Raw genomic sequence first — 51,515 nt, 5'->3', positions numbered from 1 at the left:
TTCAGGTAAAGAGGTACCGATGGCGATGATCGTGAGACCAACCAATGTTTCACTCATGCCTAGAGAATAAGCGATTGTCGTAGCATTATCGACAACCAAATCTCCTCCGAAAATAATTGCCGCCAGCCCAACTAGTGTAATAAGGATATTCTTTCCCCACTTCACATTATCAGTGGCTTGTGTAAGTGTGGCATTTTGACGGCTTCGAAGGCCAAGTTCAATCACATAGTACATAAAGATTGATAGGAATAGCAAGAAAATAATTCCATCACCGCGCGTGATCATATTGCTGCTGAAGCCTTGTAATGCCATATCACTCATCAACACCAACATCACTATACCTGCCAGTAAAGTAAACGGAATTTCTTTGCGAATGGTCTCACTTTGTACTTTCAACGGAAACAGAAATGCCGCGATCCCTACCACGATAGTGATATTGAATATATTACTTCCTACTACGTTCCCTACTGCGACGTCTGCGTTCCCACCCATCGCCGCAATAATACTGACCGTTGCTTCTGGCGAGCTAGTTCCGAGCGCTACAATGGTGAGACCAATCAAAATAGGCGGAATTTGCAGCAGTCTTGCGATATTTGAAGAGCCATCCACAAAATAGTCGGCTCCTTTTATCAATAATACAAATCCGATAATTAGTAATACATAAGCCATATAGTGGTTACCTCCTCTGTTGGAATGAAATTTCTAGTTAGTTGTCTGGACGCATGTCCTGACCATAATAATATAATTTCTTTACTGACTTCAATTACTATGTAATGTTCTACAAGCACCATGATTCCTCAAGCTTCATGAATTGGACTTTACATCCCCATAGCACTCATCTTTCTCATTCGCTTATATTTTATACGACGACAACTTCATTACAACGATCCTTCCCTCTTTTGTTTTTTCATATTTAATTATCTCACGTCATCACTACTTATGCATCCTACAAGTCATACATAGACATTCACTTCTCATGAGTACTTGCTTTTTTGAGTGGTATGGAAATCAAAAGTATAATAACTCTTTTAAAACGGCTGAGCATATGGTAGACTATTCTTGTTCACACAATTAAATACTATAACTAGGGGTGTCCAACGTTATTGGACTGAGATGGAATGATTATACACGCATTCCGGACTCTTTGGACCTGATCTGGCTCGTACCAGCGTAGGGAAGTTTTCATTTTATCTGCAACGCGTATTTTTGCGTTTTGAAGACCAGGTCCTATCTACGGAACTGGTCTTTTTTTGTTGCCGATTCCCTTTACTTGAATCGAGTCATGTCACACCTCAAAAGGAGACGATGACAAAATGCAAGAGAAGAAAGAAGAAATCCATATCCATGAATGTTTTCCGGCAAGTAGAAAAGTTTATGTACAAGGTAGTCGTCCAGACATACTTGTACCGATGCGCGAAATTGAGTTATCCCCCACTGTAACCGATCAAGGGGAAATACCGAATGAACCTTTCCGTGTCTATGATACGAGTGGTAAATACACGGAAGCCGGTTACACAGTGGATATTAAAAAAGGACTTCCAAACATCAAGAAGAACTGGATAGTTGAACGAAATGACGTAGAAGAATATGAAGGCAGACAAGTGAAGCCACGAGATAACGGGTATCGTTCAATGGAACAAATGCAACATGACGCAGAATTTCCCTTGTTGAAACGCAAACCATTACGAGCAAAAAGCGGCATGAATGTTACACAAATGCATTATGCACGTAAAGGGATCGTTACACCTGAAATGGAGTTCATTGCGATTCGTGAAAATGTAACGCCTGAACTTGTACGGGATGAAGTTGCGAGAGGCCGAGCCATTATCCCGTCCAATATTAACCACCCAGAAGCAGAACCAATGATTATCGGAAGTAAATTCCATGTGAAAATCAATGCGAATATCGGAAATTCCACGGTCTCTTCCTCCATTGCTGAAGAAGTGGAAAAGATGACATGGGCTACACGTTGGGGTGCAGATAATATCATGGATTTATCAACTGGAAAGAACATCCACACAACACGTGAATGGATCATTCGCAACTCGCCTGTCCCAGTAGGAACGGTTCCGTTATATCAAGCGTTGGAAAAAGTAAACGGCAAAGTGGAGGATCTTTCATGGGAAGTATTCCGTGACACATTGATTGAGCAAGCAGAGCAAGGTGTCAGTTACTTTACAATCCACGCTGGTGTTCTGCTTCGTTATATTCCCATGACGATTCATCGCGTGACGGGTATTGTCTCACGTGGTGGTTCTATTATGGCGCAGTGGTGTATGTTGCATCATAAAGAAAGTTTCTTGTACACGCACTTTGAAGACATATGTGAAATTATGAAACAGTACGATATTGCTTTTTCATTAGGAGACGGGTTACGTCCAGGCTCCATCGCTGACGCCAATGACGAAGCACAATTCGCTGAACTTGAAACACTTGGCGAATTAACGAAAATTGCTTGGTCCCATGATGTCCAAGTCATGGTAGAAGGTCCTGGTCATGTGCCTATGCATTTAATTAAAGAAAATATGGATAAGCAAATGGAGATTTGTCAAGAAGCGCCTTTTTATACACTCGGTCCGTTGACGACAGATATTGCACCTGCCTATGACCACATCACTTCTGCTATTGGTGCGGCTATGATTGGTTGGTTCGGGACCGCGATGTTGTGCTATGTAACGCCTAAAGAGCATCTCGGTCTACCCAATAAAGAGGATGTGCGTGAAGGCGTTATCACATATAAAATTGCAGCACATGCAGCTGATTTAGCAAAAGGCCATCCTGACGCATACAAACGTGACGATGCATTATCAAAAGCCCGTTTCGAATTCCGTTGGAGAGATCAATTTAATTTAAGTCTGGATCCTGAACGCGCGATGGAATACCATGATGAAACATTGCCGGCTGAAGGGGCAAAAGTCGCCCACTTCTGTTCGATGTGTGGGCCAAAGTTTTGCAGTATGCGAATTTCACACGACATTAGAAAATATGCGGATGACAACAGTTTAGAAGAAAAACTAGCATTAGAAAATGGTTTGAAAGAAAAAGCTGAAGAATTTAAAAATCGGGTGCTGAAATCTATCTATAATAAGGAGTGAATGGAGTTATGACAACTGAACAGTTAATACATCAGATCTCTGTAAAACGCCGTAACCTTCATCAGTTAGAAGAACAGTTGGCTCACCTGCAAGCACAGTGTATACACGAATATACAGAAAACGTAACATATAGGAAGTGTATGAAATGCTTGAAGATCGAGAGTGTCCATTATTAATACATGTTCTGCTATTCAAAAACAGGATTTGTGCTCTGTTGGCTTCCTGAAAAACTCATCGGTATTGTGACTCAATATCGTTTTCCATTCACGCGTCCGATTACACAAATACTTTTAGCCGTTGTCCTTTAAAAGTTGAATTTCATGTTGATACAATAAAAAATGACCCACCTCACCCCTTTACAATGCGGACCTTGGTGAGTCATTTTCATCATAATAACAGGATCTGAAATCGCAGACTTTTTCAATGTACCTCTTTACTAATTAAGTTACATTCAAAAGCCTTCCATTGCTGGAGGGCTTTTGAGTATTAATCTCAGTATTTAATCTATAAATTATTTTAAACACCCAGCTGCCGCACTCCCTGCTAGCCATACCCCGCTAACAACAGTACCTAAAGCCCATCCTGCTGGACCACTAACACCTGCAACTGTCATAAGCCCAGTAAAGGCTCCAGTATGTGCAAAACCAGCAAGGGTTGCAGCGCCACAGCCACTTATTTTAGCCATCGACACAACATTCGAGTTTGCTTCTTCGAATATTTCTTTTTTGTACTTCTCACCTGCTGGACTTGATAAAACTTCATTAAGTTTTTCTAAGGTTTGTACTAACTCATTAAAATATTCTTTACCGATTCGAGATTCTAATTCTACCTCTCTTTCGATGATCACTGTGCCATCTTTTTCATTCAATACAAGATATTCCGAAGTAATCTTAGCTACCTCATCCACATGTAAACTAGCAGCCTGAGTATTTTGTGGTGTCCATACAATACTAACCATCATCACTAAACAAGTAATAATCGTAAATATACTGAACTTATTTTTCTCAAATAACATTCAAGTCAATCCCCCTACTTCTAAGAGATAACCATAATTATACTTATTTATTTAAATGCAGCGAAAATGTAAAATTAATGACTAATTTCATTTTTCCTTACGTGATAATAAAGAGATAAAAAAGTTTATTACAAATCCCACTACTAACAATAGCATTAATAATGGCCAGGTAATTTCGTCTTGCACACTACTTATTAGGATAAAAACAAGAGCAACACTAATTAATGTAATTAGCAAGTGACTCATTTTCATTGAGATCACCTCCGCCATTGATATATATAAATAAAACTTGTTTGGATATTACACTAACATATGAATTCAAATTACAATAAAATAAATAATTACATGTATTCATTAAACTGAATGTAACTTAATACTAAAAAAGATACGTTTAATCAAATTCTTCATATTCATTCGGGTGCTGTCCTTCTACTCTTCCCGCTTCACCTTTATCTAAAGAGTCAATTTGTCTTATATCTTCTTCGGACAATTCAAAATCGAATACATCAAGATTGGCTTTTTGATGGGCATAGTTTGATGATTTTACGACCGTTAAGATATCGTTCTGTAGGTTCCAACGAATAATAATTTGCGCTGGTTCCTTATTGTATTTTCTAGCAATCGAGACAATCGTTTCATTTTCTAACACGTCGTTTAATTCACGGCCTAAAGGACTCCATGCTTCCGTTACAATGCCGCGGCTTTTGTTGTATTCCACTAGTTCGTTATTAGTAAAATACGGATGGCGTTCAATCTGATTGGTAGCAGGCGTTACACCTGTTTTTTCAATGATACGCTCCAGGTGTTCCGGTAAGAAATTAGATACACCTATCGTCTTAATCAGTCCGAATTTCTGTGCATCGACTAACGCTTGCCATGCTTCTACGTATTTATCTTGTTTTGGAAGTGGCCAATGAATCAAGTATTTATCAAAGTAATCGATTCCGATACGATACAATGACTCTTGAATCATCAGAATCGCTCTTTCGTACTCATGTGAAGCGCCGGGGAGTTTGGAACTGATGAGCAGTTCTTCTCTAGGTACAGATGATCGACGTACCGCTTCTCCTACCATTCCCTCATTATTATAATTTGTTGACGTGTCAATCAGTCTGTATCCCGCTTCGATCGCTGTCAACGTACTGACCACACCTTGCGCCCCTTTTACTTTTACCGTTCCGAAACCAATGGACGGAAGGCTCGTTCCATCATTCAAACGCATTGATTGTACATTCTTTTCATCCATTTTTATCTAACTCCTTTTTATTACATACACGCATTTATTGAGAAACATACGAATTGATCGGACGTAACTACTACTCGTCTCATCCATGTAATTTCCCTTGCTGAAAGTGCACTAAACATTCTTTGCTGTTAAGAATCAAAAAACACTCGTGTTGGCAATCCACATGAATAGTTGAACATCCATGTGTGTTGCCTCCACAAGTGCTATGGTTATTTTTCCTTAAACGATCGATAATGCATATAGCAGAATAAAACAAAGCCAGAGAACGCGATAATGAACTGTACTTCAAATCTATCTACATCTGCTACTTGCTTTAACACTTGGAATGGATTGAAAACTATATCCCAACTATTAAAGCGCAAAAACCTTCCTATATAGACGCCTATCCCAGTCAGCAACCCTACACTTAAAATGCTCACGTAGCCTATCTTCTTTGAATACTTCTTTCTAACAATCTGTTCGAAAATATAGACAGACTCCAGTCCAACTACTACGGAATAAAAGAAGCCCATGGCAATCACTAATAACTTGATCCATATTAAGATGTCATGACTGTATACGATCGCGCCGTCTGGGGCATACGGTCCTGCATTTGACATCCATTTGAACTTTTCATTCGCTATATGAATAAAATCCGTTACTAGATAGACAGAATTAGGGAAGAAGAATAACCAAAGCACTATCCAAAAAATAGACCAACTGATCTTCCTCTGCCCTACCGTCGTGACCGCTTGCCTAATAAAAAATAACGGTAATACAGCCAATAACACATTCCAAGACAACGCAACGTAGAGGAAGTCCAAACTCTTAAAAAGCATGACCAGACAGACGCCCCAATAAGCAAACAAGAAGAATACGAGTACTTTATATTTCTCAAAAAATATCCTCATTGAGACCTCCTACTATTATGAATTCTTATGCGTCAACTGCTAACCCAAAATTAACTAATAATGTAAACGAATCCAATCGAGTTAAGTTGCATTTGCATAAAAGATTCTATAGAGTTCTGTAGATATAAATTGATTGTATACCTCCGTGGGTATATAGTGAAACTGTATAGATTAAACTACATAAAATATAAAACGTATTAAATGGAGGATTTAAATTGAAACGCATAAAAACAATAGAGGAATGGCGGACTGTATGGGAAAGTTCCAAAAAACAATCCGTCCTTCTCTTTAAAATGAGTTTGACATGTTTCAGTAGCCTATCGGCAAAAAAAGAATTACATACTCTCGTTACGGACTTACCACTTTACCTTATTGTCGTACAGACAGATCAAGCCGTTTCAAAAGCGATTGAAACTGACTTAAACGTAAGGCATGAATCACCACAAGTATTAATCGTAAAAGATCAGAAAGCAACATGGCAAGCCACACATTATCACATTAAAGCATCCGTAGTTCGTGATGCGATTGAGTTGTATAGTTGATCATAAATTACTCGCGCAACAAAAATTTGGGAATGTTTAAAGAGTTGCGTTTGGTGCAACCGTAAGTTTTTTATAAAGCAAACAAAACAATATTTTGTTTGCTTTAGTGGTATGCGGAGGGCTAAATAGCGACTGCACAGCATTACGCCTGCACCTTTAAAGGCAAACACATGTATTCTTTAAGATGAAGTTTACCCTGAACATATGTATAGGAGCACTAACTTAAGAATGTTTTTAATTTATTTATTCAGTTTTATCATCCAAACAAGAAGATCTTGGAGAACGGTTGTGTGGAGAGTGTAGTAAATATACTGTCCTTTTTTCTCTGAACTGACGAGCCCTGCGTTACGTAAGATGTTTAAATGATTGGAAATGCTCGGCTTACTCATCTCGAATTCTTCATGTATTTCACTCGCAGTCAAAGAACCTTTTTCACTGAGTGAAGTAAGTATTTGTCTTCTCGTTTCGTCGTTTAAAGCTTTAAAAACTTCATTCAAATTGGGTTTCTCCTTCCACTTGAGGTATTTAGTTTTTTGTCTAATTAGGTATTTATCTAATTGTATACTAGTTGAAACGATAAAAAAAGCACCTGTATTGAAAAACAACTATGAACGATTAAACAGTCATGTTTGTTTTCACAGGTACTTCTTATTGAAATGTATACTTCACGTGCATACGTCTGATGACTTTGTGCGCTCTGTTAATTTTTCGTGCAATGGTATTTATTCGGAGTTCATACCATTCTGTCTCACTATTTGTTCCGCAATATTTGCGCCAATGAAAAAAGCTGGCGCCGACGTATTGCCGTCCGAAACAAACGGTGCGATAGAATCATCCGCAACAATCAAATCCTTTACACCGTATACTTCCCCGGCAGCATTCACTACGCCATGTTCTTCACTTGGCGCCATTCGTAGCGTGCCTTGTATATGATGTGTTGGACCTAAATTTTCCTGAATGTACTTTTCAAGTTTGCTATCATCCTCAATAGTTTCCAGTGTGGGAGTAACGAGTTGATAGTGTGCATCTATTTTTGAAAGTTCCGTTGCAATATTTTTAATATATACTTTGTAAATATTTTTTATGGTTTCTAGATCGGAACGTTTATTCAAAAAGGCAACATCGGCAAGTACAATCTTTAATGGATCTCCATTTTGGATTCTGACTAATCCTTGGCTTTTTGGTTCCAATAATATAATGACGATGCTTAACATTCCGCCAGTACCGATTTGGCCAATTAACTGCACACCGCGGCGGTTGGGGTCAGCACCGGGCGTTGGATCCGGCAAGAAGGCTCCACCTGTATAGAGCGCATAGGGATCAGCGTCCGGAAGTGCTTTGTCATTCGAATTCGTTGTAAAGGTGGCAGTGTTAACTGGATGGGTGGTCATGTTCTTTCCTACATTCGCGTTATGATGAACGACGGGAATACCCGCTTTATTCAGTGTTTCTGATGGCCCAATTCCAGAAAGCATTAATAGTTGAGGGCTATTTATTCCAGCTGATACAATGACTTTTTTACGAGCATACGCGTAATAACATGTTCCTTTCTTGAGAAATTCAACACCTATTGCCCGCCTTTCATCATCAAAAATCACACGCTGCACTGTTGAATTATAAGATACTAATAATCTTCTTCCATTTACTCCTTCACCGTTATCAGTCATAACATCCGTTGAAAGAAAAGCCGTATCTGCACTTTCTCGTTGACCATAGGGAGTCTGGTAAAGTTGCCACCTCGTAAAAGGACCAAGTGGTGTATTGGGATCGTTATAGTCTAAAATTCTTGTGAGACCAGTGGCTTTTTCCATTGCTGTAACCAATTTTTCAGCCATGGTAGTTGGATTAGCAGGGGCCTGCCTGATATCCAACTGCCCGTTATATCCTCTGGCATTCGGATTTTGGGTTTGGCCATTGTAATTTTCTAGTTTTGAAAATTGATAGGTCTCTTGTTCTGGTGACCACAGTGGACCTAGAAGGTTTTCCCATTGTTTCATATTCACCTGGGATGGTCTTACATACTGGTTATTGTTAATGGAAGATCCACCTCCCAAAGTTCGCCCTCCCGTCCAATCAAACGACCTACCTTTTACGTTTTTCTGGGGAACACTTTTTCCTTGCCAAAAGTATTGCGGGAAAAAGTCATCAGTGAGAATAAATGGTGGCGCAAACAAAGAATCTCTGATTGGCCGTTCCTTACTATTATTATCGCCCGCCTCTAAAACTAACACGGAATTTTGGTTATCATCGGTTAGTTTTCTTGCAATAGCAGCTCCCGCAGGTCCCGTTCCAACAACAATATAGTCAAATGTTGATTGATTATTGGCGCCTCTATTCATTTCAATCCCCCTAAGTGATTTTCATGCAGTATATCCTATGCAAGGGACGTTGGATTATGAAGTCCATAGAGGCCGCAGTGGTTTTGTGCCTGTTCATATGCCGGAAGCTCAAAGTTCATATTGGCAAACATCTTTCCGACCCATTTTGGGATGAATCGTAAAGATTTGATTGTAAGCGTCTGTAGACCAATCGTATCGAGTATTTGAATTACCCCATTCCTCTGCGGCAATCGCATTAGTTTCACCGAACAAACAAACAAACAAACAAACAAAACCAACTATTGTTTGCTTATTATTGATATTCTATTTTCAGCATGAGTAACTATTTCTTACATCATTTTTTTACCATCTGTAGCTCCATTCACCATCGAATAGATGAAAACATTTAACGTGATGGTTTGCTCCCGTTTCTGTCTTAAATTTGTTTCTATGGATCTTCCGTAAGTTCACGTGTAGTCTAGTTGAAAGTATGAATTCTAGAATACTTTTTCACATGACCGTTTTGTGATCTATTAGCACTACGTATTTAGTTGCGTATATCTTTCTTGAAAACTATGGTAATCTCACTCATGGAAGCACGTGTTATGTTATTAAAGTGAATCGAGAGTGATAATATGTTTGTATTTTTTGCGTTATTTGGTTTTTTATTTATATTGATTGGTGTGATCGGCTTACTTATTAAAGCGATCTTTAAAAAGCGCAAGAGAAATTTTGGCGTCCTCGCTTTAGTAGGTGTTGCGATGTTCATAGTGGCGGTAGTCATTACGCCAGATGAGATAGAGCCTGAAATAGAGACAGCTGATTCAGTGGAACAGACGTCTACTGATACACCTGCTGAAACGACGAAGGAAATACCTGAAAAAGAAGTAGAACAACCGAAGAAAGAAAGTTCCCAAGCTACTGAAGTAGAACCCGTTCCAGTCGTTGTGCCACAAAAAAATGATTCTTCAACAGTAACTCCTAAAAAACTACAGGATTCAACGGATACAAGCGGTACTACTGCGAGAATTCCAGTAGAATTAGTGAAAGTAATAGATGGCGATACGATTAAGATCCTTTATAACGGTAAGGAGCAAAACGTTCGATACTTGTTGATCGATACGCCTGAAACAAATCATCCTAGACTGGGGAAGCAACCGTTTGGGGATGAAGCCAAAGCTAGAAACAAAGAACTGATAGAAAGCGGTACACTAGAAATTGAATTCGATGTAGGAGAACGTTTTGATAAATACGACCGTTTGCTTGCCTATATTTATGTAGATGGAAAAAGCCTTCAAAAAGTCTTGTTGAGTGAAGGTTTAGCTCGTGTAGCGTACATTTACCCCCCAAATACTCGATACGTGGATCCTTACGAGAAGACACAAGCGATAGCGAAAGAAAAAAAGTTGGGTATTTGGTCAGTTGAAGATTATGCTACCGACTCAGGCTTTAACGCGCAGGCAGTAAAAGAAAAACCTGCTGAACCGGCACCTCAAAAAGAGACACCAGCACCCCATTCTGTAAAGACAGAACAACCAGTTGCGCCTGTAGCCAAGCCCACACCACCTGTCCAAAACACGGAATGGTTTCAAAATTGTACAGAACTAAGGAAGACCTATCCTAACGGTGTGCCAAGCAGTCATCCCGCATATCAACCTAAAATGGATCGCGATAAAGATGATTTTGCTTGCGAACGATAAAATACTAGCTGTTTAGACAAATGGAATAAAAAACCGTGTGAAACCAAGTCTTCTAACTTGATTTCACGCGGTTTTAGCTTTCGTTTCCTAAAACGAAAAATATATTCCCGAAAAATTCATAACCAGCTATACTACCTTTACTCGCTTGATAAATAACGAACATAAAAAACCAAGAATGGATATGATAGTGGCAAATAAAAACGCATTCTGCACACCTGAAATGACTGCTTGGGCTTGATGTGCAGCCGTGACAGGATCACTAATATTGCGTAAGAACGTATTTTGTGACGTATTTAGTATAGTAATCCCAATCGCTGTACCAATTGCTCCAGACGTTTGAATGGTCGAGTTAACAATTGCTGTTCCATCAGGATAGCGGTTTAGTTGTAGCGAGTTAATTCCATTTGTTTGAGAGGGTGTCGTCACCATTGACATACTCATCATTAAGAGCATGAAGAAGAGGATGATCCAGTAAAAGCTAGTCGTCGATGAAATCGTGGCAAAAAATAACGTAGCTACAATACTCATTGCAAATCCACCAATAACCAAGCCCCTTGGACCATATCGATCAAAAACCCGCCCACTGACCATAGATGTAATACCGTTAAAAATACCCCCCGGTAATAGCAATAAGCCTGCTTTAGAAGCTGATAAACCGAGTCCTGCTTGCATAAACAGTGGCAATAAAATATTGGAAGAAAATATAATTAGATTAGCAAACAACGTTAGGATAATGCCTAACGTAAACATTGGATGCTTAAACACTTCCAAATGAAGCATTGGTTCTTTAATTGATCTTTGACGAAAAGCATAGAGAACGAGAGCCATCAAACCTGCCGCAAAAGATGCCATCACAATCGGACTTGACCATCCTTCACTTTCTCCAGCATAGCTAAATCCAAATACAATGCCCCCAAAACCAATCGTAGAAAGAATTATGGAGTATGCATCGATTTTTTGCTTTTCAACAGCGGATAGATTCGGTAAGTATATCATCCCGAATATCAATGCGAAAACAAGAATTGGTGTGATCAACCAAAATATCATATGCCAATTGAAATAATCAATAATCAATCCTGCTGAAATCGGACCTATAGCGGGTGCAAACATCATCACTAGACCGACTAATCCCATCGCAGTCCCTCTTTTCCAAGGTGGAAAGAGAATCAGAACGGTATGGAATAACAAGGGCACGAGCAACCCAGTACCTATCGCCTGAATAATCCGTCCGATTAACAAAATGATGAAGCTTGGAGATACGGCAGCAATTAGTACACCTAAAATAGAAAAACTCATGCTCGTAATAAAGAGATTCCTTGTCGGAAAACGTTTTATGAGTAAGCCGGAAACGGGAATGATAATACCAAGCACGAGTAAATATCCCGTAGTTAACCACTGAGCTGTAGATGCAGAAATAGCAAATTCCTTTATCAAATCATTCATCGTCATATTTAAAGCGGTTTCACTAAACAATCCGATAAAGCCACCAATCAGTAGCGCAGTCATGATGGGAGCGACTTTTAGCTCTTTATTTTTTATCTTTTCTTGTATTGAATCCTTCATGTATTGAACCTTCTTCCATAACTTTTACTGACCATAAAAAATAAGATAACATCTAGCCACTACGATAGCTAGATATTACCTCATAAAAGTGCTTGTATCACGTGTTTAGGAAGGATTCAAACATCTATTTACTTTAAAGCACATCCTGATAGTAGCGATGCGCTTTTGTACTTTATAGATAGAGATTCATTCATCATTCTATATAACGACTCTGCATGTCATCATATAGAATAGTTTTTACATCAAATGGTACTGTGTCACTTCATCAAGCCAAAATATCCTCACGCAAGATAAAAGTAGACAATGCTTCAATTTGCTGCGAAATATCACGATCCGCTTCTAATGGCGGACAAATAGTACGCACTTTTTCTAAATAGGCTTTAGTTGCTGGGGCAAGCTCTTTCTCCGCTTGCTCCAAATGAATAGCCTGTGAAGCACAAATCAGTTCAATTGCGATGACGCGGGAACTGTTATGAATAATTTCACGTGCTTGTCGAGAACCAATTGTCCCCATACTGACATGATCTTCCTGGTTAGCAGAAGTCGGGATAGAGTCTACACTCGCTGGATGGGCAAGTACCTTATTCTCCGAAACAAGTGCAGCTGCAGCGTATTGCGCCACCATCAAACCACATTCCAAACCTGGATCGGTAGCAAGGAATGGAGAAAGTCCACTAAGTTGTGGGTTGACTAATCGCTCAATTCGTCTTTCTGAAATATTAGCCCATTCAGCTGCGCCAACTTTCATGAAGTCCATAGCCAGTGCAATCGGCTGTCCGTGAAAATGACCGCCAGAAATGATTTCGCCGTTTTCAAGAATGATTGGATTATCTGTGGCAGAGTTCATTTCGACACGTAAACGATCATCGACATATTGAAGCGACTGCCAAGAGGCACCGTGCACTTGCGGAATACAACGAATGGAATAGGCATCTTGCATACGAATTTGTCCTTGGCTAGTTATACGTTTACTGCCTTTTAGCCAGTTACGCATTCGTGAGGCGACCACTTCCATCTCTTTATGCGGTCGCACAGCTAGAAGTCCTTTATCAAACGCTGTAATGATCCCTTGTAACGCTTCCATTGTTAGACTTGCTGCCATATCCGCAGCCAGACCTACACGTTCCGCTTCATTTAATCCAATAACACCAACTGCAGTCATTGCTTGCGTACCATTGATCAAAGCAAGCCCTTCCTTTGCCTGCAAAGTGACCGGTTTTAATCCCGCACGCTTTAGTGCTTCTCCGCCTGGCAATATCTCTCCCTCGAATTCTGCACGGCCTTCACCAATTAGTACAATCGCTACATGCGATAATGGAGCCAAGTCACCGCTTGCACCTACAGAACCTTTACACGGAACGACTGGATGAACGCCTTTATTGATCAACTGAACCAATAATTGTAGTGTGTCTTCTTTAATTCCGGAAAAACCTTTTGCTAGTGCATTCGCACGTAAAACCATCATGGCCCGTACGACAGGTTGTGGTAAAGGCTCACCGACACCTACAGCGTCCGCACGAAGCAGATTAAGTTGCAATTTTGTAATGTCTTCATCTTCAATCTGAATATCACTTAACTTGCCAAATCCAGTATTTACACCATAGATAACTTTTCCATCTCGTAATTGTTTTTCAATACGCTCCCGACTTTCTCGAACACGTTGCAATGCATGATCGGTAATTCCTACTGGCACTTTACCAAAAGCAATACGCTCAATTTGTTTTCTATCGAGTGATTCACCGTCTAATTGAATCAACTGCTTTTCTTCATCTGTAAAGTTTCTGTCTAATTGAATCATTTTCCCATCTTTACTCATTCCAACACCTCTTATTCTTTTTTATAAAACTACAGCTGCCACTATTCCGAATATAAATAAAGGAATATTATAATGTAAAAATGTAGGCACACACGTATCCCAAATATGATGATGTTTACCGTCCGCGTTCAATCCTGATGTGGGCCCAAGCGTACTGTCTGAAGCGGGTGAACCTGCGTCTCCTAATGCCCCTGCTGTACCGATCAATGCAATGGTCGCAAGAGGACTGAACCCCATAACCATACATATCGGAACGAACACTGCAGTGAGTATCGGAATCGTTCCGAACGACGTTCCAATCCCCATGGTCACTAGTAAACCAATCAATAATAGAAGTGCAGCTCCCGCCACTTTACCATAGCTGAAATAGCCTTCTACCGCCGTCACCAGACTGGTTACAGCACCTGTATCTTTTAAAACAGTTGCATAGCCTGAAGCAAGAAGCATGACAAATGCAATCGCTCCCATAAGCTTCACACCTTCTTGGACAACCATTTCACCTTCACTCAATGTGACGACTCTTGCAACAAACATCACGATAATGCCTACTAACGCACCGATCACTAATGAGTGTAACAAAACCTGGACGACTAAAGCAGCAACAATTGCAACAAGCGTTAAAATATCTCGTAAGTCAAGCTTGTGTCTAACCGATCCCTCTGTAGCCGCTAATTGAACAGTAGATGAAAATATCTGTTCCTGACTAGCGCGTTCTTCTGCAGTTTCATAATCACGTGGCTTACGATACGTAATGAATACTGCGATAAATAAACCGACAAACATACCGACTGTTGGTATTGCCATTGCAAAAGGTACTTGCGATAATGTGACCGGCATCCCGTTGCTACTGATTTCCTGGACAATTATGCCGTGGAAGATCAAACCGTAACCTGCTGGAATTAACATATAAGGCATCTTCAAACCGAACGTCAGTGCGCAAGCGACAGCTCGTCGGTCCAAACGCAAATAGTTGAAGAAAATCAACAAAGGCGGGATGAGAATCGGTATGAAGGCAATATGTACCGGTATCAAATTTCCTGACAGACAAGTCAAGCCCGCAATCATCAAAAGTAACGTATATTTACTCATTTTTTTAACTGACAATAATTTATCTATCAACAATTTTGTAATGCTCGAATGGGCAATCATGGCTGCAAAGATTCCCAGCAATATATAGCTTAATGCAGTTTCAGACTGACCACCCATTCCGCCAAGAAATAAGGAAACTGTATCTGATAACGATAAGTTGGAAAGAAGTCCCGCTGTTATCGCTGCCATTAATATCGCAAATATGACATGCACTCTAGCTAGGCTTAATACTGTTAGAACTAATACGGAAATGAACACTGGATTCATTAACACTACTCTCATCCCCCTGAATTCTTATCTAATTTCAGTACCTTCTTTTAATCAATTTCTCGCATCAGATCACTTTTGACTTTCATACCACTTCTGAATTAATGCAGCGGTTAATTTTCCTGTATTTGTTAGGTTTTCTATGCTGATGCATTCTCGGAATGAATGGATATTTTGAAAACCGTTCCCTAACGTCAAGCAAGTCAATCCATTTTCATTTAATACATTTGTGTCAGCTCCGCCTAGTGTTTGGGTTAGGTATGGATCGACACTTATATTGGCCGATGCATCCAAAACGGTTTTTGTTAGGATATGATCTTCCGGAATTGCGAAACCACTATACTTTTTCTCGATTTTCACGTCTACGGAGCCACCACGATCTTCCACAGCTTTACGCATGGCGTCTTCCATATGTTGTAGTTGCTTATCTAACTTATCTTTGGAGAAACTACGCACTTCACCAGCGACTGTCACTTCGCCCGGTATAATGGAAGTGAGTTCTCCGCCTTCGATAACCCCTATATTCGCTAAGGTTTCATCATCGATCTCACCTAAGTTCAGCTTCAACAAACCAGCTGCCGCTAAAATGAACGCATTATTCCCTTCTTCTGAATTCAGAGCAATATGCGCCGCATTTCCTTTTACTTTCATCCAGATCCTACTACTATATGGACCTTTCAAAATCGTTTGACCCACATTTCCGCTACTATCAAAAATGTAACCGAATTTACTTTTCGGTTTGCTGTAATCTAAATGACGCGCACCTACGAGACCTGGCTGCTCATTGACTGTCAAGACCAATTCAATCGGCCCATGTGGAATTCCACTCTCAATCACAGCACGAACACCTTCTAAGTATGCGGCCAATGCTGCCCGATCATCTGCTCCTAAGATGGTTGTGCCATCTGAGTAGATCACACCGTCTTTAATTACTGGCTTTAAGTCTTTCGTAGAAAGCACAGTATCCATATGTGTAGAGAAAAATACTGGTGCTACAGATGAATCTGTTCCTTCTTTATACGCAATCAAGTTGCCGACTTGTCCGCCGAATTCTTTATGCGCCTCATCGAATTCAAAAGTAAAACCTAGTTCTGGTAGTGCCTTCACCAAGTAGTCTGCTACCTTTTGTTCTTTCCCACTAGGTCCGTCAATTTTTGCTAGTTCAAGGAATAAGTCGAGTAAACGTTTTTCATCCACACATTCTGCTGCGTTATTTTTCACTTGTTTATTTGTCATTCTACATCGCTCCTTTTCTCACTGTGCTTTTACATGCTCTACGACTACTTCGCCGTCTTTTAATACAGTCTCCACAATATTGGTTCCGAGTTCATATGCGATATGGACATAAGAAGGAATAGCCCAAATCTGTAGATCAGCTATTTTGCCTTCAGCAATTACGCCCCGATCATGTAAATCTAACGCGCATGCTCCACCGTAAGTCGCTGCTTTGATAGCTTCTTCCACCGTGAATTTATACAGTCTGCAAGCTAAATTGATAACAAATTGCATCGACTCTGTATAACATGCTGGACAAAGATCCGTGGCCAGCGCAATATTCATTCCTAAATCCAGCATTTTACGTGCATCGAAAGGTTTGGTATGACCTACCGCAAAATCTAATGCTGGCATTAACACACCTGTTACATTCGATTTAGCAAGTTTCTCCATTACTTCAACCGGCGTGTAGTTTAAATGATCGACGGAGACCATATTCATTTTGACTGCAAGATCAGATCCACCGATATACGAGTAGGCATCCGCATGCAATTTCGGTTTCATACCATATTTTAAGCCAGCTTCAAGTATCTGTTCGGACTCCTCGGCCGTGAAGTATCCGTCATCACACCAAGCATCGCAGAACTCCGCCAATTTACGTTCGCCGATTTTTGGAATCATATCTTCTATAATGACACGTAAATACTCTTCTTTTGTCATGCCTTCTGGGAATCCGTGTGCCCCTAAAAATGTGTTATATACATCAACAGGTGTTTCTTTATCCAGACGTCGTCCAACTTCCAAAATTTTAATTTCACTTTCTGTCGTTAACCCATATCCGCTTTTACTTTCAATTGTTGTCATGCCGTACTCTAACATGTTCATCATTCGTTTTTTTGATTGTCGAAATAACTCTTCCTCAGATGCATGTCGAGTCAGTTCTATAGTTCGGTTTGGTCCTGCCGTTATGCCCATTTCTATTAATTTATTCAAATCACTTCCTGCTATTTTTGCAGCGTACTCTTCTACACGTGTACCATTGAAGACGAGGTGCGTATGCGAATCAACAAACCCTGGTGCGACAACCTTTCCAGTAGCATCAATTTGACTCGCATCGTCCAGATTGATTGTGGTACTTCCTTCTTTTTCCGAACCTACTCCCGCAATACGTCCGTCTTTCACCGCAACCCAAGCATCTTTAATGACACCAAGACCTGCCATTCCTTCCTCAGCGCAAGTCAAAACTTCCGCTGCATGACGAATTACTAAATCGACTTTTGTATTACCATTCATTAGAGTCACAATAGAACCCTCCTGCTAAATAATGTTGTGCCTTTTACTGGAAAGCGCTTTCATAGGAATAAAAATGCTAATGGAGTTACAATAATTAATGATAAGACCGTTCTGATGAACCAGAGAGCTACAATCTCCCGCATTTTAATTGGGATATCTGTGGATAAGATACACGGGATCAACGCAGAGAAAAATAGAATAGTGGAGATGGAAATAGAACCTACAATGAATCGTGTATGTAGACTAGTTTCTATCACCATTAATGATGGTAAGAACATATCCACAAGATTGATCATTGCTGCTTTTGCAGCTAGAAATGGTTCAGGTATTTGTAAAATCCACGTTAATGGTAAGAATATATAAGCTAAATAATCGAACACGGGCGTATGATTAGCCAAGATTAAACCAATTAAGCCTATTGCCATAACAGATGGTAGTACACTCATCGCCATGAGAATACCATCCTTCAGCGTCGATATGACATTTTTAAAAAGTCCTGGCGCATTTTGAGCAGTTAGCATCGACTCTTGCCAAGCATGCTGGATTCTTTTCTCTTTAATAATTACTTCAGGTGCACCATCGCCCGTATAGTAATCATCAGGTATTTTGTTGATCGGCCACATTCTGACTGTAATGGCAGTAACCAAAAATGTGACAAGGAATGTTAGCCAAAAGTACAGATTCCAAATCTCCATTAAATTCAATGTCTTAGCGACGACGACCATAAATGTAGCAGATACGGTAGAAAATCCAGTAGCAATAATAGTTGCTTCACGACGGGAGTATTTGCCTTCTTTGTAAATGCGATTCGTGATCAACAGTCCGATAGAATAACTACCTACAAAAGAAGCGACAGCGTCTACCGCTGACTTTCCAGGAGTTTTCCAAACAGGTCTCATAATAGATTGCATTAGGATTCCGATAAATTCCAGCAAACCATAGCCCACTAACAATGCTAAAAAGATTGCTCCAATTGGAATCAATACACCAATTGGCGTCAATACTACCGAATAATAATAAGGCCCCATATCATCCGCCAATAACCATCTAGGACCCATTTCAAATAAAACAAGAAAAGATGTGATTGCTCCTAAAACTTTTAGACTAGAAAAAATCATATCCATTTTGGTTCTACGCCAAACACCCGAATAAAAAGGGTAAGAAGCTCCAAGAACCATAATGATCAAAATATAATATGAAACAAATGTTGGAATGGTATTACGAATCCACGTTACAAAATGATCTAAAGGTATAGAAGTTTTCCCATTCAAATCTATTGGAACAAAAAACATGAAAATACCAATTAAACTGAAGAAGAAAAAGCTGAAAATATTACGCATGGAGTAAATATTTTCTTGTTCCTCTATAGGATGTGCATCCATCAAATCAACCATCTCATTTACATCGTTCATTCTCCTCACCCGCCCTAGTAAGTGTTTTTGTTAGTTAAACAAGAACAGAGGAGGTCAAACAGGCGTTTGACATCCCCCACCCACTTCTCTTAGGTTCTAGTACTAATTATTTCATTTCTGCTTTCACTAAATCTTTAGGTCCAAATGTTGCTTTACTCTCCCACCATAATGGAATTTTAATACTTTCCTCAGTCAATTCTCCTTTACCGTTAGCCACATCACGTGCCGTTTCATAGCCGGCCTGTGCGTGGCGGACCACACCAATTCCGGAGTCTACTGTCATCGCAACTTCAAGACGCATATCGGATTCAGCTGTGCCGTCCGCTACCATCGTGACACCTGTATGAACTGCTTCACCCATAGAGTAGTTTGCTTGAATTGCGATAAGATCACACATACCCACTGCATTTAATAATCCGTTCAACATCGGCCAATCAGAAATCAAGTCACTGCCGTCTTTCATGTTTTCTGATTCAAATGTCGGGTTAACAATAGATCCTGAATCCAAGTTGTCACGTGAAAATGCAACTGGACCCGCTAATTCACCACGACGAATCATGTCATTTACTTCTAAAGCAAACTTTTTCCGCTGACCAAAGCCCATATAACAAATACGTGCAGGAAGTGCTTCGATTGGAATATGTTCTTTCGCTAGTTTAATCCAACGCGTAACCAAGTAGTCATCTGCAAACTTCTCAAGAATCATATCATCAATTTTACGAAGGTCTTCTGCTTCTCCTGATAGACAAATCCAACGGAAAGGTCCGCGGCCTTCACAGAACAATGGACGAATATATTCCGCTACGAATCCTGGCAAACGCTTCGCCTCTTCTTTATCCATCCCTGCATCCATACACTCTTTACGATGGCTTGTACCGTATTCAAATGCATGAACACCTTCATCCATGAACTGAATAAGCGCTTTCAATTCACGAATCATTGTTTCGCGACCTTTTTCCAAATACAAGTCACGGTCTGTATCACGCAACAGCTCTGCTTCTTCTACTGTGTAGCCGGAAGGTAGATATGAGATCGGGTCATGACCTGGCGTCATAGACGTTGCAATTTCGGGACGGAAGTCACTCTTCAAAATTTCTTCAAATATGTCTGCAGCGTTTCCAACTACTGCGATTCCAAGTGGTTTGCCTGCTGCAGCGTATTCTTTCGCCTTTTTAATCGCTTCATCAAGTGAAGGAGCTAGTTCATCAATGAAACCTTTCTCAATGCGTCGATTGATAATTTCCACATTTGAGTCAACTAGAATACACACGCCACCATGCATTGTCATCGCACGTGTTTGGTTTCCACCCATACCACCTGCACCTGCAGTCAATAGGATCTTACCCACGAGGGAGTCGTTATAGTGAAGGCGAGCAATCGCTGATAATGTCTCAAATGTACCTTGGATTACGCCTTGTGTTCCGATATACTCCCAAGGTGCTGCAGTATAGTTTGCATAGATTGTTAGGTTCTTATCTTGCAGATCATAGAATGTAGGCCAATCCGCTTTCATAATATTCGTTGTCGCCATGACAACTGTCGGAGCGTATTTATGGGTTTTAAAGATCGCAACCGGCATACCAGATTGAACCACTAATGTCTCGTCGTCTTCTAGATCTTTCAATGATTGGACAATCGCATGATAGGATTCCCAGTTACGGGCTGCCTTACCGATTCCGCCGTAGATTACTAGTTCTTCAGGTTTCTCTGCATTTTCCATGTTGTTTTCTAACATACGAAGAATCGCTTCTTGTCTCCATCCTTTGCAGCGAAGTTTTGGTCCTCTTTGCGCTTTTACGGAATATAAAATTTCTGGTTTTGTCGTCATTATGAATTCCCCCTGAATATACTAGTATTTTTGTTTCTCGCTTTAATATATTGCAAGTACCGTGCCAACTTCCGAAAAGAGAAAAAACCAATAGTAATTATTCTATAGAAATCTTATTACACCAAGGTTAATGACCATTAAAAATATTCGGAACTCCGATGGTAGATTCCTATTAATTTTCACTTTCACGTGCAGATAAATTTCCTCTTTGCACTAACTTTTCAACCACAACGTTCAAAAAACACTTAGCCATAAAGCATTTTCAACTATGCAGATATTTCCTGCATGCAAGTGCAGACTTTTCTGACATCTAAATGATATAATAAAATTTCTACTGAACATAGGAGGTTATTAGATGTTTGCTAAAGCCATTGGTACATTCGCGAGAAGTTTTGTAGACGGCGTCATTGTACTTAATTCATCAAACAAAGTTTTATGGTATGAATTGAAAGAAAATCTATCCTTTACAATAGATTTGGCTACTGATATTAATAAGTTATTTAAACGAGGAGATTTGCACTTCTACCACCAAGAAGAATTTTATATAGAGATTCAAGATCAGCCATTACAGGTAGCTGTCCAGCGACTTGAAGAGCCTGAACCTCTAGTGATCTTATGTATAAAAGAATTTTCATTCCAATTGGACAACAACGAAGCGCGTCTGTATTGCTTAGAAGAAGTTATCCAAACTATAGATGAAGGCGTGATGATGAGTAACTCTGTTGGGGATATTACGCTTTACAATGCAGCACAAGAGAAAATGGAAGGTTTAAATGCTCAAGAAATAATTGGAAGACCTTTATGGGATGCGTATAACTATAATCCACAGTTCTCTGAACACCGACACGTATTTAGTACCGGTAAACCAATCTTCTCAAGATATCGCGCACACTCTAAAGTAGACGGAGTTCCACAGTATGTCAGCTACAGTACATTTCCTATAAAGAAAGATGGAGAAACGATCGGGGTCTTCTCTATTAGTACAAATGAATCCAAATTAAAAGATCAACTTTATCAAACGATTGAGTTAAAGCGAAGTAAACATCAAGTAACCGAGGAAAAAGCTTTCTCTTCTAATGGAACCATTTTTACTTTTGAAGATATTAAAGGTCAAAGTACCGAATTAAAAGCACTATTAAGAGAAGCTCAGGCGGTATCTGTATACAATACAGATACATTGATTGTAGGAGAAACTGGAACAGGGAAAGAACTATTCGCACAAAGTATGCATAATCACAGTTCACGCCGAGATAAGCCATTTGTTGCTATAAACTGCGCTGCTATTCCAGAAAATTTATTGGAGAGTACATTGTTCGGTACGATAAAAGGTGCGTTCACGGGTGCTACAGACCAAATCGGTTTGTTTGAATATGCTGGAGAAGGCACACTATTCATGGATGAAATAAATTCCATGCCTATGACGTTGCAATCGAAACTCATGCGCGTATTGCAGGAGCGTTTAGTACGTCGAGTAGGATCTAACGACGTAACTCCCGTCCGCTGTACAGTTATTAGTGCATCAAACGAAGATCCTGAACGATTGATTGAAGAAGAAAGGATGCGACTAGACTTATTTTATCGTGTTGCTAATACAAGCCTATTTATCCCTCCGTTGCGCGATCGTCCCGAAGATATTTTATTTTTCATTAATTACTTTTTGGAATATTTCCAAGAAAAAATGGGCACTCAAACACCCCCGCTGTCTCCTTCTTTGCGGGATGCACTGCTACGCTATTCGTGGCCCGGAAATATTAGAGAGTTAGAGCATTTAATGCAGAATATTGTCATCAGAGTGAACGAGGATGCAAAGGCAATTGAAATTCAGCACTTACCTTCGTATATTCGTGGAAAAATTATTTCTGAGCAACGACTATTTGTAGAAAATGGAGAAGACAAAGCAAGTAGACCGATAAAGAGCTTATTGAATCAGTCGAAAAAGCAGTTTATCCAAACTTCTTTAGAACAGACCGAATGGAATATCTCAGAAGCCGCGCGCAGACTAGGAATCACCCGTCAAAGCTTACAGTACCATATAAAAAAGCATCAATTGGAAAAACCCTGAACTCTTTATTTATTAGATGAACAAAGTTTTTATATTACCGGTACAGCTATGTCGGTCATGGAATGTATATATTGTTCAAGGATCGAGTCGAGCAAATTATGGATGCAAGAGGAGTAGGAGAAGTTAAATAGAAGTGATGGAGACGGCTATGGTCTCCATCACTTCTATTTGTCAATTATATATTCCAGAATCTGAATATACTTCTATCATTTCGCTACCTGAGCCCTTTATAAACAGTACATATGCAGAATTCATCTACGTATATCACCTCATAAAAGCGCTTATATAGTAGGCTAAAAGGGTTAAAACATTCATTTTCTCATACAGACAGTCGGCACTTGACTTCCTAAGAATTTTTCATTACTTAAACCGTGCAATTCTAAAAAAGGTTGCTAAATCGAGAATCACAGCCTATGCACATCTAGTACTAAGTATATCATTTTATTGATTAATCATTTCAGCTGGGGTAATCGCTTCATTTAGAAGGAATGTCGTACTAATTTTCGTAATGAACCAATTCTCACGTCCCGGTTCCGGATTCTTTTCTACCGTAATCACTTTATGCCCTTTCCCGAAACTTGCATAAGAAGTGATCAGGTCATAGGCAAGAGTAAATTGTTGCGTTGTTTCACTGATTTTATTTACATGGACAATATGAATATTTGACACCCACGGACTCGATTGTCCAGTTATCCAATTATTTTCTACAAATTGCTTTTGTGTTCGTTTTTGAAGTGCTGGAGATAGTACTGCATATTGAACGGCGCCACTTCGATTTTGCAACCCTAAAATCCATAATTCTATAGTTTGTAAAGGCGTTCTAGTTTGCAATCCATAAATAAATGAACGTAATTGACTATCCATACGCAGGATCACCTTTCGACATACATTTCTACCATTGTATGTTTTGAAAGAATGTAAAGTTCATATATTAAATGCCGCTCTCGTGCCCAATTAGTGGATTGATACTATCAATCCACTGATTTTTGTAATTTCGTTTTCAATATTTCCTTGAATTTTTCGGAATCATCTACTCGAATAGCCACTTGCTCATACTTTTTCTTCATCCCCATGAACAAAACCGCTTCCTGTGGATGTTTTAGTTTTATTATGACGTCCGGATACGTTTTCTCAAAATCGCGTGCTACAAAATCTATCGTATTCTTCATGAGCTTTTTTTCTAATATGGGACGGTCTTCTATGATTTCATCAATGTCCGTCCACTTTATTTCCATACGTTTCATTAAGCCCAATGAAACATACATGCGATCATGATCCACTTGTAGAGGGTTAAATCGTATAGCTTGAATGTCTCCTAAAAATAAAGCAACGGAATAGATATTTATAACTAAAAGTAGCAACGATAAAATCAGTGACTTATCATGTAACCACCAATGCACTCCCAACGTTTCAACTACAATTGCATGAATCATCATCACTTGAAAGGCAATTAGACTTGAATTCTGATGTAGCGTAAACGTATTTTCTTTAGGTAGAGGCTGTTTCTTCCAAAGGCAAAAAGCATAATAGAACATCAGCATTTCTGAACAAATCACTTGAATAATCGGTTGTTTCCTAACTTTTTGGTCTACTGCATTGGAGAAAGCAAATAAGTGGGGTAAAGAACTCCTCTTCACACTCCGGATAATTTCAGGTAAATACTTGAATAGAGTTAACAATAATAATAGTTCAAGCAAAACGAACACAGCTTCCACTACAAAGCCCATTAGAGTAAGCGTTTTAAAAGGGGTTAAATAGTGCATTGGAATGATAAAGCGAGCGACGATTAGTCCTCCTGCCATTAAAGTAAGGAGATATTTCCAGCTTAGTTTCCGTTGCCACGCTAAAAATAATACTGGAGCTACAATAGTGAGATCGATGAGAGAACCTAGAACTACAGGATTGGTATTCGCAGGCAAAATGCTGATTCCTAGTGAAGAACGATATAAAGCAAAGTTGGAAGCCAGTACAAGTAAAAATAGGATAGGCCAAATCATGCGTAAGGATTGTTTATTAAACACCATACTGTTCACCTCAGGTATTTTCAATTTTTTTCTGCAATTTACTGATTCAACTCTAACACGGCGCGTGTTGAACAGCCGCAATTATTTATTCGCTAAAATACACTTAATTTAGGCATGAAAATTTGGTAGTAATACATCCAAACGTTTTTCTGCTTTTAGTATAGATTTTCCGTTACTTCTTCTAGTTCATATTCATCTAGTGGTTCGTGCTCCCAAAGCCTATTCATTCCACAAAAAACGGCCATAAAAGCATATGAAGTTACTGAACTCTGATTAAATCTGATTGTTAGTTTACATAATATTATTATTCTGATTTCGTCTTATGTGAAAACTCATGCTATGGATACAATGAAGTAATCAGAGATCGCGTTCACTTCATTTAAGACGGGTTTCCAAGGATTCGATAGCCAGTTTAAGTGCGATGACACGACGCTCATTTAACGTTTTTTGAGGACTGCCATCCTTTGCTTTTGCTAATTGTTTTTCAATAGATGGAATGATACGTTGTAGAATATCCTTAGATTGTAAGATCTCTTCTTTAGTATAGAAGAAATCTACACCATTCCAAACGTCTTTTACGCTCTCTAACCCAACTTTTATAGCGTCACGTCGTTTTTCTACAAGTGTTGTATTGGAACCTTTTTCCGTCATACTTTTATAAGCATTCGAAAGTTTATGAAACGTTGATTCTAAAGATTTTATGGTCATTTCTTGTATTTCTCGGCTAACCGTTTTCATCTATGAATCTCCTCTTTCTAATTTAGTCGTCCAACAGTTCATACTTTTTTAGAGCAATATGGCAGGATGCTAGCGCGGCGCCTATTCAACAACTGGATATAGATTTTATTTTACTGCTTGTTGTTTTTTATCTTTTCATTATGAAGATTTTGTTACTCATGAGTCCTTCACCACCTTTGGACACGTAAATGGTCTTTGAAATCATCAACTAGCTTGTTCGAGAAACAAATATATTTCTACTATTCATACGTTCATAACCTGTGAAAGGGTTCGTTTTTTTCAGATGTGTTGAATTCATGCTACTATGTTTCAACGTTTTTATTCCACTCTACTATGTACTCCACTGTAGGTATCCATAAAACCAAATTCTCGTAAAGTGATGTAAAAGAAAAGCATCGCTATATGCGATGCTAGTGTACGCCCTCGTCCGATGTGAATCCGCTCATCATTTCAGCATGTTTACCACTCACCGAATCAACTATTTTTTTTGCGCTTCCTCACAATAAACGTCACAAGCAAAGCCACTAGGCCGACAACTGTGAGTACGATCGCATAGATGGTTAGGATTATCCCGTTCGGATTTTTGAGGATGGCCCAAATATTTGAATCATGCTCTACGATTTTTCTACCATGTGTTTGCTCGTAATATGGTGGTACTTGTGCGACACCGTTCATCTTTTTAAAGGATTTGAAGTAATTTGCAATGGCATACCATTCTTTCACTTCTTGGTGTTCATTCATATACACGATGTGGTCTTCAAAATTTGTCACCGGTGTACCTTCTTTTGTCTTTGGAACAACCGATAGGATACCAAAAGATTTTTTATTTACAAAAGGAAGCATTTGAACGGAGTATAAACCGCCAACCACACGGTAAAGCTTTTCATCGTCAATTTCTTCGTTTGTCCCATCCATAGATTGCAAACTGATATCCGTGACTTTATTGAAAATGAAGCGATTTGTATTAAACGTGTACCGTAAACCTGCGATATACAATTGAACTTCATTCATAATAGGAGTAATCGAAGCATCGACTTCTGCAATGGTCTTCAATTCTTTGCCGGTCAAATAAATGTCTACAAGCGGATAGCCAGAGATTTCATCGGGACCGATTCCTAAAGAATTCACATTGAAAACATTTGAAACGGTGATGTCGCCTTTGCTGAAGGTATCTCTAATCGTACCCACTGGAACAACCGCGGCAGCGATCGGTTCATAGTCCTTTCCTTCCAATTGCTGAATCATGTGAATGAAGGAGTCGCCTATTAAATTTCCAATAGGTTCTTCTTTTTGCTCGATTCCTAACTTGGAAAAACGCGCGAAATCGAAAGGTGAATAGGCTAACACTTCATCAAACTTCATTCCAAAATCATTGAGGTAGTTCTCTTGTATCGATTTTTTGTATGTATCGATTGTTTTAGTGATCGTTGAATCTACAGGAAGAGAATCGTCAATTGGCCGTAATTCATAATGATTAACTGTCCATTTATTGGTTTCATTTCGTGTAATCTGGAGGACGCCAAGATTTTCTCCATATTGCCCCGCCGAACCTAAGATAGTAGTACCTACAATAATCGGTTCCTCAAATGTAGTATGACTATGCCCGCTAATTATAACATCAATATCAGGAACTTTCTTTGCAATCATTTCATCTTCGGACTGCGATGGAATTTCCGACGTACCTGAATGTGAAAGAGCGATGACTAGATCTACATGTTCTTCATTCTTCAATGTCGCCACCGTGGACTTGGCACTTTCAACCGCGTCATCAAACGTCACACCGGACATCGGCGCATTGCCAGCTGCTTCTTCTCCCATTAACCCAACGATGCCAATTTTAATCCCTTTACGTTCTATTACCATATAATCTTTTACGTCATAATCGCCCATCGATTTTTTTAACGCTTGAATGTTGCGAGGCATCTTGCCGTCCTCATCTGTCGGGAAAATCGTATTCGAAGCGACAATACTAGGCAATTTTTCCCCACTGTCTTTCGCAGCGCGTAAACTACTCGCTAAACCTTCTGCTCTAAAGTCAAATTCATGATTCCCCAAAGTCGTCACGTCATACCCCATCCGCCCCATCATCTGTAATCCGGGTGCATCAGTTGCGTAAATCGTTTGGAACAATGTGCCCATTGCGAAATCACCCGCGTCAACTAGAATCGCATCCGGATCTTTCTCTTTTTGCTCAACAATCGCGCTATGTAATCTAGCATATCCGCCGACGGATTTCTTCTTTTCTCCTCTATCTACTTCAAATGGAAGGAAGTTGTCATGTAAATCATGCGTAAAAAGAATAGTGATTGATTCTTCTGCTGATTCCGCTTTTCCTTTTGGAACATCTAGAGTGAAGATGGTTACTAGGAGCAGAATGATTGAAATGGACTTGACTAGTAAATGAGTAATTAACATATCCTCCTTTCCATAATGTTTACGAATAAAATGTACTTATTGTATACTATCAAGCTTAAACTTCACGCCGATTCTCTCATCTGGTGATAATTGGTTTTTCCATAGATCATAGCTTTTTTTCATCATTTCCTGGGAAAGTTTTTCTGCTTGCTGATCATCGCCTGCTAATGCAAAGGATAATAACTTTTTATAATAACTGAGTGAAGCTTCACGACGAAATGAACTTTCAAAGTATTTTAACGCCATTTTCACGTACGCTGGTTCAAAGCTGTTTAGCACGAGCGAAAAGAGCGGATTCTCTGACAATCTAGCTAACTCCTTTTGAACTTTCCAGTCATATAACGCAAAAGCTTCCGCTGTATCTAGTAACTCATCGATTTCAGCTAGTAGACCCACTACTTTAGGAAAATTAAGCAGTACCGCTTTTTTTACATATTGAGGTGTTAGTGCAATACGTAATTCCAAAAAGTAGAGAACGAAAGCGTCTGGCACTTGATCGACATACTCAATAATATCAACGATTGTAGTAATATTTCCTCCGTTCCAATAATCATTGACGACAGCGCGTTGGCCTTTTCGTAACGTCAGCCAACCACCGTGACTCAAGCGCTGTAAGACTTCTCGAATGGCGGGACGTCCCAGTTGATACATTGCGGCCAATTCTCTCTCCGTCTCGATTTGACTTCCCGCCAAATATTCTCCTTGAAGAATTGCTTTGATCAGTTCTTTTTCAACAGTTACTGTTCGATTCATAGATCGGTCTCCTTACGTACGATTCTCTAGGTTTTTAGCGGTATCGCTTTTTCCAACTACTTTCTGATCTTTATACGTTCCGAACGTTTTATCGATAGCCGTATGTGTTACACCAAACCAGTAGTTTTCATTTTTAAAATGATGCCAAAGATGCGCTTTTTTAATACGTCTCCCCATTTCAGTACGTGGTTGAACAGGACGATGCGCAATATAATGTTTCCATTCATAATACATGAAATAGACAATGATTCCCGCAAGATAAGCCATCGTGAACGGAAAACTATTGGTTATTAAATAGAAAATCAATGCAAACATGGTGAAGCCGGGTAAACTGAACCAAATCGGCAAGAACAATAGTTTTAAATTCGCCGGATCTACGTGATGATCAAAGTGTAAGCGCTTAATCGTTTTCAGTAAAAATGGATTTGTCGGCGTTTTCATATGAAATAAAAACCTATGAATCATATACTCACTCATTGCATAAGTAGCCATCCCTATTACAAAGGAGATCCACACACCAACGGAGTAAGCATGTAAAAAAGTATAGACTATGAGCGGAATAAATAGCACCAGCATTATAGTGATATCTGGAAACGTGATGAACTCTTTTATATATTTTGTATTCATGAACCGTCCTCCTATCCTATAGTCAATTAATTTATGAAGCTGTTTAACTAGTAGTGTATGCTTGGTAAGACCAGAATTATTCTTGGAGTTACCAATACTATATAGGATTCGGAATTGTTGGTCAATAACTTATAAAAAAGTACCAGGTCCCGACACGATGCTGAATTGTGTCGGGATCTGGTACCGTTCACTAAAGCAATTGTCTACCACTATTTTTCGAAGCGAGTAAACTCTCGCTAAGCCTTTTAACTCCTTCCTTTAAAAGGAAGAAAATTGTTATGTAAATCACAGTGAACAAGACCGCGCTGGATTCTTCGATCAAATCAGACTATTCTATAATTCCATACATTAAAAAAGTGCCTGTGTATGAAACTTTCACGAGTGTTTACACATTCTCGTTCGTTTCATACACAGGCACTTTTACTATCATTCCTATTTTATTTACGCCAAAAGTTTGTACAATCAATTTTGTCTTCCATGTTAAATTCGATCAATTTCTCCAACAACCCAAAATGAATTGGCTCATTCCACTTGATTCTAAACAAACCACTTGTAGCGCTATAGCCCGCTTCTGCAATTTCATCTGCAAAGCGCGCAATTCCTGCTGGTTCAGGTGAAATGCTCATATGATGCTTTGCGATAGAAATACCAATAATAAATGTGCCATGGTCAGAGAACATAGGTGTATTCCACTTCATTTGCGGCTCCAAATTTGGGAATGTAGTAGTAACCCACGCCAACACTTGCTCTACACGATGACGTTGTTCGGGAGAATCGATACCCGCTATATATTGCTTGAATATTTCCATGAGGAGACCTCCCAAATTGATTTAAAACTCACTAAATAACCATCATATTTAGTATACAATACAAGTGCTCCTCCTTGGTGAAAGTATCACGTCCCGACGCGATTCTAATAGTTTCCGAAACCGGTATTGAAAACGAAGCAGTAACTACTAATATAGTCCGGTACCACTTAATTGCAGCAAGGTGGTCACAATATATCTTTTGCCTAGCTCCTCGTCATCAAAAGTTTTTTCGTCAAAAATCTGTCCTCTCTCCCTGAAAAAAGTGTACCATTTGCCATCCTCCTGATAATAATGGAAGACCTCACCTCGCCCCTCTTTGTCTATTGATACACTTTGGGGAAGTCCATGGATAGTAATATACTCATAGACCTCCTGATTACTTACTGTAAAGACTTCGGCATATTTACGAGTTCTCATATCATTCACACCCAAATTTTCACAAGCAAAGTTTAAGGCATTTCCATAAAGCAGAACGCGTATTTGCGTTTCTTTATCAATTAAATTGCTATACTCTTTCTTGGGTTGTTCTTTGATCCAGTAACGATCTGGTAACCCACTTTCATCAAATAAGTTCCCAAGATACTTAATTGCCTCTTTCCAGTTAGGGAACACAGTAAAAGGATGAGGCATTTGACCTTCTTCGTTCCACACCGCCCAATGTCCATCAGTCAGTTCCGTCGCAAACCAAAAAGCATCCGTTTCAGTATAGAAAATCGCGTAGGAATTTTCTTGTATTTCCTTCCATGATTTATAGCCCAGCAATGTTGCAAACTCTGTTGCAAGCGGTCCATAGTCTCTAGTAAAAAGTTTTTTGAAAAACTTCCCAACCATATTGTCAGTCCTCATTTCATCTTTACCGTAATATCACTTCTTATTAGACGTTAGAAATGTAGTTTACAATAACTGAAGAATTATTAGAGTAAATATATTTGTAGTTAACTTTAACATATAGGAGGAAATGGATGAAATTATTTTCTAGATACAGCGAACCTAAGTTTAAAAAATTAACCCATAAAAAGCTGTATGAGCGACTGTCATGTAAGTTAATGCCTGCCCTTGCACCGAGTAGAACTTTGGAAGTCGCCACGTCATTGATGAAGGTATTAGCTCCCGACACAATTCTGAATTGTGTCAGAGCTTAGTACCGTAATCGAATGTTTAAACATTCGCATTAGTTTTGCGCATGAATACTCTTCTTACTATTGCTTTTTATATTGGATGATAAACGAGCCAAGTACGCTTTCTACTTCTTCTACTTTCACGATCAACTCTTCGCCTTCTTTTACATTCGGATTGCTACTTAATACAAAGTTCAAATAATTTGTGCTTCCTCAAAAAACAGAAAACCGTTTATATCTGGACTTTTGTATGATAGTCTCACCACCATAGCAATTGGAAATTTCTAAACTTCATTCTCCTCTGTTACTCCCATGTCTACTAAAACCGATGTAGCCTATTCTTCATGTTCGGTAAAAATCACTCCCCATTTTTCTGACATATAGAGACCTCCAATTATTTCCACTTTAGGCTAACTGTACGAATTTAAAATTAATCTCATTTGGTTTCCTTGCATAAACCCTTATTTCTTGGTTACTGACCCATTTAACATCTCCCAAAAACGGATATAATAGATCAAATCGTGGCTTTTCTTTATAAAGGAGCTTTGTACATATTTTCTTTTGGTTCTTATCTTCAACTATTAATGAGGCTGTACAATCATATAATCCAATTTCAATTTCAATCTTTGCTTTCAATTTGCGATTCGGACTTGATTTAGGCTTTTTATATATTTTTTTGAATATATAATGTTGTTCAATTACCTTCTCATAAGCATAAAGAAAAGGAGTTTCATCCCAACCCTTTTCTTTAATTACAACGCGTAATCCAGCCATCATTAACTCAAGTGTCTTTTTTTTCTTATCAATATCTGATAAGCTGTAAAAATCACTTACACGATATGGAATTGTTACTGGTAAAACACCATCCATGATAATCGGTTCACATGTATATTCAGCATTTGGAAAACAATCAAACTGAACACCAGAAATGTCTTCAAAATTTATTTTAGGTAGAAATTGTTCGAATAAATAAACAATACAATTTGTTTCAAAATAAAATTGAGTTTGCTTTGGTTTACTATGCTCTGGTGAACAATCGTTAAAATTAAATCCCATAAATAACATTTATCAACATACCCCTTTATGGTCTAGAGTGATGCTTCTTATTATTAAGTCTACCTTTGTTCCTAAGCTTAGCCGCTGTACTACTTTCCCACGCTAATATTGCCGCCCCCCTTTTACATTTCTTGTAATTATTCTAGCTTTAAATCTATCTTTTCCCCATTTATTAACTTGTGAATTTGCGCTTCTCGACATACCGTTTGTATTTAGCGGAAGGTGCTGGGACCTGGCACCTTACATAGGATCATCTTCATCGTCTGGGTCACGTAAGATAAAACGAGTATGCCATCCTATACATTTATAAATTAATAAGACCGTTCAAAAACAGCTTGAACGGTCTTTTTTTACAATCCCTATTCTTACTTGATTAGTCTACCATTACTCCCCAGCCGTCACTGTATGCATCGAATGGTTTGACTAATTCATCTAGCTTTTCCTGCATATCCATAATTGATTGATATTCCAACAACATATTTATTTGAACAGTACAATACCACTCATCGTATTCTTCATCATAAAACCCTTCTACTTTATAATCATTATGGTGTAGAACAGTTAAAGCTGATTGTAAACTCTCTTCATTTGCACAAGCTATTTGAAAATCAACATCATGTGGTTGACTGAAATCAACACCTTCTTTTTTTAATGATTTCAACACTTGTCCATCTGCATCATTCGGAAACATTTAATAACCCTCTCCTCTTTTGTTCTAATAATCTGTCAACTTGTTCATCTTTTTTATTGTAATGTTGCTTATTTAGAAAACCTACGGATGTAATATTTGGGTGTTCTATAATAGGTGTTAAATCTCCACTTAATATATTGGTATTAACAAAAATAAACTTTTCAAGGTTAGGAAAATGCTTTAAAAAATCTAGGTTCTCTATCGGTTGAATACTACACAACTTTAATATTTTTAGTTTTTTTAAAGTATACAATTCCTTTGATACACTCAATTTCTTAGCATGATCTATACAAAGTACTTCTAAATGTTCCGCTAAATTTGTAATGCCTTCCCATGAAGATAAACTTCTACAGTAATCGACATTCAAACGTCTAAGTTCTTTACATTTCGATACATCTATGAAATCCGTTATATTTGTAAGAGATAAATCTAAACTAATTAGCTTTGGGAATTTTTCAAAATCATAGAAATTACTATATTTACTGTTTTTCTCTTTGTATGAATATAAATTTAAAAATCTCACATCATTAAAATTCACATCAATTTGTCCGGCATTTAAATCATGCCCTAATAATTGGTCTCTTCCTATATTGTCATAATTTATAGTTACACTTAACCACGGTTTCATCTATTAATACACCTCAAATTTAGATGTTCTAGTTCATTTATACATAAAAACACACCTTAAGATTATAGTAATCCAAAGGAGATAAACGGTATATCCTATTAAACTATATTCTAATGCCTCATATTTATTTTAATTCTATATTTACTACGACTATTATATTAAAATATATTTACTCCCATCTCAAACAAATTAGTATTAAATGTTTCAGGGATATCTTTGTTAGAGTGGATAATAATACTAAAAGGTACAACTTCACTCTGATAATTATTGCCATCTCGCCAGTCTCTAATAGACGACATCAAAATCACAAAAAAATTTTTTCTTTCGCTTAAATCTTTTGATAATAATAACTCAAAATTATTAATAAAAATCACAAAAAAACTACTTTCCAACCATTCTAAATCATTAATACATTCGTCAAAAGAATCCCAATTCTCCGAAAAATAACTCGGAAAATTTAAATTCAAGTAAAACTGTTTTAATAATTCCTCTTTTGTCAAACAAAATCCTCCATTGATTATCGCGTGAAATAATTGAGTTTCTTTTACAGACTCAACTTGACAGTATACATGATTAAACTTCTCGGTATCTCTTGTAAAATGTATATATGAACCTTCTAGACGTTTTAAATTTATATTGTATTGTTCCATTTTAGTCACCTTCTATTAATTTTCAAAAATGATTTATAATAATTTTTTACGATTTTTTGTATATTATGACTTACCATTCTTGCCAATAACAAGTCGCTGAGCCCCTCTGTTTACTCTCTTTATATAAAGATCCACATCATATTCTCTATAGCTTGTATTGTTTGGAAGTCTGTTTTCTTTTTTAAAAAACGCGAGCACCTTTATAATTTTTTTGTTGGTTTAAAATTCTTTAACGCCTAACATTTTTTATCTTTTTATAAGCTTTATAAAGTCTATAACCTCCAACTGGAAGAGGAATAAATTGCGCGAAATGACCATCTAGATCTGTCATCATTATAAGATTACTGTCCGCATAAGTATAGCCCTTCATCGCAATTGGATCATCTTCATCATCTGGGTCTGGGCACGCGAAAGGAAGCTTCATCTTCTTTTGTTTATAGTGTCACAGCCGTTTCAGGATCACTAAAAGGTACCAGTGACGTGTCATTGATTGAAAATACACTTGTTTCTGTATCGTCTGTTCAACTATTTCTCTCCCAAACCCATGGCGTTTTTTTAGTGTTGGGACCTGGTACGTTAAATAAAAAATACCTGCAACAAACTTTGACTCAAGTTGGCTGCAAGCATTGTGAATTACTTTTCTAGTTTCTACTCTCATTATCTACTACAACCTATTTTTAAAAAATCAAGTTCAATTGACGTCTAACATCTTTGACGTCTTCACTTTATAATACAACATATGTGCATCCGGAACGTTCACTTCCACTGCGTAGCGCGCTTCTTTTCCGTCCGTAAAGCGGACTGTCGCGATGAAGTTGCCGGGCTTGTTGACACGAATGAACACATCCGGCGAATCGGTATACCCTTCAAACGGCATGGTGTCGGATAAGACTTCCCCGTCCGTCCGCACGAAACGAATAGTTTCAACCTCTTCATTCGCCGCCAGTTTCAGACGCGCCCGCGTCTTTAAAATATCACTCGCGTAGAGTAACTGCACCTTCAGTTTGCCGTCGACTTTCTTCACATCCACATAGTATTTATGATAGTAGCGTTTGATATTTTGATCTTCCATACCATAATTACCGCCGATCTGTAATGTTCCTCTTCCTTCTTTAAGCGGAGTTACTTGCAACCGATCGCCAGTATATCCTGAAGGTGTCTGTCTGCCTTTAATGATGGCTGCGTGATATACTTCCGAGTTGACCGCAAATTCATCCGTGTCCTCATCGATCATGATTTCCGAGAAACGCAGCATCGGACCCCATGTCTTTAATGAATAGGACTCAGGTTGGACACGCTCCGTTAGTTGCATCAACTTCGCTGCTTGTCCTCTCGTCACCCATTCATTGATGCCGAATCTGTCGGACGTTACGCCTGTTGTAATACCCAGTTTGTGCAGAATCAAGACATTCGCGCCATGCGACGTGTTGGGCTTGACGTCATGGAATGGATTTTCTTCCGCGTTAAAAGCAAAGCGTGGTAAATCGAATGCTTTCACGAGGATGGAAGCCAATTGTCCCCGCTTGACGGGATCATTCGGCCCGAAACGTCCGTCTTCATAGCCGCCGATCACTTCAAGCTCCGCAAGCTTAGCAATGGCATTGTGATAGCCGTTCGCTTTCGAGACGTCCTTGAATCCAGGATCCTTCACCATGTAATCCGGATTCAGTCCCATCAACTTTGCAATAATTGCCGCCGTCTGACCGCGCGTGATTGGATTGCCTGGCTTAAATAAGCCGTCCGTATATCCCGTAATAATATGGCGTTCTGCCAATTCATTGACCGCCTCCGCAAAGTGCTTGGTATCGGGAACATCCGTGAACTTCTGGTTGCTTGCAGCCATACTTGATAATGGCAAGCTGAGGGCAAGAGCCACCGCGCCAAATGTTATCCAAATCTTTTTCATTGTGTTTCTTCCTTTCTAGTATGTAATCATAGATCAACGTACAGACGGAGAAATTCGAAAATAGTTTCATTGGATTTATACTATATTTATAGCCATAGACAGATCTCTTCGCAATCGTAAAATGGTGGCAATACTACTGATGAAAGGATGGATGAAATATGCTGCAATGGATTTCGACCCAATTGACACTCAACGGCACACCGCTTGAGCAAATCAGCCAAGTTCAGACGCTCTTCGCCCAGCAATTCGAATTTGAAAACCTGGATGTCTTACTGGCGAATGAAGAGCCTATTACCGAGCGATATCTTCAAAATAAAATGATTAGACACGGACGCGGTGGTTTGTGCTATGAACTCAATGGCCTGCTGTATATCGCACTCAGGGACCTAGGTTTCCCCGTACAACTCGCCGCGGCTACAATTTGGGCACCGCCACCACGTGATCACTATGTCCTCGATCGTACACATATCGTGAATTTGCTCCATTACGAAAATACACTGTACGTAATCGACAGTGGTTTCGGCAACAATCTCGTCATGCAACCCGTCGCACTCGATAGCGATCCCGTCACTTCGCCTGCTGGCACATTCCGGCTGCGGAGTGAAACGACCGAAAAAGGCACAATGGTATTTGAACAACTGAAGGACAATGGCTGGGAACGTCGCTATGGTCTCTATCCCGACGCTATCGACTGGACACATTTGAACCATGTCAAACAGCAGATCCATCACAGTCCTGAATCTTCATTCAACAAAGCGTTGCTCATCGCCAAAGTAACAAACGACGGCACGTACTCGATTAATGAAGATCGTTACCATCGAAAATGTAGTGACGACGAAGAAACTCTGCCGTTCCAAGATCATGATGACTTACTCGAACAAGTCAGACAGCATGCAGCTCCAGCTGTTTATGAAGCGACCGAGAAGTATATTAACCAGCAAAAAACCTCCTACGACTGATTTTGGTCGTAGAAGGTTGTTTGTATGTAAAATGGTGCCAAGTCCCAATACTAGTCTGAAATGTCGAAGGATCTGACACCCAATATGCTAGTATTACTTACCCCAGTGCTCAGCGATGAATTCATTGCGCCCTGAACGTGCACGATCCTCTTCGTAATGGTCTTTTTCTTTTATGTAATAATCTTGATGGTATTCTTCAGCCCGATAGAACGTTTCTGCTCGTCGGATTGGTGTCACGATCGGTTTTGTGAAAATGCCACTTGCCGCTAGAGCTTCTTTTGATTTTTCGGCAGCTTCCCGTTGCGCCTCTGTGTAATAAAAAATAGCGGTTGTGTAGGATAAGCCGCGGTCTTGAAATTGACCTTCTGCATCTGTTGGATCGATTTGTTGCCAGTATACTTCAAGTAACTTCTCATAAGGAAATAGTACAGGATCAAACGTGATTTCAACGACTTCTATATGACCAGATGTACCTGTTTTCACATCTTCATATGTCGGATTATCGAGATGCCCGCCCATATAACCAGACACGATGTCGTGGACTCCTGGCCATTCTTTAAACGGTTTCACCATGCACCAAAAACACCCTCCTGCAAATGCTGCTTTTTCTATTTTTTCATCAGCCAATTCTACCCTCTCCTTTTATGTGATATGAAGCATGAATTTTAAAAGCGTGTCAGGTCCCTACACAATTCATAATAATGTCGGAATCTGGTACCCAAAATCAGTGTTTCTCCGAAATTCAAGGATTCTTTGATAATCTTCTATGACGTCTATTTCTGACCAAAACATACCCCTAACGTCTACAACATTTATAGTTATCTCATCTATAAATGAATATAAAACGTTTTCCCACCAAAAATTGTGATTTTGCTCTTTTATTAGTTTCTCCAGTCTCTCTACGAACTTCTCCAAAAATATTTTCTTGATTTTTGCTATGCCAACATATTCCCCACTATATTCTTTTAATTCTTTACCATGCCCGATTAGCTGATTATTATTGCAATAGAAAAGGTAATCTAGATCACTATTCGAATCCATTAGGAAAGTTTGTTCATGCCTAGAGCTTAGTAGCTTGTCTAACATATTCTGCTCAAAGTATACATCTGCATTCGCTATGATAATATCTTCGTCTTTAAGTTCGTTTCTCGAAAACCATAAAGAGGCTACACTATTTGTAACACTGTAAAATGGATTGAAATAATACTTTACATCGAGATCGTATAGAAGATCCTTAATGATATCCGCTTTATATCCAACAACAATTATTACTTCAATATTATTTCGTTGGAATAATTCAACAGTATGGCGGATTAATGACCTCCCTCCTATATCAAGTGAACATTTGGGCACGTCGCCAATATATTCGCTAATTCTTGTTCCTCTTCCACCAGCCAATAATATAGCTTTCAAATATAACCCTCCCTTTATGAAATAGTTTTTAAATTTTTCTTTATTTCATCTAGTAGATATTGGTTATTTTCGATAGTAATTGCACCGAGATGTCCGACTCTAAATATCTTACAACTTAATTCTCCTCCGTTAGGCATTACATATATATCACTATTCATCTTAAGAGATTGAACAACTGATTCAGGACTTATTGATCTAAGTGGACTTACAGCTGTTAATGCGTTTGAAGGACTTTTAGTTGGAATTTCAAAAGGCAGCTTAATAATTTCATTTCTAAAATGAATGGCAAGTTCTCTAGTTTCTTTAATTATTTTTGTAACACTCTGTTTATCAACATACTTCAATTTTTTATTCAATTGTAACAAATTACTTACGGCTGGAGTATAGGGAGTCTGCCCTCTTTCACCGTCAGACAAATATTTGTTGAAGTTAAAGTATACGCTTTTAAAGGAAATCTCTCTCACACGATCTTGTGATTTTTTGTCGAGAACAACATAGGACATACCCGGCGGGAGCCCTAATGCTTTCTGGGAGCTAATAATAACTGCATTAGCAGTACTTCCTTCCATGTCAAAAGGATCGGCTAAATATGAACTAATTGCGTCTATTACTAGGAGTAAATGATTTTTTTTACAAAACTCCTTAACCAAATTTATATCATAGAGTACACCTGTAGAGGTTTCATGTATATTAATGAGAAGGCCGGTAAAACCTTTTTTATCGTAAGGAATTAAATCACCAATAGTTAAATCTTCAAAGAAGTTTAATTTAATCTCTTTATAATGTAGACTATGGACTTGGCAAATCTCTGAGAACCTAGAACCAAAAACTCCTCCATTTACAACAAGCAACTTGTCTTCTTGATCAAACAAATTTAAAACGGTTGCTTCCATTGCAGCTGTACCTGAGGCAGTTAAAAAAACAACTTTAGAATCTACGGGAGAGTTCATACTTTGTTTTAACAGCTCTTCACTTTCTAATGTCATGGCAGAGAATTCTTCATTCCTAAAGTAAGGCATTTGTTTGGACCCTATTTTCAGCACTTCTTTATCAAGTGTGACAGGACCGACTGTGAAATTTAACAATATAATAGCTCCTCCCTCTATATGTGTTGATGTATCAATGGTTTGACCACCTTAGTTTAAATACACTTAAAGTATACACTAAGAGATATAAATAGTTATCTAAATCTTCTATATAGTTAACGACACGTATTCATTTCAATGGAAATTCACGAAAATCCCTATTCTTTATCCCCACTTACTCCAAGATAGCGATCTTCCCCATAATCTAGCTAACAAACATTGGGACCTAGTATCTCGAATTTAAGACCGCATGCATCTCCAACTGTTTATAAAGCGACGGTGAATTATATTTATCAGCAAAAACCCTCCTGCGACTGATTTAGGTCGTAGAAGGGATTTCTTTTATAAAATATATCTCCATCGAAATAATTGAAGTTTAGGGAATGGTATTAGGTGCTACGTCATGCTACTTTGAATTTGAGATAAAAATCTTATTCAGGAGCATGTAGCTCTCAGAAAATGTTGCGTGACGACGTTTAATATGAAGGACTCTGAAGATATGACAGCAATGCCTATTGATTTGTTAGGGTCCACTGCTGCTCAAGAAGCTATGCGAGGTTAAATTAAAACAGACTCCTGATTGGCTCACATGACGAAGTGGGCTGATCAGGAGTCTATTGTATGGTTTAGGCATTCAAGTTTATTTCTCAAGTAACTGATACAGTACGTCCAAGATGTTAACTTCTCAGTCCACGGCCTTTTTCAATCAAATACCAATTGATTACGTAAAGCACTACGATAAACGTAATCGAAATGACAATGGAAAATATAATGGGTACATCGATCACACCGAGAATCCCGAACCGGAATCCGGAAATCATGTAAACGATCGGGTTGAACTGTGAAATTACTTGCCAAAATGGAGGCAACATCGAGATGGCAAAAAATACGCCACCTAAATAAGTCAACGGCTGAAGAATAAACGTAGGCACAATAGACACATCGTCAAATGACTTGGCAAAAATACCGTTCAACAGGCCCGCCAACGAGAACAAAATAGCCGTCATCAAAAACGTCAAGATGACAATGCTCCACGAGTGCACTTGCAACGGCACGAAAAACAGAGAGATTATCGTGACCAGTATCCCTACGAGAACACTTCTTCCTATTCCTCCAATGACAAAGCCCCAAATAATAATATGAGTCGGTACAGGGGCAACTAATAGTTCTTCAATGTTCTTTTGAAACTTTTGCGAGAAAAATGATGACGAAACATTTGAGTAGGAACTAGTGATGACTGACATCATGATCAATCCTGGGACAATAAATTCCATGTAAGAGAATCCGTCCATTTCGCCAATCCGTTCACCAATCAAATTCCCAAAAATGATAAAGTACAAAGAAGTTGTGATGACTGGCGGGACCAATGTTTGGACCCAGATTCTTAAATAGCGGTTCGTTTCTTTGACCGATAAACCTTTTAATGCTGTTAAATATAATTTAAACATGTATATCCTCCACTATGCAGTTTCTTCCGTAAGCTTTAAAAATAACTCTTCTAATCGATTGGACTTGTTGCGCATAGATAACACTTTAATCCCTTGTTCTGTCAATTGGTTAAACACTTCATTGATCCCTTGATCACGTGCTACTTCTACAGAAAGAGATCCATCGTCCATGAGTTCACTAGTATAACCTTTAATCACTGGCGTCCGTCCTGAAGGTTCGATATCTAAAATAACGGTTTCATACTGAAGCTTAGCGAGCAATGATTTCATACTAGTATCTTCAATTAGCTGCCCTTTTTGAATGATCCCGATATTACGACACAACATTTCCGCTTCTTCCAAGTAATGTGTTGTCAGAATAATCGTCGTGCCATTTTCATTCAATTCTTTAAGAAATGTCCACATCTCTCGTCTTAATTCAATATCTACACCAGCTGTAGGCTCATCAAGAATAAGTAAGCGCGGTTCATGCATCAAAGCACGTGAGATCATCAGTCGACGTTTCATCCCTCCAGAAAGCATCTGGGCCTGAACATTTCGTTTCTCCCACAAATCAGACTGCTTCAAGTATTTTTCGCTACGCTTTAGCGCCTCTTTCCTAGACACACCGTAATAGCCCGCCTGGTTCACTACAATCTGCTGAACCGTTTCAAACGGACTGAAGTTGAATTCTTGAGGAACCAGACCGATCTGCAGCTTGGCTTGCATTAACTGCGTATCCATATCATAGCCAAAGACATTCACTTTTCCTGATGTCTTATTGACGAGAGACGTCACAATGCCGATAGTTGTAGATTTGCCGGCACCGTTAGGACCTAAAAGAGCATAAAAATCTCCTTCTTCCACTTTCAAATCGATGCCACGCAAAGCTTCAACACCACCAGCATAGACTTTTTTTAGATCTTTAATTTCTAATGCGTATGTCATTCTATTTAACTCCTCACCATCTTTGTGATCGGGTTTATATAAATATCCATCTGCCAGTATACCATTCCTATAGTAGAGGTACCAGGTTCTAGCACCAGTATGCATCGTATTAAATCTTAGTATTTCCCGATTCAACTCAATAAAAAAAGAGTACCAGCCATCGATATGATGATCGATAGCTGGCACTTTAAGGTGCCTTGTCCCAATACTATTTTGGATTATAAAAACTAATCTTTTCACTAGATGTATTAATAATTCTGAAAAACACTCGTGTTTGTTTCTCTAATAGTTCTAGCATGATAGCTCCGTTCAGACAGCAAAATGCAAGAAAATTTTCAAAATTTTTATGCGCTCGAATTATATTAAACAATTTTAGTTATCTTCTAGACTTCCAATTAATGCTACCAATAACTCTAATCTTTTACTTTATTCTACATCCACCCCAATCAATTACTCCTTTCATTTCCCCGCCCAACCCGCATAAAATAACAATAATAAGGACATGATGAATAAAACAGTAATGAAAAATCAATATATATGCGTACCTACGCAAAACACCAAACAGTAAATGAGGTAGTGTATGGGCTTTTTCAAAAAGAAAGGTAACTCTAAAGTACAATCCACTCCCCCTAGCCAAACGAAAGAAACCAGTTCAACAAACTCAACAAACGATTTAAAGACAAGTCTTCAAGACAATATACAATTCGTAAAGGATAGCCTGGGCGAGAGCACCGATATTGTCATTCGTGAAATACGAATTGGTAGAGGTGGATCGGTTAAAGCGGGTATTTTTTATACCGACGGGTTGTCTGATACGCCTTCATTACAAAATTTCATAATGGAAACCTTGATGCTAGATATAAAAAGTACCGGATTAGAGAAGAAGTTAACGCCTGAGCAAAATCTTTTAACTGCATTAAAAGATTTTGCCATGACGGTAGGAGAGATTAAAGATCTAACCAATTTTGATGATCTCTTCACTTCCCTTTTATCAGGGGATGCGATTCTTTTGATCGATGGCTATGCCGAAGGTCTGGTCATTGGTAATAAGCATTGGGTTGAGCGTGGAATAACAGAACCTGCGTCTCAGACAGTAGTTAGAGGACCGCGCGAAGGTTTTTCTGAAAATCTGCGTGTCAATACAGCTTTGGTTCGACGGAAACTGAAAGATCCGAGTCTTTGGATGGAGTCAAAAGTGATTGGAACACGGACGAAAACGAATGTTGCCATTATGTATATTCACGGGGTTGCTAATGACAAAATCGTCGATGAAGTCCGTTTGCGTTTGGATCGAATAGATATTGACGGGATTTTGGAAAGTGGTAATATCGAGGGGCTTATTGAAGATTCAACATACTCTCCTTTCCCTACCGTTTTTAATACCGAACGTCCGGACACAGTAGCTGCAGCACTTCTTGAAGGACGCATAGCCATTTTAGTAGATGGAACCCCTTTTGTACTAATTGTTCCCGCACTATTCGTCCAATTTTTCCAATCTCCTGAAGACTACTATGTGCATACCGGTATTGGAAGTCTAATTCGACTGTTACGCTTCTTTGCATACCTAATTGCTTTGCTTGCACCGGCGTTATTTATTGCGATTACCACTTTTCATCAAACGATGCTACCACCTGCACTCCTTATTAGCCTGACAGCCCAACGAGAAGGTGTGCCATTTCCGGCATTTATTGAAGCCCTCATAATGGAAGTCACTTTTGAAATATTAAGGGAAGCAGGCGTTAGGATGCCCCGCTCCATCGGTTCAGCCATGTCCATTGTAGGTGCGTTTGTGATTGGTACCGCAGCGGTCGAAGCCGGTATTATTTCAGCTGCAATGGTCATCGTCGTTTCCATAACCGCCATATCAAGTTTTGTTTCACCTACTTACAACTTTGCCATATCTGCTAGGATACTACGCTTTGGATTTATGGTGCTAGCTGCTTCGTTTGGTTTATTCGGCATCGCCATTGGTTTCGTGGCTCTTATTCTCCACTTATGCAGCTTACGTTCATTTGGTATGCCTTATATGTCACCTTTAGCTCCATTTAATGTTTCCGATCAAAAAGATACGTTAATTGTGGTGCCAATATGGAAAATGTTTACTCGCCCTCGCCTAACCAATCAAACAAATAAGGTGAGACAACAAGATCCAGCCTCTGCAAAACCACAGCCGCCCAAAAAATGAGGAATAGGAAAGGGAGTTCATTGATGAAAAAGTGCATAGTTACACTCTTGATTCTCCCCCTCTTCTTGTCGGGGTGCTGGGACAAGAGGGAATTAAATGAGCTGAGTATTACAATGGCAATAGGAATAGATAAAATTGAAAATGAATACGTAGTAAGTGCACAAGTCGTCGTGCCTTCGGAAGTATCCATGAAGGCAAGTACAGGACGTTCAGCGGTCACTCTCTATAAAGCAACCGGGGACACTGTATATGAAGCCTTTCGAAAAATGACAAAGAACACCCCACGAAAAATTTATCCCGGACATCTACAAATACTAGTTCTCAGTGAAGACTTAGCCAAAGAAGGGATCGCCGAATCATTAGATTTACTATCAAGAGATTGGGAGCTTCGATCAGACTTCTATGTAGTCATTGCGAAACATTTGACTGCATCTGAAGTATTGAATGTGACTACACCTATAGAAAGCATTCCAGCCAATAAAATGTTTAATGCGCTTAAAATATCAGAAAAAAACTGGGCCGGAACAGAAGGCATTATATTAGATGAGCTAGTAACCAATCTCATAAGTGACGGAAAGGAAGCTGTGTTAACAGGGATTCAAGTAATAGGAGACGAAGAAATAGGAAAAAGCAAACAGAATGTTGAATCGATTACTCCTGCCGCACGAATTCAATATGATGATTTAGCTGTGTTTAAAGCAGATAAGCTAGTCGGCTGGTTAACCCAAGAAGAAAGCAGGGGCTACTCAGATATTACCAACTCAGTGAAATACACCGTCACCTCTATTCCTTGTCCTAAAGAAGGAAAAATCACTATAGATATTCTTAAATATCATTCTAAGATTAAAGGCGCTATCAACAAAGGAGAGCCTGAAGTGAATATTCAAATTGAGGCAGAAGGCAATATAGGAGAAGTACTATGTTCAATTGATCTTTTGAAACCAGAAACCATTCACGAGCTAGAGAAAATTTATGAAAAAGAGGTGAAAGAAATTATTCTACGAACAATAGAAACGGTACAAAACGAATATAAATCAGACATCTTCGGATTTGGTGAAGCCATTCATCGATCCAATCCTAAAGAGTGGAACAAAATGAAAGAACATTGGGATGAAAAGTTTACCGACTTGCCGGTGAATGTACAAATTGATATGAACATTCGCCGTACGGGTACAATAAATAATTCCTTCCTAAATAAGATCAAGGATTAACGGATTATGCTAAAAAGTATAAGCATACTTTTGATAGCTGCTGCGATTGTGTGGTTTGAAGTTCCTCCACTCTTGGATAAAAAACATAAAAAAGAATTGCTCGCGTTTTCCATTCTTCTTGCGATTGGTGTCGTGCTAGGCATTATGCTTGCATTCGGAAAAACTATTCCCACTCCAATGGACTTGCTCACTTTTTTGTTTACACTGTTTACTAACCTTATTGCTCCTTTGCTGAAGTAAAGACTCATGTGAAGGGAAAGGTAGGATATGAAATGATGCAAAATGTTAAAATTAATCCATACCAATTCCTAGTTTTGGTTATTTTCTTTACGATTGGTACAGGCATCTTAATTGTTCCGTCAGTATTAGCTACCGAAGCGAAACAAGACGCGTGGATTGCCGCTATAATTGGTATGGGAATCGGCTTATTGGTCATTTGGCTATTCACGACTATAGCTCTTTGGTTCCCTCATCTCACTTATATCCAAATCAACGAAAAGATATTTGGTAAGTGGATAGGGAAAGCTGTTTCCGTATTATTTGTATCCATGGCAGCACTTTACACGGCTAGTCTTTTGTATTATTCCTCGACATTTATCACGACCAATATGATGCCTAACACTCCTTCACTAGCTCTTAATATTCTGATGATGGGAATCGTCGTGATGGGCGTCCGGCTTGGATTGGAAACGATCGCTCGGTCTGCAGAAATTTTTATAGTCGTATTCTTTATCCTTTTTCTCATTTTAGTGGTATTTATTTCACCTGAAATCAAATTTGAAAATTTACAGCCCGTTTTTGAGACAGGAACAAAAACGCTTGTTCAATCCAGTGTCTATTTTGTTTCCTCTTCTTCTGTCAACGCAATTGTGTTATTAATGATCTTCCCGTCCTTGCTCAATAAAATGAAACAGGCTAAAAAATCCTTTTTAATTGGAAACTTAATAGGCGGAATCTTTATCTTCATTTTTACATTCTTAAGCATTTCGGTAGTAGGTGCCGATGATACAGCAATACAGATTTATCCAGGCTATGAATTGGCTAAACGAATAAATGTTGGTGATTTTTTACAGCGCATTGAAGAATTTATGGGTTTCCTTTGGTTTATCGCGCTCTATTTTAAGACGATTCTTTATTTTTATGCTTCCGTTTTGGGGATCGCCCAAATTTTAAACTTACAAGACTACCGCCCTTTAACGCTACCGTTAGGCATGATTGCCGTGATACTTTCTCTCGTGATCTATCCGAACGTCGTCTACCAAAAAGAAATTGAACAATCGACTGAAATATTCATTTCCATATCAATTGGACTTTTCTTGCCTCTTTTACTAGTTATCGTATATGCCTTTCGAAGAAATAAGTTAAAAAAGAATCCTGATCCTGAAAGCCCTTGAAATGAATTCACTTTGTACTAGAGATCCAGCTCATCTTCTTCAATGAAGATAGCTGGATTTAAACATGGCTTGTGAAATACAGAACGTGTAGTACGTGCTATGTTCACACCCATCTCTCCTCTCGCTTATACACGATGCACCAAACGCTTCCCTGCCTCCACATGCCCCACATACACCGGAAACTGCACCATACGCTTTCGATACTCGTACAAACTTTCTTCTTTTCCTGATTCCGCAAATGTTAATAAATTCGGCATCAATCGATCAGCGTGCGTGACCTTCACACCGGTCTCTCGAAATGTTTCGCTATGTAATCGATAAGCATCTGCCTCTTTCTTACCGAGATAAAATGCATACCAATTCGGTTGCTTACTTTCCACGACAAAGAGCTTGATCTCACCAATACGCAATGTGTTCTCTTTCATCGATTGCTGGATTGCTTCCTCGTCGAACTTAATTTTTTTTAGTTTTTTGCTATCTTCATCCATGCAAATCTTTTGATTCGTAATCGCCCAGAAGATACTGTGAGCAGTTAAGGACATATCGGTATCAACTGCGTAATCAAATAATTCTTCAACTGTAATCATACGTACACTCTCCTTTAGTGGGGCAAAATATTTAGAACGGTTCAGGACATTGAAGCGAGTCGGCCATTGTCTTTGTTGTAGTAAACAGTGCAGCCACCGACTGGACCGTTACGGTGCTTGGCAACCGTGATTTCGAGAAGGTTATTGAGTTCCGATTCTTGATTGTAGTAATCATCTCTGTAGAGGAAGCACACAACGTCGGCGTCTTGTTCGATGTTGCCGGAGTCTCGTAGATCGCTCATCATCGGTTGCTTGTCCTGGCGTTGTTCGACTGCTCTGGAAAGCTGAGACAGGACGACAACAGGACAGTTAAATTCTTTTGCCATCGTTTTTAGGTCTGCGCTAATTTGGCCAATTGCTTGGTTTTGGTTATTCGTTCTTTCTTCCGGTTGGATGATCTGTAAGTAATCAACGAAAATAATCGGTCGCTTGTCCGGTTGTGCTTTAATGACTCTGCGGGCAGTGGCTTTTATTTGACTCACTTTTATTCCACTTCTGTCGTCGATACGGATTTTAGCGCTTTGCAGATGCTCTAGTGCTGTCATCCATGTATTCTTCTGTGTGTTATCAAAATGTTTATATGGATCGCGCATCTTTAATCGACTGTATCCACCCGCTGTCGATATCAGACGGTCGGTCATCGTTTTACGGCTCATTTCGAGTGAAAAGACGATCGGTAAATGATCGTTTAATCCGGCAGTCAGCGCGAGATGATTGAGTGTATCCGTCTTCCCCATAGAAGGTCTTGCAGCGATGACAATGAATTCACTGTCTTGGAATCCGTTCAGCAGATAATCCATCGGCTGTAAGCCTGTGCTAATTCCTGTCATCTCCGGTCCTTCGATGAATGGGCGTTCGTACTGTGCCACCAGGATCTCGTCGAGTAACAGCGAATCATCTGACGTGTAATCGGTATCCAGTTTTTCTAACTCTTTAAAAACATCATTAAGTTCCCACTGTTCGACCTGTGCTTGCTGTAAGATTCTCTCCATCTCGCGTTTTTTCCACTTTGTAATAACCATTTCCAAATACTCGTCAAAGCGCGCGGGGTTGGCAAAGCGACGTAATTCCGATACGTAATTGGCCCCACCAAGTTCTGCCGGTTCCCGTGTCGTCAGCAAGGTGATGAAGTCGATTGGGCGTCCGTTGTTAGCTAATTCTTTCATGGTAAGATAAATATTTTTGTGCAGCTGTGTCTCAAAGAATGCTGTCTGAATCCCACTGTCCAAAACCAAATAATTTTCCTCCATCATCGTACCGAGAAGACTTTTTTCCATTAGTTCACTATTCATACGTGTTCATCCCCTTTATTGAAATCCAGCACTGGTAGAGCGAGCAAACGCTTTTTCGGCTTCTGCATTACAGCTAGTTCATTGATATAGTTTTCAAAATTCGTTGCGCTAAATAACGTCGATGGCCGCAGGAAGCGGTTGAATTCAGCATGGTTCATCCACTGTGACACTTTGAGATCGATGACTTTCATGAAATCCTCTTGCGTATAGCCCTCTTTCACTCTGCCAGCGATGAACTTCTTAGTAGTTGTTGAAGTGATTTTGAATTGCTTTCCGGTTTGATCATTCAAATACTGAATCACACTATGTGCGACGTCGAGATTCATCTCGACTTGGTCTTTATTCTTTATTTTTAAAGATTCTTTAAGTTCTTTGGTTATTGGCTTGCCCAAATCTGCCACGTGGACTTGCTTAACTTCGCCAGGCGCACTTGGCGCTTCTGAGCAAGTGACTTGCCCATGTTCGAATGTACTTTCAGGCAATCTAGTATAGTCGATTCGGTACCATTTCGTGTTGTCGATCTTCATCCGGTTGTGATGATGTGCTGAAATGAGATAACCCTTTTTTTCAAGATCATAAATAATACGTCTAATCGTGTTCGTCGACCAGAACGTAAATTCTTTAGTCCAGTCATCATACGTTTTATAGATCCACCTATGGCCGTCCCGAACGTTCTTGGATATAAGCGAGCGAAAATGTACTTGTTGCATAAATAGTGCTCCATTGATTCCTACTAAGTGTACGAGCGACGGTAGTAGCGGTATTGACTCTTCTTCAATTAATAATTTCATTTGGCTTCTCCCCTTGTAGATAGGTAGTAGATGAGTGCTCACTTTGCACTTCTCATACTCCATATAGAGAGTTTTTAAGAAAAGGATACTGATTTTAAAAATAAATTTTACATACGCTAAAAAAGAGTGGAAGTATAGCTCTCCACCCCTTGCAAATTATGTATTTTTACACATACATCGCATAATTGATTTGATAGCATTTCGACGTAGAATTTTGTCTACCTGTCCGTACTTTGAAATAGCCCTTGTTTTCAAGTATTGCTTTGTAGCCACTTAGTGCATATCCACTTCCCCTTCGATTTATATTGCTTGCTTCATAGGCTAAATAGAGTGATTTCCGTTTATAGATACACCACAATCGAAACTTACTAGTATACGGTTGAGCTAGAGACTATATTTCGTGATGATTCTTAATTTTTTAGTAGACTCTGGATATCTTTGGTATAATTACGAAAAGAAAGGATACCGATGAATAGAATGAAGGGAAGAATAAAAAGTGGTTAATAGTAGAGGAGGAGTTGTGTGTTCTGGTTAAAACTCGGGTTGATTCTGGTATTTGTTTTTGCTCTTATTTCACTAGTTAAGTTTCTTCTAAGGAGGCTACTTAAAATTGAAAAAGTAAAGAAAAAGTTTTTTTCGTATAATCATATAAATGAATCGCATCGAAAAATCGATAAATTTTTGCGGATTTTTTCTACGATTAGCCTAATCACTTTATATTCTATGCTGTTGTTTTATAGGGAGGAGTTACTTTACTTGTTTTTCTTCGCAATGGTGGGTTTTGCGATCCTGGATTATTTGATAAGAGCCTTTTTCGAGTGGAAGTACACACACGATCCAAAACAATCTATTTTGACTGTAACGGAAATGCTTATAATAGTAGCGACCATCATGATCGTCATTCAATTTAACTTACTTGGTCCCTATTGAACGAAGCACTTCATAAATGAATAAGAATCCTATTTATGGTAAATGCACAATGGAAGAAATTCTTGTTGAAAAAATCATTCCATTTAGCACATAGAAATTGCATGTATTAGAATAAGGAAAAGCGAGGTTTTACATATGAATGACAAGTGGTACGGGCTATATGCCTTGATATTAGGAATTGTATCATTTTTCACAGGGGAAATTGTCACTTTCATAATGCTCGGGTTTATATTAATAGCATTAATGAACATCAACACAACCTTGAAAATGAATATCAAAAAAGACCAGGATCAGCGTGACAGTGAAGAATGAATTTTCTTTTGAATTTCTTCCGGGGTATTCCACTAACGGAAGTGATTGTACTTATTAAATAAAAAGACCATATTGTTGTACAATAAAATGTACCCTTTGTAAAGGACAATTATAAAAAAAGCCTAAGCTGCTTGTTGAAGCTGTCGTCTGTATTCTGCAGGCGGCAGCTTTTTCAAGTTCCACTGCCCGCGATAATGGTTATAGTACGTCATATA

46 protein-coding genes and 1 riboswitch are annotated in these 51,515 nt (G+C 38.9%); of the genes, 11 read left to right on the top strand and 35 right to left on the bottom strand.

The window, feature by feature from the left end:
- On the bottom strand, window positions 1-669 hold a 669-nt coding region (locus CSV70_RS14360), incomplete at its 3' end, for a sodium:calcium antiporter (protein ID WP_099679265.1).
- A gap of 407 nt (window positions 670-1,076) precedes the next feature.
- Window positions 1,077-1,194: riboswitch (TPP riboswitch) on the top strand.
- A 119-nt stretch (window positions 1,195-1,313) separates the two neighbouring features.
- Here CSV70_RS14360 and thiC point away from each other — a divergent pair.
- Window positions 1,314-3,095, top strand: coding sequence for a phosphomethylpyrimidine synthase ThiC (gene thiC, locus CSV70_RS14355; protein WP_099629321.1), 1,782 nt, complete (start codon window positions 1,314-1,316; stop codon window positions 3,093-3,095).
- 511 nt (window positions 3,096-3,606) lie between these two features.
- Here the strand turns inward: thiC and CSV70_RS14350 are convergent.
- From CSV70_RS14350 to CSV70_RS14340, 3 genes are all read right to left on the bottom strand, one after another.
- Window positions 3,607-4,110 (bottom strand): hypothetical protein, encoded by a 504-nt coding sequence (locus CSV70_RS14350; RefSeq protein ID WP_099629320.1) that lies wholly within the window; start codon window positions 4,108-4,110, stop codon window positions 3,607-3,609.
- Window positions 4,111-4,501: 391 nt separating this feature from the next.
- The gene (locus CSV70_RS14345) at window positions 4,502-5,356 is read right to left on the bottom strand and encodes an aldo/keto reductase (RefSeq protein WP_199171630.1); all 855 of its coding nucleotides are present in this window, start codon (window positions 5,354-5,356) and stop codon (window positions 4,502-4,504) included.
- A gap of 209 nt (window positions 5,357-5,565) precedes the next feature.
- Entirely contained in the window at window positions 5,566-6,246 is a 681-nt protein-coding gene (locus CSV70_RS14340; RefSeq protein WP_099629319.1) for a DUF1361 domain-containing protein, read from the bottom strand.
- 215 nt (window positions 6,247-6,461) lie between these two features.
- Here CSV70_RS14340 and ytxJ point away from each other — a divergent pair, with 215 nt between their 5' ends.
- Complete coding sequence (gene ytxJ, locus CSV70_RS14335; protein ID WP_099629318.1) at window positions 6,462-6,788, top strand: bacillithiol system redox-active protein YtxJ; 327 nt, start codon at window positions 6,462-6,464, stop codon at window positions 6,786-6,788.
- A 239-nt stretch (window positions 6,789-7,027) separates the two neighbouring features.
- On the opposite strand, the gene CSV70_RS14330 is transcribed toward ytxJ, so the two are convergent.
- Both CSV70_RS14330 and CSV70_RS14325 read right to left on the bottom strand, forming a co-directional pair.
- Window positions 7,028-7,285, bottom strand: a complete 258-nt coding sequence (locus CSV70_RS14330) for an autorepressor SdpR family transcription factor (RefSeq protein ID WP_085130879.1) — start codon at window positions 7,283-7,285, stop codon at window positions 7,028-7,030.
- A gap of 225 nt (window positions 7,286-7,510) precedes the next feature.
- Window positions 7,511-9,127 (bottom strand): GMC family oxidoreductase, encoded by a 1,617-nt coding sequence (locus CSV70_RS14325; RefSeq protein WP_099629317.1) that lies wholly within the window; start codon window positions 9,125-9,127, stop codon window positions 7,511-7,513.
- Window positions 9,128-9,741: 614 nt separating this feature from the next.
- Between CSV70_RS14325 and CSV70_RS14320 the strand changes: the two genes are divergently transcribed.
- A complete protein-coding gene (locus tag CSV70_RS14320) occupies window positions 9,742-10,806 on the top strand; it encodes a thermonuclease family protein (RefSeq protein WP_233191828.1) in 1,065 nt (354 codons plus the stop codon).
- 126 nt (window positions 10,807-10,932) lie between these two features.
- On the opposite strand, the gene CSV70_RS14315 is transcribed toward CSV70_RS14320, so the two are convergent.
- The 7 genes from CSV70_RS14315 to hutU all read right to left on the bottom strand — a co-directional run bounded on the left by CSV70_RS14315 (window position 10,933) and on the right by hutU (window position 21,289).
- Window positions 10,933-12,369, bottom strand: a complete 1,437-nt coding sequence (locus tag CSV70_RS14315) for a DHA2 family efflux MFS transporter permease subunit (RefSeq protein ID WP_099629316.1) — start codon at window positions 12,367-12,369, stop codon at window positions 10,933-10,935.
- A 265-nt stretch (window positions 12,370-12,634) separates the two neighbouring features.
- On the bottom strand, window positions 12,635-14,185 hold the full coding sequence (gene hutH / locus CSV70_RS14310) for a histidine ammonia-lyase (protein WP_233191827.1): 1,551 nt from the start codon (window positions 14,183-14,185) through the stop codon (window positions 12,635-12,637).
- Window positions 14,186-14,206: 21 nt separating this feature from the next.
- The gene (locus tag CSV70_RS14305) at window positions 14,207-15,556 is read right to left on the bottom strand and encodes a Na+/H+ antiporter family protein (RefSeq protein ID WP_099629315.1); all 1,350 of its coding nucleotides are present in this window, start codon (window positions 15,554-15,556) and stop codon (window positions 14,207-14,209) included.
- Window positions 15,557-15,613: 57 nt separating this feature from the next.
- Window positions 15,614-16,777 carry a M20/M25/M40 family metallo-hydrolase gene (locus CSV70_RS14300; RefSeq protein ID WP_099629314.1) on the bottom strand — a complete coding sequence of 388 codons (1,164 nt, stop codon included), beginning with the start codon at window positions 16,775-16,777 and terminating at the stop codon, window positions 15,614-15,616.
- A gap of 18 nt (window positions 16,778-16,795) precedes the next feature.
- On the bottom strand, window positions 16,796-18,049 hold the full coding sequence (hutI, locus tag CSV70_RS14295; RefSeq protein WP_099629325.1) for an imidazolonepropionase: 1,254 nt from the start codon (window positions 18,047-18,049) through the stop codon (window positions 16,796-16,798).
- Between the two features lie 59 nt (window positions 18,050-18,108).
- Entirely contained in the window at window positions 18,109-19,461 is a 1,353-nt protein-coding gene (locus CSV70_RS14290; protein ID WP_233191826.1) for a YjiH family protein, read from the bottom strand.
- Between the two features lie 106 nt (window positions 19,462-19,567).
- Window positions 19,568-21,289 carry a urocanate hydratase gene (gene hutU / locus CSV70_RS14285; protein ID WP_085130886.1) on the bottom strand — a complete coding sequence of 574 codons (1,722 nt, stop codon included), beginning with the start codon at window positions 21,287-21,289 and terminating at the stop codon, window positions 19,568-19,570.
- Window positions 21,290-21,644: 355 nt separating this feature from the next.
- Here hutU and CSV70_RS14280 point away from each other — a divergent pair, with 355 nt between their 5' ends.
- On the top strand, window positions 21,645-23,351 hold the full coding sequence (locus CSV70_RS14280) for a sigma-54 interaction domain-containing protein (protein WP_099629313.1): 1,707 nt from the start codon (window positions 21,645-21,647) through the stop codon (window positions 23,349-23,351).
- 441 nt (window positions 23,352-23,792) lie between these two features.
- Here CSV70_RS14280 and CSV70_RS14275 read toward each other — a convergent pair whose 3' ends face one another.
- The 13 genes from CSV70_RS14275 to CSV70_RS14195 all read right to left on the bottom strand — a co-directional run bounded on the left by CSV70_RS14275 (window position 23,793) and on the right by CSV70_RS14195 (window position 36,766).
- Complete coding sequence (locus tag CSV70_RS14275) at window positions 23,793-24,215, bottom strand: hypothetical protein (RefSeq protein WP_085130888.1); 423 nt, start codon at window positions 24,213-24,215, stop codon at window positions 23,793-23,795.
- A 107-nt stretch (window positions 24,216-24,322) separates the two neighbouring features.
- Window positions 24,323-25,375 carry a beta-carotene 15,15'-monooxygenase gene (locus tag CSV70_RS14270; protein WP_099629312.1) on the bottom strand — a complete coding sequence of 351 codons (1,053 nt, stop codon included), beginning with the start codon at window positions 25,373-25,375 and terminating at the stop codon, window positions 24,323-24,325.
- 375 nt (window positions 25,376-25,750) lie between these two features.
- Window positions 25,751-26,113, bottom strand: a complete 363-nt coding sequence (locus CSV70_RS14265) for a hypothetical protein (protein ID WP_085130890.1) — start codon at window positions 26,111-26,113, stop codon at window positions 25,751-25,753.
- A gap of 474 nt (window positions 26,114-26,587) precedes the next feature.
- Entirely contained in the window at window positions 26,588-28,528 is a 1,941-nt protein-coding gene (locus CSV70_RS14260; protein ID WP_099629311.1) for a bifunctional metallophosphatase/5'-nucleotidase, read from the bottom strand.
- 36 nt (window positions 28,529-28,564) lie between these two features.
- The gene (locus CSV70_RS14255) at window positions 28,565-29,281 is read right to left on the bottom strand and encodes a GntR family transcriptional regulator (RefSeq protein WP_099629310.1); all 717 of its coding nucleotides are present in this window, start codon (window positions 29,279-29,281) and stop codon (window positions 28,565-28,567) included.
- Between the two features lie 12 nt (window positions 29,282-29,293).
- Window positions 29,294-29,908 carry a sterol desaturase family protein gene (locus CSV70_RS14250; RefSeq protein ID WP_099629309.1) on the bottom strand — a complete coding sequence of 205 codons (615 nt, stop codon included), beginning with the start codon at window positions 29,906-29,908 and terminating at the stop codon, window positions 29,294-29,296.
- A gap of 437 nt (window positions 29,909-30,345) precedes the next feature.
- Entirely contained in the window at window positions 30,346-30,717 is a 372-nt protein-coding gene (locus CSV70_RS14245; RefSeq protein WP_085130894.1) for an iron chaperone, read from the bottom strand.
- A 147-nt stretch (window positions 30,718-30,864) separates the two neighbouring features.
- Entirely contained in the window at window positions 30,865-31,548 is a 684-nt protein-coding gene (locus CSV70_RS14240; protein WP_099629308.1) for a hypothetical protein, read from the bottom strand.
- 692 nt (window positions 31,549-32,240) lie between these two features.
- Entirely contained in the window at window positions 32,241-32,900 is a 660-nt protein-coding gene (locus CSV70_RS14230) for a hypothetical protein (protein WP_085130897.1), read from the bottom strand.
- 364 nt (window positions 32,901-33,264) lie between these two features.
- Window positions 33,265-33,582, bottom strand: a complete 318-nt coding sequence (locus CSV70_RS14225) for a ribonuclease E inhibitor RraB (RefSeq protein ID WP_085130898.1) — start codon at window positions 33,580-33,582, stop codon at window positions 33,265-33,267.
- Window positions 33,569-34,210, bottom strand: a complete 642-nt coding sequence (locus CSV70_RS14220; RefSeq protein ID WP_099629306.1) for a hypothetical protein — start codon at window positions 34,208-34,210, stop codon at window positions 33,569-33,571. Before CSV70_RS14220 ends, CSV70_RS14225 begins: the two co-directional genes overlap by 14 nt.
- Window positions 34,211-34,368: 158 nt before the next feature.
- Window positions 34,369-34,860 carry a barstar family protein gene (locus CSV70_RS14215; protein ID WP_099629305.1) on the bottom strand — a complete coding sequence of 164 codons (492 nt, stop codon included), beginning with the start codon at window positions 34,858-34,860 and terminating at the stop codon, window positions 34,369-34,371.
- 691 nt (window positions 34,861-35,551) lie between these two features.
- The gene (locus CSV70_RS14195) at window positions 35,552-36,766 is read right to left on the bottom strand and encodes an S-layer homology domain-containing protein (RefSeq protein WP_099629301.1); all 1,215 of its coding nucleotides are present in this window, start codon (window positions 36,764-36,766) and stop codon (window positions 35,552-35,554) included.
- 182 nt (window positions 36,767-36,948) lie between these two features.
- Here CSV70_RS14195 and CSV70_RS14190 point away from each other — a divergent pair, with 182 nt between their 5' ends.
- The gene (locus CSV70_RS14190) at window positions 36,949-37,725 is read left to right on the top strand and encodes an arylamine N-acetyltransferase family protein (protein WP_233191825.1); all 777 of its coding nucleotides are present in this window, start codon (window positions 36,949-36,951) and stop codon (window positions 37,723-37,725) included.
- A 93-nt stretch (window positions 37,726-37,818) separates the two neighbouring features.
- On the opposite strand, the gene msrA is transcribed toward CSV70_RS14190, so the two are convergent.
- The 5 genes from msrA to CSV70_RS14165 all read right to left on the bottom strand — a co-directional run bounded on the left by msrA (window position 37,819) and on the right by CSV70_RS14165 (window position 42,598).
- On the bottom strand, window positions 37,819-38,352 hold the full coding sequence (gene msrA, locus CSV70_RS14185; protein WP_255397500.1) for a peptide-methionine (S)-S-oxide reductase MsrA: 534 nt from the start codon (window positions 38,350-38,352) through the stop codon (window positions 37,819-37,821).
- Between the two features lie 66 nt (window positions 38,353-38,418).
- The gene (locus CSV70_RS14180) at window positions 38,419-39,138 is read right to left on the bottom strand and encodes a phosphocholine cytidylyltransferase family protein (RefSeq protein ID WP_099629299.1); all 720 of its coding nucleotides are present in this window, start codon (window positions 39,136-39,138) and stop codon (window positions 38,419-38,421) included.
- A gap of 14 nt (window positions 39,139-39,152) precedes the next feature.
- The gene (locus CSV70_RS14175; protein ID WP_099629298.1) at window positions 39,153-40,223 is read right to left on the bottom strand and encodes a pyridoxal-phosphate-dependent aminotransferase family protein; all 1,071 of its coding nucleotides are present in this window, start codon (window positions 40,221-40,223) and stop codon (window positions 39,153-39,155) included.
- Window positions 40,224-40,900: 677 nt separating this feature from the next.
- Complete coding sequence (locus CSV70_RS14170) at window positions 40,901-41,671, bottom strand: ABC transporter permease (RefSeq protein WP_099629297.1); 771 nt, start codon at window positions 41,669-41,671, stop codon at window positions 40,901-40,903.
- 12 nt (window positions 41,672-41,683) lie between these two features.
- The gene (locus CSV70_RS14165; RefSeq protein WP_099629296.1) at window positions 41,684-42,598 is read right to left on the bottom strand and encodes an ABC transporter ATP-binding protein; all 915 of its coding nucleotides are present in this window, start codon (window positions 42,596-42,598) and stop codon (window positions 41,684-41,686) included.
- Between the two features lie 580 nt (window positions 42,599-43,178).
- On the opposite strand from CSV70_RS14165, the gene CSV70_RS14160 reads away from it, so the two are divergent.
- The 4 genes from CSV70_RS14160 to CSV70_RS14145 are packed head-to-tail and all read left to right on the top strand — an operon-like array spanning window position 43,179 to window position 47,388.
- The gene (locus CSV70_RS14160) at window positions 43,179-44,783 is read left to right on the top strand and encodes a spore germination protein (protein ID WP_085130908.1); all 1,605 of its coding nucleotides are present in this window, start codon (window positions 43,179-43,181) and stop codon (window positions 44,781-44,783) included.
- Complete coding sequence (locus CSV70_RS14155; protein ID WP_369822363.1) at window positions 44,780-45,994, top strand: Ger(x)C family spore germination protein; 1,215 nt, start codon at window positions 44,780-44,782, stop codon at window positions 45,992-45,994. Before CSV70_RS14160 ends, CSV70_RS14155 begins: the two co-directional genes overlap by 4 nt.
- A gap of 6 nt (window positions 45,995-46,000) precedes the next feature.
- The gene (locus CSV70_RS14150; RefSeq protein ID WP_099629294.1) at window positions 46,001-46,234 is read left to right on the top strand and encodes a hypothetical protein; all 234 of its coding nucleotides are present in this window, start codon (window positions 46,001-46,003) and stop codon (window positions 46,232-46,234) included.
- A gap of 35 nt (window positions 46,235-46,269) precedes the next feature.
- Complete coding sequence (locus tag CSV70_RS14145) at window positions 46,270-47,388, top strand: GerAB/ArcD/ProY family transporter (protein ID WP_233191824.1); 1,119 nt, start codon at window positions 46,270-46,272, stop codon at window positions 47,386-47,388.
- Window positions 47,389-47,513: 125 nt separating this feature from the next.
- Here the strand turns inward: CSV70_RS14145 and CSV70_RS14140 are convergent, their stop codons facing one another.
- From CSV70_RS14140 to CSV70_RS14130, 3 genes are read right to left on the bottom strand one after another with little or no spacing between them, the layout of a single operon-like run.
- Entirely contained in the window at window positions 47,514-47,975 is a 462-nt protein-coding gene (locus CSV70_RS14140) for a hypothetical protein (protein WP_099661135.1), read from the bottom strand.
- A gap of 41 nt (window positions 47,976-48,016) precedes the next feature.
- A complete protein-coding gene (locus tag CSV70_RS14135; RefSeq protein ID WP_099629291.1) occupies window positions 48,017-49,267 on the bottom strand; it encodes a replicative DNA helicase in 1,251 nt (416 codons plus the stop codon).
- Window positions 49,264-50,058 (bottom strand): conserved phage C-terminal domain-containing protein, encoded by a 795-nt coding sequence (locus CSV70_RS14130; protein ID WP_158232425.1) that lies wholly within the window; start codon window positions 50,056-50,058, stop codon window positions 49,264-49,266. The genes CSV70_RS14135 and CSV70_RS14130 overlap by 4 nt, the downstream gene beginning before the upstream one ends.
- A 522-nt stretch (window positions 50,059-50,580) precedes the next feature.
- Here CSV70_RS14130 and CSV70_RS14125 point away from each other — a divergent pair.
- Both CSV70_RS14125 and CSV70_RS16620 read left to right on the top strand, forming a co-directional pair.
- Window positions 50,581-50,988, top strand: coding sequence for a DUF4181 domain-containing protein (locus CSV70_RS14125; protein ID WP_099629289.1), 408 nt, complete (start codon window positions 50,581-50,583; stop codon window positions 50,986-50,988).
- A gap of 135 nt (window positions 50,989-51,123) precedes the next feature.
- Entirely contained in the window at window positions 51,124-51,300 is a 177-nt protein-coding gene (locus tag CSV70_RS16620) for a hypothetical protein (RefSeq protein ID WP_199171629.1), read from the top strand.
- 122 nt (window positions 51,301-51,422) lie between these two features.
- Here CSV70_RS16620 and CSV70_RS16950 read toward each other — a convergent pair.
- Window positions 51,423-51,515 (bottom strand): IS3 family transposase (locus CSV70_RS16950; protein WP_369802589.1); only part of this gene is annotated, 93 nt, incomplete at its 5' end.

This window comes from Sporosarcina sp. P25 (genome assembly GCF_002743235.1).
GTDB lineage: Bacteria > Bacillota > Bacilli > Bacillales_A > Planococcaceae > Sporosarcina > Sporosarcina ureae_B.
This window is presented reverse-complemented; position numbering and strand designations above follow the sequence as displayed.

Excerpts from the sequence above, each read along its gene's own strand:
- hutH (WP_233191827.1), bottom strand. The coding sequence starts at position 14,185 with ATGAGTAAAGATGGGAAAATGATTCAATTAGACAGAAACTTTACAGAT.
- CSV70_RS14270 (WP_099629312.1), bottom strand. The coding sequence starts at position 25,375 with ATGGTGTTTAATAAACAATCCTTACGCATGATTTGGCCTATCCTATTT.
- CSV70_RS14340 (WP_099629319.1), bottom strand. The coding sequence starts at position 6,246 with ATGAGGATATTTTTTGAGAAATATAAAGTACTCGTATTCTTCTTGTTT.
- CSV70_RS14145 (WP_233191824.1), top strand. The coding sequence starts at position 46,270 with ATGCAAAATGTTAAAATTAATCCATACCAATTCCTAGTTTTGGTTATT.
- CSV70_RS14260 (WP_099629311.1), bottom strand. The coding sequence starts at position 28,528 with ATGTTAATTACTCATTTACTAGTCAAGTCCATTTCAATCATTCTGCTC.
- CSV70_RS14230 (WP_085130897.1), bottom strand. The coding sequence starts at position 32,900 with ATGTTATTTATGGGATTTAATTTTAACGATTGTTCACCAGAGCATAGT.
- CSV70_RS14315 (WP_099629316.1), bottom strand. The coding sequence starts at position 12,369 with ATGAAGGATTCAATACAAGAAAAGATAAAAAATAAAGAGCTAAAAGTC.
- CSV70_RS14220 (WP_099629306.1), bottom strand. The coding sequence starts at position 34,210 with ATGAAACCGTGGTTAAGTGTAACTATAAATTATGACAATATAGGAAGA.
- CSV70_RS14135 (WP_099629291.1), bottom strand. The coding sequence starts at position 49,267 with ATGAATAGTGAACTAATGGAAAAAAGTCTTCTCGGTACGATGATGGAG.
- CSV70_RS14350 (WP_099629320.1), bottom strand. The coding sequence starts at position 4,110 with ATGTTATTTGAGAAAAATAAGTTCAGTATATTTACGATTATTACTTGT.
- CSV70_RS16620 (WP_199171629.1), top strand. The coding sequence starts at position 51,124 with ATGAATGACAAGTGGTACGGGCTATATGCCTTGATATTAGGAATTGTA.
- CSV70_RS14275 (WP_085130888.1), bottom strand. The coding sequence starts at position 24,215 with ATGGATAGTCAATTACGTTCATTTATTTATGGATTGCAAACTAGAACG.
- CSV70_RS14255 (WP_099629310.1), bottom strand. The coding sequence starts at position 29,281 with ATGAATCGAACAGTAACTGTTGAAAAAGAACTGATCAAAGCAATTCTT.
- CSV70_RS14305 (WP_099629315.1), bottom strand. The coding sequence starts at position 15,556 with ATGAGAGTAGTGTTAATGAATCCAGTGTTCATTTCCGTATTAGTTCTA.
- hutI (WP_099629325.1), bottom strand. The coding sequence starts at position 18,049 with ATGAATGGTAATACAAAAGTCGATTTAGTAATTCGTCATGCAGCGGAA.
- CSV70_RS14325 (WP_099629317.1), bottom strand. The coding sequence starts at position 9,127 with ATGAATAGAGGCGCCAATAATCAATCAACATTTGACTATATTGTTGTT.
- CSV70_RS14160 (WP_085130908.1), top strand. The coding sequence starts at position 43,179 with ATGGGCTTTTTCAAAAAGAAAGGTAACTCTAAAGTACAATCCACTCCC.
- CSV70_RS14155 (WP_369822363.1), top strand. The coding sequence starts at position 44,780 with ATGAGGAATAGGAAAGGGAGTTCATTGATGAAAAAGTGCATAGTTACA.
- CSV70_RS14215 (WP_099629305.1), bottom strand. The coding sequence starts at position 34,860 with ATGGAACAATACAATATAAATTTAAAACGTCTAGAAGGTTCATATATA.
- CSV70_RS14170 (WP_099629297.1), bottom strand. The coding sequence starts at position 41,671 with ATGTTTAAATTATATTTAACAGCATTAAAAGGTTTATCGGTCAAAGAA.
- thiC (WP_099629321.1), top strand. The coding sequence starts at position 1,314 with ATGCAAGAGAAGAAAGAAGAAATCCATATCCATGAATGTTTTCCGGCA.
- CSV70_RS14290 (WP_233191826.1), bottom strand. The coding sequence starts at position 19,461 with ATGAACGATGTAAATGAGATGGTTGATTTGATGGATGCACATCCTATA.
- CSV70_RS14345 (WP_199171630.1), bottom strand. The coding sequence starts at position 5,356 with ATGGATGAAAAGAATGTACAATCAATGCGTTTGAATGATGGAACGAGC.
- CSV70_RS14265 (WP_085130890.1), bottom strand. The coding sequence starts at position 26,113 with ATGAAAACGGTTAGCCGAGAAATACAAGAAATGACCATAAAATCTTTA.
- CSV70_RS14225 (WP_085130898.1), bottom strand. The coding sequence starts at position 33,582 with ATGTTTCCGAATGATGCAGATGGACAAGTGTTGAAATCATTAAAAAAA.
- CSV70_RS14300 (WP_099629314.1), bottom strand. The coding sequence starts at position 16,777 with ATGACAAATAAACAAGTGAAAAATAACGCAGCAGAATGTGTGGATGAA.
- CSV70_RS14240 (WP_099629308.1), bottom strand. The coding sequence starts at position 31,548 with ATGGTTGGGAAGTTTTTCAAAAAACTTTTTACTAGAGACTATGGACCG.
- CSV70_RS14130 (WP_158232425.1), bottom strand. The coding sequence starts at position 50,058 with ATGAAATTATTAATTGAAGAAGAGTCAATACCGCTACTACCGTCGCTC.
- CSV70_RS14320 (WP_233191828.1), top strand. The coding sequence starts at position 9,742 with ATGTTTGTATTTTTTGCGTTATTTGGTTTTTTATTTATATTGATTGGT.
- CSV70_RS14140 (WP_099661135.1), bottom strand. The coding sequence starts at position 47,975 with ATGATTACAGTTGAAGAATTATTTGATTACGCAGTTGATACCGATATG.
- CSV70_RS14245 (WP_085130894.1), bottom strand. The coding sequence starts at position 30,717 with ATGGAAATATTCAAGCAATATATAGCGGGTATCGATTCTCCCGAACAA.
- CSV70_RS14165 (WP_099629296.1), bottom strand. The coding sequence starts at position 42,598 with ATGACATACGCATTAGAAATTAAAGATCTAAAAAAAGTCTATGCTGGT.
- CSV70_RS14280 (WP_099629313.1), top strand. The coding sequence starts at position 21,645 with ATGTTTGCTAAAGCCATTGGTACATTCGCGAGAAGTTTTGTAGACGGC.
- CSV70_RS14195 (WP_099629301.1), bottom strand. The coding sequence starts at position 36,766 with ATGAAAAAGATTTGGATAACATTTGGCGCGGTGGCTCTTGCCCTCAGC.
- CSV70_RS14250 (WP_099629309.1), bottom strand. The coding sequence starts at position 29,908 with ATGAATACAAAATATATAAAAGAGTTCATCACGTTTCCAGATATCACT.
- CSV70_RS14150 (WP_099629294.1), top strand. The coding sequence starts at position 46,001 with ATGCTAAAAAGTATAAGCATACTTTTGATAGCTGCTGCGATTGTGTGG.
- hutU (WP_085130886.1), bottom strand. The coding sequence starts at position 21,289 with ATGACGACAAAACCAGAAATTTTATATTCCGTAAAAGCGCAAAGAGGA.